At 63.3% G+C, this 57,671-nt stretch carries 48 protein-coding genes (2 of these 48 cut by a window edge); 25 read left to right on the plus strand and 23 right to left on the minus strand.

Translation table 11 applies throughout. The annotated features are described in order from the left end of the window. The 9 genes from MSG32_RS02190 to MSG32_RS02230 all read right to left on the minus strand — a co-directional run. Positions 1–1,214, minus strand: partial view of an EAL domain-containing protein gene (locus MSG32_RS02190; RefSeq protein ID WP_248377271.1) — the 5' portion only. The gene continues 994 nt to the left of window position 1, outside the view; the window shows 1,214 of its 2,208 coding nt (coding positions 1–1,214); it begins with the start codon at positions 1,212–1,214; its stop codon lies beyond the left edge, outside the window. A 243-nt stretch (positions 1,215–1,457) separates the two neighbouring features. Then, positions 1,458–2,093 (minus strand): endonuclease III, encoded by a 636-nt coding sequence (nth, locus tag MSG32_RS02195; protein ID WP_043334098.1) that lies wholly within the window; start codon positions 2,091–2,093, stop codon positions 1,458–1,460. A gap of 90 nt (positions 2,094–2,183) precedes the next feature. Then, positions 2,184–2,894, minus strand: a complete 711-nt coding sequence (locus MSG32_RS02200) for an electron transport complex subunit E (protein ID WP_043334099.1) — start codon at positions 2,892–2,894, stop codon at positions 2,184–2,186. Beyond that, positions 2,887–3,666, minus strand: coding sequence for an electron transport complex subunit RsxG (rsxG, locus tag MSG32_RS02205; RefSeq protein ID WP_192837644.1), 780 nt, complete (start codon positions 3,664–3,666; stop codon positions 2,887–2,889). The genes MSG32_RS02200 and rsxG overlap by 8 nt, the downstream gene beginning before the upstream one ends. Further along, positions 3,663–4,703: an electron transport complex subunit RsxD gene (gene rsxD, locus MSG32_RS02210; protein ID WP_248377274.1), complete on the minus strand. Its 1,041-nt coding sequence runs from the start codon at positions 4,701–4,703 to the stop codon at positions 3,663–3,665. The genes rsxG and rsxD overlap by 4 nt, the downstream gene beginning before the upstream one ends. Before the next feature lie 91 nt (positions 4,704–4,794). Continuing rightward, complete coding sequence (gene rsxC, locus MSG32_RS02215; protein ID WP_248377276.1) at positions 4,795–7,767, minus strand: electron transport complex subunit RsxC; 2,973 nt, start codon at positions 7,765–7,767, stop codon at positions 4,795–4,797. Beyond that, a complete protein-coding gene (rsxB, locus tag MSG32_RS02220) occupies positions 7,767–8,405 on the minus strand; it encodes an electron transport complex subunit RsxB (protein ID WP_043334101.1) in 639 nt (212 codons plus the stop codon). The genes rsxC and rsxB overlap by 1 nt, the downstream gene beginning before the upstream one ends. Before the next feature lies 1 nt (position 8,406). Continuing rightward, the gene (rsxA, locus tag MSG32_RS02225; protein ID WP_043334102.1) at positions 8,407–8,988 is read right to left on the minus strand and encodes an electron transport complex subunit RsxA; all 582 of its coding nucleotides are present in this window, start codon (positions 8,986–8,988) and stop codon (positions 8,407–8,409) included. A 16-nt stretch (positions 8,989–9,004) separates the two neighbouring features. Then, positions 9,005–9,295 (minus strand): hypothetical protein, encoded by a 291-nt coding sequence (locus MSG32_RS02230; protein ID WP_152965392.1) that lies wholly within the window; start codon positions 9,293–9,295, stop codon positions 9,005–9,007. A gap of 29 nt (positions 9,296–9,324) precedes the next feature. Between MSG32_RS02230 and MSG32_RS02235 the strand changes: the two genes are divergently transcribed. Beyond that, complete coding sequence (locus tag MSG32_RS02235) at positions 9,325–9,831, plus strand: DUF3465 domain-containing protein (RefSeq protein ID WP_248377278.1); 507 nt, start codon at positions 9,325–9,327, stop codon at positions 9,829–9,831. Positions 9,832–9,955: 124 nt separating this feature from the next. Here the strand turns inward: MSG32_RS02235 and metG are convergent, their stop codons facing one another. Further along, positions 9,956–12,007, minus strand: a complete 2,052-nt coding sequence (gene metG, locus MSG32_RS02240; protein ID WP_043334104.1) for a methionine--tRNA ligase — start codon at positions 12,005–12,007, stop codon at positions 9,956–9,958. A 249-nt stretch (positions 12,008–12,256) separates the two neighbouring features. Between metG and MSG32_RS02245 the strand changes: the two genes are divergently transcribed. Next, positions 12,257–12,730, plus strand: coding sequence for a TerB family tellurite resistance protein (locus MSG32_RS02245; protein WP_248377280.1), 474 nt, complete (start codon positions 12,257–12,259; stop codon positions 12,728–12,730). A 396-nt stretch (positions 12,731–13,126) separates the two neighbouring features. Further along, on the plus strand, positions 13,127–14,746 hold the full coding sequence (locus MSG32_RS02250; protein WP_248377282.1) for an alkaline phosphatase: 1,620 nt from the start codon (positions 13,127–13,129) through the stop codon (positions 14,744–14,746). Between the two features lie 204 nt (positions 14,747–14,950). Here MSG32_RS02250 and MSG32_RS02255 read toward each other — a convergent pair whose 3' ends face one another. After that, on the minus strand, positions 14,951–15,628 hold the full coding sequence (locus MSG32_RS02255; protein ID WP_248377284.1) for a cell wall hydrolase: 678 nt from the start codon (positions 15,626–15,628) through the stop codon (positions 14,951–14,953). 619 nt (positions 15,629–16,247) lie between these two features. Here MSG32_RS02255 and MSG32_RS02260 point away from each other — a divergent pair. The 4 genes from MSG32_RS02260 to MSG32_RS02275 all read left to right on the plus strand — a co-directional run bounded on the left by MSG32_RS02260 (position 16,248) and on the right by MSG32_RS02275 (position 20,974). Continuing rightward, a complete protein-coding gene (locus MSG32_RS02260; protein WP_159055855.1) occupies positions 16,248–16,961 on the plus strand; it encodes an RNA pseudouridine synthase in 714 nt (237 codons plus the stop codon). Between the two features lie 162 nt (positions 16,962–17,123). Then, the gene (gene apbC, locus MSG32_RS02265) at positions 17,124–17,960 is read left to right on the plus strand and encodes an iron-sulfur cluster carrier protein ApbC (RefSeq protein ID WP_276315243.1); all 837 of its coding nucleotides are present in this window, start codon (positions 17,124–17,126) and stop codon (positions 17,958–17,960) included. 125 nt (positions 17,961–18,085) lie between these two features. Further along, positions 18,086–18,652 carry a dCTP deaminase gene (gene dcd, locus MSG32_RS02270; RefSeq protein ID WP_043334107.1) on the plus strand — a complete coding sequence of 189 codons (567 nt, stop codon included), beginning with the start codon at positions 18,086–18,088 and terminating at the stop codon, positions 18,650–18,652. Between the two features lie 336 nt (positions 18,653–18,988). Further along, positions 18,989–20,974 carry an autotransporter domain-containing protein gene (locus MSG32_RS02275; RefSeq protein WP_248377292.1) on the plus strand — a complete coding sequence of 662 codons (1,986 nt, stop codon included), beginning with the start codon at positions 18,989–18,991 and terminating at the stop codon, positions 20,972–20,974. 155 nt (positions 20,975–21,129) lie between these two features. Here the strand turns inward: MSG32_RS02275 and purN are convergent, their stop codons facing one another. Both purN and purM read right to left on the minus strand, forming a co-directional pair. Further along, a complete protein-coding gene (purN, locus tag MSG32_RS02280; RefSeq protein ID WP_054556275.1) occupies positions 21,130–21,906 on the minus strand; it encodes a phosphoribosylglycinamide formyltransferase in 777 nt (258 codons plus the stop codon). Then, the gene (gene purM / locus MSG32_RS02285; RefSeq protein ID WP_054556274.1) at positions 21,903–22,985 is read right to left on the minus strand and encodes a phosphoribosylformylglycinamidine cyclo-ligase; all 1,083 of its coding nucleotides are present in this window, start codon (positions 22,983–22,985) and stop codon (positions 21,903–21,905) included. Before purM ends, purN begins: the two co-directional genes overlap by 4 nt. Positions 22,986–23,297: 312 nt before the next feature. Between purM and MSG32_RS02290 the strand changes: the two genes are divergently transcribed. The 3 genes from MSG32_RS02290 to MSG32_RS02300 all read left to right on the plus strand — a co-directional run bounded on the left by MSG32_RS02290 (position 23,298) and on the right by MSG32_RS02300 (position 25,722). Continuing rightward, on the plus strand, positions 23,298–24,407 hold the full coding sequence (locus MSG32_RS02290) for an AI-2E family transporter (protein WP_043334110.1): 1,110 nt from the start codon (positions 23,298–23,300) through the stop codon (positions 24,405–24,407). Between the two features lie 40 nt (positions 24,408–24,447). Further along, complete coding sequence (gene hda, locus MSG32_RS02295; RefSeq protein WP_043334111.1) at positions 24,448–25,146, plus strand: DnaA regulatory inactivator Hda; 699 nt, start codon at positions 24,448–24,450, stop codon at positions 25,144–25,146. Between the two features lie 102 nt (positions 25,147–25,248). Further along, complete coding sequence (locus tag MSG32_RS02300) at positions 25,249–25,722, plus strand: phosphate-starvation-inducible PsiE family protein (RefSeq protein ID WP_107336345.1); 474 nt, start codon at positions 25,249–25,251, stop codon at positions 25,720–25,722. Between the two features lie 58 nt (positions 25,723–25,780). Here the strand turns inward: MSG32_RS02300 and MSG32_RS02305 are convergent, their stop codons facing one another. The 3 genes from MSG32_RS02305 to MSG32_RS02315 all read right to left on the minus strand — a co-directional run bounded on the left by MSG32_RS02305 (position 25,781) and on the right by MSG32_RS02315 (position 28,477). Further along, entirely contained in the window at positions 25,781–26,212 is a 432-nt protein-coding gene (locus MSG32_RS02305) for a secondary thiamine-phosphate synthase enzyme YjbQ (protein ID WP_248377294.1), read from the minus strand. A gap of 37 nt (positions 26,213–26,249) precedes the next feature. Next, the gene (locus tag MSG32_RS02310) at positions 26,250–27,404 is read right to left on the minus strand and encodes a toll/interleukin-1 receptor domain-containing protein (protein ID WP_248377296.1); all 1,155 of its coding nucleotides are present in this window, start codon (positions 27,402–27,404) and stop codon (positions 26,250–26,252) included. A gap of 164 nt (positions 27,405–27,568) precedes the next feature. Next, on the minus strand, positions 27,569–28,477 hold the full coding sequence (locus MSG32_RS02315) for a LysR family transcriptional regulator (RefSeq protein ID WP_043334115.1): 909 nt from the start codon (positions 28,475–28,477) through the stop codon (positions 27,569–27,571). A gap of 719 nt (positions 28,478–29,196) precedes the next feature. On the opposite strand from MSG32_RS02315, the gene MSG32_RS02320 reads away from it, so the two are divergent. The 3 genes from MSG32_RS02320 to MSG32_RS02330 all read left to right on the plus strand — a co-directional run bounded on the left by MSG32_RS02320 (position 29,197) and on the right by MSG32_RS02330 (position 32,582). Then, entirely contained in the window at positions 29,197–31,218 is a 2,022-nt protein-coding gene (locus MSG32_RS02320; protein ID WP_248377298.1) for a TonB-dependent receptor, read from the plus strand. A gap of 416 nt (positions 31,219–31,634) precedes the next feature. Next, positions 31,635–32,096: a flavodoxin domain-containing protein gene (locus MSG32_RS02325; protein WP_043334117.1), complete on the plus strand. Its 462-nt coding sequence runs from the start codon at positions 31,635–31,637 to the stop codon at positions 32,094–32,096. A 69-nt stretch (positions 32,097–32,165) separates the two neighbouring features. Then, positions 32,166–32,582: a hypothetical protein gene (locus MSG32_RS02330; RefSeq protein WP_107336349.1), complete on the plus strand. Its 417-nt coding sequence runs from the start codon at positions 32,166–32,168 to the stop codon at positions 32,580–32,582. Between the two features lie 154 nt (positions 32,583–32,736). Here MSG32_RS02330 and ppnN read toward each other — a convergent pair whose 3' ends face one another. Then, entirely contained in the window at positions 32,737–34,149 is a 1,413-nt protein-coding gene (gene ppnN / locus MSG32_RS02335; protein WP_277876238.1) for a nucleotide 5'-monophosphate nucleosidase PpnN, read from the minus strand. A gap of 16 nt (positions 34,150–34,165) precedes the next feature. Beyond that, positions 34,166–34,465, minus strand: a complete 300-nt coding sequence (locus MSG32_RS02340; protein WP_043334118.1) for a hypothetical protein — start codon at positions 34,463–34,465, stop codon at positions 34,166–34,168. A 307-nt stretch (positions 34,466–34,772) separates the two neighbouring features. Between MSG32_RS02340 and MSG32_RS02345 the strand changes: the two genes are divergently transcribed. Continuing rightward, positions 34,773–35,714, plus strand: a complete 942-nt coding sequence (locus tag MSG32_RS02345) for a LysR family transcriptional regulator (protein WP_043334148.1) — start codon at positions 34,773–34,775, stop codon at positions 35,712–35,714. Positions 35,715–36,286: 572 nt separating this feature from the next. Then, positions 36,287–37,801: an acetyl-CoA hydrolase/transferase family protein gene (locus tag MSG32_RS02350; RefSeq protein WP_282460274.1), complete on the plus strand. Its 1,515-nt coding sequence runs from the start codon at positions 36,287–36,289 to the stop codon at positions 37,799–37,801. A gap of 115 nt (positions 37,802–37,916) precedes the next feature. Here the strand turns inward: MSG32_RS02350 and MSG32_RS02355 are convergent, their stop codons facing one another. The 5 genes from MSG32_RS02355 to MSG32_RS02375 all read right to left on the minus strand — a co-directional run bounded on the left by MSG32_RS02355 (position 37,917) and on the right by MSG32_RS02375 (position 43,061). Next, a complete protein-coding gene (locus MSG32_RS02355; RefSeq protein ID WP_054556269.1) occupies positions 37,917–38,246 on the minus strand; it encodes a YkgJ family cysteine cluster protein in 330 nt (109 codons plus the stop codon). Positions 38,247–38,325: 79 nt separating this feature from the next. Further along, complete coding sequence (locus MSG32_RS02360; protein ID WP_248377302.1) at positions 38,326–40,815, minus strand: YjbH domain-containing protein; 2,490 nt, start codon at positions 40,813–40,815, stop codon at positions 38,326–38,328. A 100-nt stretch (positions 40,816–40,915) separates the two neighbouring features. Beyond that, a complete protein-coding gene (locus MSG32_RS02365) occupies positions 40,916–41,812 on the minus strand; it encodes a hypothetical protein (RefSeq protein WP_248377304.1) in 897 nt (298 codons plus the stop codon). After that, positions 41,806–42,594 carry a YjbF family lipoprotein gene (locus tag MSG32_RS02370; RefSeq protein ID WP_248377306.1) on the minus strand — a complete coding sequence of 263 codons (789 nt, stop codon included), beginning with the start codon at positions 42,592–42,594 and terminating at the stop codon, positions 41,806–41,808. The genes MSG32_RS02365 and MSG32_RS02370 overlap by 7 nt, the downstream gene beginning before the upstream one ends. Then, on the minus strand, positions 42,594–43,061 hold the full coding sequence (locus tag MSG32_RS02375) for a hypothetical protein (RefSeq protein ID WP_248377308.1): 468 nt from the start codon (positions 43,059–43,061) through the stop codon (positions 42,594–42,596). The genes MSG32_RS02370 and MSG32_RS02375 overlap by 1 nt, the downstream gene beginning before the upstream one ends. A gap of 1,443 nt (positions 43,062–44,504) precedes the next feature. Here MSG32_RS02375 and MSG32_RS02380 point away from each other — a divergent pair. The 10 genes from MSG32_RS02380 to MSG32_RS02425 form a co-directional block, all read left to right on the plus strand. Next, entirely contained in the window at positions 44,505–45,704 is a 1,200-nt protein-coding gene (locus MSG32_RS02380) for a polysaccharide export protein (protein ID WP_213114537.1), read from the plus strand. A gap of 73 nt (positions 45,705–45,777) precedes the next feature. Continuing rightward, the gene (locus MSG32_RS02385; RefSeq protein WP_248377310.1) at positions 45,778–48,141 is read left to right on the plus strand and encodes a GNVR domain-containing protein; all 2,364 of its coding nucleotides are present in this window, start codon (positions 45,778–45,780) and stop codon (positions 48,139–48,141) included. A 198-nt stretch (positions 48,142–48,339) separates the two neighbouring features. After that, entirely contained in the window at positions 48,340–49,635 is a 1,296-nt protein-coding gene (locus MSG32_RS02390) for a sugar transferase (protein ID WP_052384635.1), read from the plus strand. A gap of 2 nt (positions 49,636–49,637) precedes the next feature. Continuing rightward, positions 49,638–50,705: an EpsG family protein gene (locus MSG32_RS02395; RefSeq protein ID WP_131432419.1), complete on the plus strand. Its 1,068-nt coding sequence runs from the start codon at positions 49,638–49,640 to the stop codon at positions 50,703–50,705. Continuing rightward, on the plus strand, positions 50,702–52,093 hold the full coding sequence (locus MSG32_RS02400) for a hypothetical protein (protein WP_248377312.1): 1,392 nt from the start codon (positions 50,702–50,704) through the stop codon (positions 52,091–52,093). Before MSG32_RS02395 ends, MSG32_RS02400 begins: the two co-directional genes overlap by 4 nt. 151 nt (positions 52,094–52,244) lie before the next feature. Continuing rightward, positions 52,245–53,738 (plus strand): polysaccharide pyruvyl transferase family protein, encoded by a 1,494-nt coding sequence (locus tag MSG32_RS02405; protein WP_248377314.1) that lies wholly within the window; start codon positions 52,245–52,247, stop codon positions 53,736–53,738. A 1-nt stretch (position 53,739) separates the two neighbouring features. Then, positions 53,740–55,014, plus strand: a complete 1,275-nt coding sequence (locus tag MSG32_RS02410; protein ID WP_248377316.1) for a glycosyltransferase — start codon at positions 53,740–53,742, stop codon at positions 55,012–55,014. Then, positions 55,007–55,762, plus strand: a complete 756-nt coding sequence (locus MSG32_RS02415) for a glycosyltransferase family 2 protein (protein WP_043334128.1) — start codon at positions 55,007–55,009, stop codon at positions 55,760–55,762. Before MSG32_RS02410 ends, MSG32_RS02415 begins: the two co-directional genes overlap by 8 nt. Next, entirely contained in the window at positions 55,746–56,696 is a 951-nt protein-coding gene (locus tag MSG32_RS02420) for a glycosyltransferase family A protein (protein WP_248377318.1), read from the plus strand. Before MSG32_RS02415 ends, MSG32_RS02420 begins: the two co-directional genes overlap by 17 nt. 682 nt (positions 56,697–57,378) lie before the next feature. Continuing rightward, positions 57,379–57,671, plus strand: the 5' end (the start) of a protein-coding gene (locus MSG32_RS02425) for a UDP-glucose/GDP-mannose dehydrogenase family protein (RefSeq protein WP_248377320.1). It continues 1,054 nt past the right edge of the window; only the first 293 of its 1,347 coding nucleotides appear in the window; its start codon is at positions 57,379–57,381; the stop codon falls past the right edge of the window.

Here is a 57,671-nt window from a genome sequence, read left to right on the forward strand (position 1 = left end):
ATCAGCTCATCCAGTTCGCGACAGGCAGTCTGCGGATCATGGCTCAGGGGCTGTACCAGGATGACGAACTCGTCCCCGCCGAAGCGCGCCACCAGGTCGCTGTCACGCACCGTGGAGCTCAGGCGATGCGCCACCTCGATCAACAGATGGTCGCCGGTGGTATGCCCCAGCAGGTCGTTGATCTTCTTGAAGTGATCCAGATCGATGAAGATGAGCGCGCCGTGGGTGTCACGGGCGTCGGTGATGATGATGGCCTGCTGCAGGCTGTCGATCAGCGTGGCTCGGTTGGCCAGCTTGGTCAGTGAGTCGAAGCGGCTGTGCTGGTGCAGCAGGGCCTCTGATTCGACGATACGCGTGATATCGGTGATCGAGCCGATCATGCGCAGCGGATTGCCTTCGCTGTCCCGCTCGATGACATCGCCCTTGTCGATCACCCAGACCACGTCGCCACCGCGGGTCAGCATGCGGTGGCGGTGATAATAGGCCGTCTTGCCCGCCATGCAGTCCTGGATGGCGATCATCGTCTCGGGCTTGTCCTCGGGGTGCAGCAGGCTTGCGAATTCTTCCAGGCTGTTGCTGAGCTCGCTCTCCGGGATGCCCAGAATCTGTGACCAGCGGCGATTGTGCGTCACGGAACTGGTCAGGATGTTCCAGTCCCAGAAGCCTTCCAGCGAGGTGTCATAGATGTGGTCGATCTGGCGGGTCTTGCGCTCATGCTCACGGACTTCGGTGGTGATGTTGTGCGCCAGAACGGCGACCAGCGGCTGGCCGTGAATGTCATGGAAGGGCTGCTTGATGGAGCGGAAGTGGTTGACCTCGCCGGTGGTGCCGTCGGTGGCATCCTCGAAGACCGTCTCGCGCTCGAACCTGCTGAGCACCTGCTCCACGCTGCGCCGAAAGAAGTGGCTCTGCTCGGTATTGCCGGTGTAATGGCTGTCATCGCGCCCGATGATGTCCTCGCGCGAGGTGCCATAGAATTCGGTCAGGGTGCGATTGGCGTAGCGAAACAGCCCCTTGGCATCCTTGATGAACAGGATGTCGGGGTGGGTGTCGACCAGGGTGCGCAGCAGGTGGTTCTCGGCTTCCAGTGCCTCGAGACGTGACGACATCTCCTGCAGGCGCGAGTGCAGGCAGCTGTCATCAGGCTGGCGGGAATCGTCGGAGCCTTCTGGGCGCGGAGAGCGGCGATCCCCGGCATCGGAAGGTGCGGTCATGGCAGGTTCCTGAGGCGACGGTCTGTGCGCTCAGTCTACGTTGCCGCTCGGTTGAATAGGCGGGGAGGAAGGGTTCATGCTCAATCAACGATCATGCATGCAGGCCACGCTGCAGGCCACGCAGGCAGGCCACGCAGGATCGGGGCTTTTGCCAGGCGCCTGGTGATCAAGTCCCAGTCATCAAGCCCCAGTCATCAAGCCCCTGGCCATGAAGGGGTCATCAAATCCTCGTGCCTTGAGGCGTTACAGGTCGACCTTGTCCTTGTACTCGCAGAGATCTTCGATGATGCAGCTGCCACAGCGCGGCTTGCGTGCCACGCAGGTGTAGCGGCCATGCAGGATCAGCCAGTGGTGGGCATCGACCAGAAACTCCTTGGGCACATGGCGCATCAGCTTGTGCTCGACCTCCAGCACGTTCTTGCCCGGGGCGATGCGCGTGCGGTTGGAGACACGGAAGATGTGCGTGTCCACCGCCATGGTCGGCTGACCGAAGGCGGTGTTGAGCACCACGTTGGCAGTCTTGCGGCCCACGCCGGGCAGCGCTTCCAGCGCCTCGCGGGTCTGCGGCACCTCGCCACCATGCCGTTCGATCAGCATGCGGCAGGTCTTGATGACATTCTCGGCCTTGGTGTTGAACAGGCCGATCGTCTTGATGTACTCCTTCAGGCCCTCGACGCCCAGCGCGAGGATGCTCTCCGGCGTATTGGCGACCGGATACAGCTTCGCCGTGGCCTTGTTGACGCCCACATCCGTCGCCTGCGCCGACAGCAGCACCGCGATCAAAAGCTCGAAGGGCGTTGACCAGGCAAGCTCGGTGCGTGGCTCAGGATTCTCGTTGCGCAGGCGGGTGAAGATCTCGAGGCGTTTCTGGGCGTTCATGGTATCTCGGGTACGGCGGTAAGGGCTTGGGAGCGGGCATCGTCGACACAGGCTGTCAGCCAGCGGGCTGACAGCCTGTGTGAGAGGGGCTCAGGAGATGGTGCCGGTCACGCGCACACGACGCGACACCTTGGGCGCATCGGCGTTGGCTGCCTTGCGGCGCTGCTCGAGTCGCTCATCGATGGTCTTCTTGCCCGCGATGATCAGCCCCATGCAGAAGAAGGCGCCCGGTGGCAGCACCAGGAACAGGAAGGAGTAGTCCGGGAAGATCGTCAGCTGCCAGTCGGCGGCCATCGGCCCGACGAGCAGTTCCATGCCCGCAAACAGCGTGCCCTGGCCGAACAGCTCACGCATGCCACCCAGCAGCACCAGCACGGCCATGAACCCCAGCCCCATCATCAGGCCATCGGTGGCCGCCGGCAGCACGGGATGCTTGGCGGCGAAGGCATCGGCACGCCCGAGAATCGCGCAGTTGGTGACGATCAGCGGAATGAAGATGCCGAGAATCTGATAGAGCTCATAGGTGTAGGCCTTCATCAGCAGCTCGGCACAGGTCACGAACGAGGCGATGATCATCACGAAGGCCGGCAGGCGCACTGCAGAAGGCACCAGATTGCGGATCAGCGACACCGCCACGTTGGAGCCGATCAACACCAGCAGCGTGGCAAGCCCCAGCCCGATGGCGTTGACGACACTGGCGGTGACGGCCAGCAGCGGACACAGGCCCAGCAGCTGTACCAGCGCCGGGTTGTTGTCCCACAGGCCGTCGCGGCTGATCTTGCCAAGCGAGATATCACTCATGGGGTTCGTCTCCGCCGTGTTCAGAAGGCGCTGATGGCGTGAGCGTGCCATCAGCGGTGGGAGCTTGCGTGTCTTGCTGGGCCTTGGCGGCGCGGCGGGTCGCGGTCAGCGTCTCGCTGTCGCCGGCCAGCAACGCCGTGCGGTGCGCCATGAAGTAGATCAATGCCTGACGAACGGCACCCACCACGGCACGCGGGGTGATGGTCGCACCGGTGAACTGGTCGAAATCACCGCCATCCTTGTTCACCTTCCATTCCACCGAGCTGAGCGTCTGGTCATCGAATTCGTGAATCCAGTCGGACTTGCGCGCTTCGATCTTGTCGCCCAGCCCCGGTGTCTCGGCGTGCTTGACGGCGCGTACACCGGCCACGCTGCCATCGGCACGGATACCGACCAGCAGGCGGATGTCGCCACTGTAACCCTTGCCGGTCACTACCGGCAGCAGCACCGCGACGGTCTCGCCATTTCGGGTGGCGCGCCAGCCGGTATCGGCGCTCTCCAGACCCAGCACCTGGGAGGGCGGCAGGGCGAAGGCCGCGTCGAGCAGGTCATTGTCGTGCAGCGACGGCGGGATGATCTCGGCCAGCGCCGCGCTCTGGGCGGCACGCTCGTTGTCGGCGATGGTCTCGGCGGTGGTCATCTGGGTCACGGCGACGACGCCGGCGGTGACGACGGCGAAGACCGCCAGGCCCAGCGCGGCCCGCGCGATGGTGTGCTTCAGGCCCTGCGCGGCCTGGGCTTGCTGTTCGGGCTGATCAGGCGTCAGGCTCATGCCTTGTCCTCCAGCTTGATGCCGCGACGGGCCTTCTTGTGACCATAGCTGCGTGGCTGGGTGTAGTAATCGATGAACGGCACGCTGAAGTTCATCAGCAGCACCGCGAAGGCGATGGCGTCAGGATAGGCACCGAAGGTGCGAATCAGGTAGATCAGCACGCCGATGCCGACGCCGTAATAGAGCTTGCCCTTGTTGGAGGTCGCCGCCGTGACCGGGTCCGTGGCGATGAAGAAGGCGCCGAAGATCGCCGCACCGCACAGCAGGTGGAACAGGGGGCTGGCGTGCTGCTCGCCATCCACGAAGGCGAAGATGGCGGAGACCACCGCCAGGCTGCCCAGCATCGCCACCGGGATATGCCAGGTGATCAGGCGACGCGCCAGCAGCACCAGACCGCCGAGGCCCCAGGCGATGGCTGTCTGCTGCCAGGCCAGCAGGTTGGCGGCGGGCAGCAGGCTCGGGTCTGCCCAGAACTCGCTGCTGGAAAGCTCGCCCTTGTTGCGGAAGGCGTCCAGCGGCGTGGCGCCGGTCAGGGCGTCTGGCGTGGCGATCACGCCGAAGAACTGCTGCAGGCTGTCAGTGAAGCCGAGTGTGAAGCCATCCGGGGATGACCAGCGCGACATCTCGACCGGGAAGGAGATCAGCAGCAGCGCGTAGGCGACCATCGCCGGGTTGAACGGATTCTGGCCCAGGCCACCGTAGAGCTGCTTGGCGACCACGATGGCCGCGATCACGCCGGTCAGTACCAGCCACCAGGGCGCCAGCGGCGGCAACGACACCGCCAGCAGCACGCAGGTCACCAGCGCGGAATTGTCCTTGAGGAAGAAGCTGACCGGACGGCCACGCAGCTTGAGCAGCAGTGCCTCGAGGGCAACACCCGCCAGACAGGCGAAGACGAGGTTGAACAGCACACCCCAGCCATAGTGCCAGCACAGCACGGCGATACCCGGCAGCGTCGCGGCCAGCACCCAGGCCATCACGCGCGAGGTGGCGGTTGGCCCGTGGGCATGGGGGGAGCTTGCATGCATCAGGCTCATGAGACGGTCAGATCCTTGCGGTAAATGGGCAATGACACGAGGCGTGCTTCAGGATGAGTCGCCATTGGCGCGGTAATTGGGCTCAGGTCACTCATTGGGCGTCCACCAGTGCCTGCACCTCGGCCAATGACTCGCGGGCGTGTTCCAGATTGCGGCGCGTGCGGTCGACCTTGGTCGCCAGGCGCTGACGGTTTTCGTCATCCGCCTCGCTCAATGCCGCCTCTGCCTTGCGGTGGGCCGCCTCGGCCGCCTTGACCGCGATGCTGACCTGCTTGTGACGCTTGGCGAGGTTCTCGGCGCGTGATGCCTCGATCTCGGCCTGAGAGAGCGTCACGTTGCTGGCCATGCTGCCACGCCCGACTGAACCCGCAGCGGGCTTGGGCGCCTCGGGAATCAATTCGCCCGCGCCCTTGGCGGCAGGCGTCGCGTCAGTGCTGCCAGCTTGCGCGCTGTTGAGGCGCACCTCGGCGGCACGCAGGTTTTCCTGGGCCGTAGCCAGCAGGGTCTGCAGGTCCTCGATATCGCCTTCGCCGCTCTCGCTGGCGCGGGCCAGGGCCTTTTCGGCCTTCTTGACCGCGATATTGGCCGCGGCGCGTGCCGTCTTGAGTGCCTTGATATCGGCGCTGGGTGCCGCAGCTGCTGGTGCAGCAGCGTTGACAGTAGAGCCAGCCGCACCTGTATCAGTGGTTTGAGCAGAGCCAGCCGCAGCGCTTGCCACAGGGCCTTTATCAGCGCCTTGAGCAGCGCCAGCGGCGTCGGTCGCTGCCTTGAGGTCGCCCTCAGCCTTGGCAAGGCGCGCCTTGGCCTCGGTGACGCTGGCCTCGAGGGCGGAGATGTCGCCCTCACCGCTGTCCTGGGCGGTCTTGAGGGCCTTCTCGGCCTTCTTGACCGCGATATTGGCCGCGGCGCGCGCCGTCTTGAGCGCCTTGAGGTCGGCTGCCGGGGCAGCCGCGCCTGTCGCGGAAGTGCCGGCCGCCGCAGGGGTAGCTGACTCGCTGGCGGCCTTTAGGTCGGCTTCGGCCTTGGCCAGTCGGGCTTTGGCATCCGTCACGCTGGCTTCGAGGGCGGGGATATCACCCTCACCGCTGTCCTGGGCGGTCTTGAGGGCCTTCTCGGCCTTCTTGACGGCGATATTGGCCGCGGCGCGCGCCGTCTTGAGCGCCTTGAGATCGGCGGCGGGGGCAGCCGCCGGGGCAGCTGACTCGCTGGCCTCGCTGGCGGCCTTGAGGGCGCTCTCGGCGCTGGCGAGCTTGGCCTTGGCCGCGGTCACGTTGGCCTCGAGCTTGGCGATATCGCTCTCGGCGCTCTCACCGCCATCCTGCGCTGCCTTGAGAGCCTTCTCGGCCTTCTTGAGGGCGATGTTGGCCGCGGCGCGCGCTGTCTTGAAGGCCTTGATGTCGGTGGCCGGAGCCGGCTGGGCAGCGGCGGCCGCTGTGGTGGCTGTGGTGGCCGAGGCCGAAGTCGTGTCTGCGGCGGCGCTGGCATCGGCGCGGGCGGCGGCGGACTTCTGGGCCGCCTGAGCGCGTTGCTGGCGCTTGGCTTCCTTTTCGGCTTCTTCGCGCGCCATGCGCGCCTGCTTGAATTCGAAGCGGTGACGAGCGCGCTCGGACTTGCGCGCCTCGTGCTGGGCGCTGCGAATCTCGCCCTTGGCGAAGCGGTAATACTGCACCAGCGGAATCTGGCTTGGGCAGACATAGGAGCAGGCGCCGCATTCGATGCAATCCGCCAGATTGTAGAGCTCGGCCTTGTCGAACTCGCGTGCCTTGGAGAACCAGTAGAGCTGCTGCGGCAGCAGCTCGGCCGGACAGGCCTGCTCGCACATGCCGCAACGGATGCACGGCTGCTCGACCACCGGTACCGGCAGTGACTCGGGGGAGGAGGCCAGCAGACAGTTGGTGGTCTTGATGATCGGCAGGGCGTCGCTCTCGAGCGTGAAGCCCATCATCGGGCCACCCATTACCAAGCGTGCGATGCCCGTCGGCGCCGGCACCGCCAGACGCAGCAGGTCTGCGATGGAGGTGCCCAGGCGCGCCTCGACATTGTGCGGGTGCTGCAACGCCTCGCCGGTCAGAGTGACGACGCGCGAGATCATCGGCTCGCCGAAACACACTGCACGCTGCACGGCGCGCACGGTACCCGGGTTGTGCACCACCACGCCGACATCGGCGGGCAGGCCACGGCTGGGCACTTCGCGGTCAGTCAGCAGCTTGATCAGCTGCTTCTCGCCACCGGAGGGATACTTGGTCGGTACCACCACGACTTCGAGGCGTGAATCCAGCGGCGGCAGGCGCTTGTCGGCGCGGCGGGCGCGAATCGCCTGTTCCAGCGCGATGACGGCCTCGGGCTTGTTGTCCTCGATACCGATCAGGATGCACTCGGGGCCGATCAGGCTGGCGAGAATCTCGAGCCCTTCGATCAGCGCTTCCGGATGCGTGCGCATGGTCAGGTCATCGGCGGTGATGTAAGGCTCACACTCCGCCGCGTTCAGAATCAGGGTGTCGATGGCGTGGCGCTCACGCACCCGCGCCTTCACCGCCGAGGGGAAACCGGCACCGCCCTGGCCGACCACGCCGGCGTCCTGCAGACGCTGGATCAGGTCCTGGGCTTCCTGCTGACGCCAGTCGCGCCAGGCTTCCAGGCGCGCCCATTCATCGATCTCGCCGTCGCGCTCGATCACGATGCACAGGTCTTCCAGGCCCGAGACGTGGGGAATCTGACGCGGCTCGATGGCGGTGACCACGCCGGTGATGCTGGCATGCACCGGGGCGGAGATCATGCCCTGGGCGCGCGCGATCAGCTCGCCCGTCTTCACGCGCTGGCCGATCTCCACCAGTGGCTGGGCGGGCGCGCCGATATGCTGGCTGAGCGGCAGTACCACCTCACGGGGCAGCGGGGCGGCTACCAGCGGGGCGCGGTTGGAGAGCGCCTTGTGCTCCGGCGGATGGATACCGCCGTGGAAGTCGAACACGCGCGGCGCGCCCTGACCCTGTTGCGTGTGTTCCGCCTCCGCCGTGGCAGAGGAGCGTGAGGAAGTCACCATGGATTTGAGTAACGACAGAACCATCAGGCGACATTCCTTGCAGATGTGGCAGTAGAATCGGCGGCATCGGTCACGATCAGATTGCCGCTGAAGCGGGCATTGTCGCGGGTCGGGCCCGCCGGTTGCGGCCAGTGCCAGCTGCGCACGTCAGTGGCGACCGGCACCATGTCGATGCAATCGACCGGGCAGGGTTCGACACACAGGTCGCAGCCGGTGCATTCGTCGGCGATCACGGTGTGCATGTGCTTGGCGGCGCCGAGAATGGCATCGACAGGGCAGGCCTGGATGCACTTGGTGCAACCGATGCATTCGTCCTCGCGAATCACTGCCACCTTGGGCGTGTTGTCGCTGTCGCCATCCAGCGGTGTGGCCTCGCGGCCCAGCAGGTCGGCCAGCGAGGCGATGGTGCTCTCGCCGCCCGGCGGGCACTTGTTGATCTCGTCGCCTTCGGCGATGGCCTGGGCGTAGGGCTTGCAGCCCGGATAGCCGCACTGGCCGCACTGGGTCTGCGGCAGCAGCTGGTCGATCTGCTCGACGATGGGGTCGCCCTCGACCTTGAAGGCCACGGCGGCAAAGCCGAGCAGACCGCCGAAGACGACGGCCATGGCCACCAGTGCGACGATGGCAGAGATCAGCGTATGGTCGTTGAAGAATTCGAGCATGTCAGATCTGCACCAGTCCGGAGAAGCCGAGGAAGGCCAGCGACATCAGGCTGGCGGTGATCATCGCGATGGCCGGCCCCTGGAAGGGACGCGGCACATCGGCGACGGCCAGACGCTCGCGCATGGCGGCGAACAGTACCAGCACCAGCGAGAAGCCGACGGCCGCGCCGAAGCCGTAGAGCGTGGCTTCCATGAAGCTGGAATTGCGGTTCAGGGTCAGCAGCGCCACGCCGAGTACCGCACAGTTGGTGGTGATCAGCGGCAGGAAGATGCCCAGCACCTGATAGAGCAGCGGGCTGGTCTTCTTGACCACCATCTCGGTGAACTGCACCACCACGGCGATCACCATGATGAAGGCGATGGTGCGCAGGTACTCGAGCCCCAACGGCGCGAGGATGAAGTGATAGGTCAGGTAGGCGCACATCGACGACAACGTGAGCACGAAGGTGGTGGCCAGCGACATGCCCATCGCGGACTCCAGCTTGTTGGAGACACCCATGAAGGGGCACAGGCCGAGGAACTGCACCAGTACGAAATTGTTGACCAGGATGGTGCTGATCAGGATAAGAAGGTATTCACTCATCAGGGGCGTCGCTCGGTCAGGGTGTTTCGAAGGCGCTTCCGTGCTCGCGGCATGCGTGAACCGGCACTCGCAGGCGATCAGGGCTGTTGCTGCCGCAAGCTGTCAGGAAGCTGCAGGGCAGGGGATCGTCGAGCGCGGCGGTATTATACGCAAGATGCTGCTGGCCGACAGCCTGTAGCGTGGCAAGCGAGGCGTAGTGTTGCCAGCATGAGACGACCATTGTTTCGCGTTTTGCTTGGTTCTTGAAGTAATAAAGAAGAATTCCTTTATTACTTTTATTGATTATGGCGTGATCAGAGACTTTCACGTCATCCGGAGTGGCACAAGGAGCGGGATATGCGCAGGACAGGAACACGCGGCCGTCGGCCGTTATGGGTCATCATCCTGGTGGTGGCGATGGCGGGCATCTCGCAGCTGACGGGCAATGGCAATTTCTCGCTCTCCCAGCTGTGGAATGACTTCCAGTCGCCGCAGGCCGAGGCGACGCAGGGGCAAGGCGCTTCCTCGGCGGACGAGAGTCGACTCAGGCGCGCCATCAGTGCCCAGCAGAGTGATGTGCAGGTGCGGGGCGTGGGCGAGGTGACGCGTCTGCTCAGGGACGATCTCAAGGGCAGCCGTCATCAGAAGTTCCTGATCCGGGTGGCGGGCGGCACCACCATTCTGGTGGCGCACAACATCGATCTCGCGCCACGCATCGACAGTCTTCAGGTCGGTGATCGCATCGGCTTCTACGGCGAATATGAGTGGACCGACAAGGGCGGCGTGATCCACTGGACGCATCATGATCCCGGTGGCCGCCATGTGGATGGCTGGCTGGAGCATGCCGGTCGCCGCTACGAGTAGCCGCCCCGCCGACCGGATGTGACGCATGAACGACAACGCCCCGCCAGAGAGTCTCTGGCGGGGCGTTGTCCTGAAGAGCCCTCAGCGTGGTATCGCAAAGAGCCCTCGGCGCATCATCAGTGGATCAAGTGACGCGCTGACCCGGCTTGGCGCCGGTGTGCGGCTCCAGCAGGTAGATGCCTTCGTCGTCACCGGCGGCCAGCACCATGCCCTCGGACACGCCGAAGCGCATCTTGCGCGGCGCCAGGTTGGCGACCATCACCGTCAGGCGGCCTTCCAGCGCTTCCGGCGCGTAGGCGGACTTGATGCCGGAGAACACGGTGCGCGTCTCGCCACCGATATCCAGCGTCAGCTTGAGCAGCTTGGCCGCCTTCTCGACGTGCTCCGCCTTGACGATCTTCGCCACGCGTAGGTCGGTCTTCATGAAGGTATCGAAGTCGATCTCGTCGGCGATCGGGTCGGCGTCGAGCGGGCTCGGCGCGGCCGCGGCTTCGGCCTTGGCGGTGCCGTCCTTGATCTTCTGCTCCTCGACCAGCACTTCGCGCGAGGCTTCGAGCATCTTGTCGATGCGCTCCGGCTCGACGCGGGTCAGCAGCGGCTTGAACTTGTTGATCGCATGATCGGTCAGCACGCTTTCACGGCTGGCCCAGTCGAGGCTCTCGAGGTTCAGGAAGTCGCGCGCCTTGTCGGTCAGCTCCGGGATCACTGGCGCCAGATAGACCATCAGCTGGCGGAACAGGTTGATGCCCACGGAGCAGACGTCGAGCACTTCCTGCTCGCGGCCGTCTTCCTTGGCCATCGCCCACGGCGCCTTGTCGGCGATGTAGGTGTTGGCTTCATCGGCCAGCTCCATCACCTTGCGCATGGCGCGCGCGAATTCACGGGCTTCGAAGTCCGCCGCGATGCCTTCGCCAGCGGCGATGAAGCGCTCGACCAGCTCCGGCTCGGCGCAGGTGGCGGACAGCTTGCCGTCGCCGAACTTCTTGACGAAACCGGCGCAGCGGCTGGCGATGTTGACCACCTTGCCGACCAGGTCGGAATTCACGCGGGCGGTGAAGTCGTCGAGATTGAGGTCGAGATCATCGACGCCGGAGGTCAGCTTGGCGGCGAAGTAGTAGCGCAGGTATTCCGGGTTGAGGAACTGCGCATAGGTGTCGGCCTTGATGAAGGTGCCGCGCGACTTGGACATCTTGGCACCATTGACGGTCACGAAACCGTGGCAGTTGACGCCGGTCGGGGTGCGCATGCCGGCACCTTCCAGCATCGCCGGCCAGAACAGGGCGTGGAAGTAGACGATGTCCTTGCCGATGAAGTGATAGACCTCGGCGTCGGAATCGGCCTTCCAGTAGCTGTCGAAGTCGATGCCCTGCTTCTCGCACAGGTTCTGGAAGCTGGCGAGGTAGCCGATCGGCGCGTCCAGCCATACGTAGAAGTACTTGCCCGGCGCGTCGGGAATCTCGAAGCCGAAGTAGGGCGCATCGCGGGAGATGTCCCACTCGGCCAGACCCGCCTCGAACCATTCCTGCAGCTTGTTGGAAATCTGGCTCTGCACGCGGCCGCTCTTGGTCCACTCCTGCAGGAACTCGGCGAAGTTCGGCAGCTTGAAGAAGTAGTGGGTGGACGTGCGCATTTCCGGCGTGGCGCCGGAAATGGCCGAGACCGGATCGATCAGCTCAGCCGGCGTGTAGGCCGCGCCGCAGGCTTCACAGTTGTCGCCGTACTGGTCTTCGGTCTTGCACTTCGGGCAGGTGCCCTTGATGAAGCGGTCGGCGAGGAACAGGCCCTTGACCGGATCGAACATCTGCTCGATATCGCGCGTGGCGATATGGCCGGCATCGCGCAGCGCCAGATAGATGCGCTCGCTGTGGGCGCGGTTTTCCGGCGAGTGGGTGGAGTGATAGTTGTCAAAGCCGACGCCGAACTTGGCGAAGTCGGCCTGGTGCTCGTCACTCACACGCTGGATCAGCTGCTCGGCGGTGACACCTTCCTGCTCGGCACGCAGCATGATGGCGGTGCCGTGGGCGTCATCGGCGCACACGTAATGGCATTCGTGGCCACGGCTTTTCTGGAAGCGTACCCAGATGTCGGTCTGGATGTACTCAAGCAGGTGACCCAGGTGGATCGACCCATTGGCGTAGGGCAGGGCACTGGTGACCAGAATCTTGCGCGCTGACATGAGGCCTCGTCTTGACGGTAAAGGGCGCCTGCTGCGCAGTGCGCAGCCACTCGCCGGGATGACTCGTGATAAGGGGCGAACGCATCGCCCCGTCGGGATGGGCGCTACTATATCGCGAAGGTGCGGGCGGCGCGAAGGGCGCGTCGCGTCACCGGCAACGCTGGCGTGCGCAACTGCGAGGTTGCAACCCGTGCCGCTGCCCTCATGAAGGATTCAAGGACACTACATTTTCCGTTCCTGGAGGTCAGCATGCCAGCACAGCTATCCGTCGCCGGTCAGATCAATCGTCTCATCCGCCAGGTGATGATGCCCGGCAGCAACGCCCGCCCCAACGAGGAGCCCGGCCCGGAACTCGCCATGGCCGTGCTGATGTTCGAGGTGGTACGCGCCGATGACCATCTCGATGTGCGCGAGCGTGAAGCCCTGGCGCGCCAGCTGGCCGAGCGCTTCTCGCTGGGGGGTGAGGAACTTGCCAGCCTGCTGGCCCAGGCCGAGCAGGATGCCGAGCAGGCCACGGACCACTACCGCTTCGTCAAGCAGCTCAACGAGCACATGAGCCTTGAGGAGCGCAGTGAGCTGATCGGCATGCTCTGGGAGCTGGCCTACGCCGATGGCGAGCTGGACCCGCAGGAAGAGCATCGCATCCGCCGTCTTGCCGGCCTGCTGCACGTCAGCCACAGCGAGTTCATCCGCACCAAGCTGGCGGCGCAGCCAGACACCTGATCCGTCAGGAATTTTGGGAAGGGTGTCCCTGTCCACCCCTTAGGCACACGCCCCTATTACGACACCCCCAAGCAGACGCCCCCGTTGCCAATGGCAGCGGGGGCGTCGTGTTTGCGGCTTCGGGTCGCAGTGTCGTCTGTCATTAATCTGACATCTTCACGTCATCCTTTCGTCATGAATTATCCTGTCGCCGGGCCATTGATATGGACGGCTCTGCTTGCGTCGTCAATAGTGAAGCGCATGCTCCAGCTGGCACCTTGAGTGCCGCCATGTGAGCAGATTGCGATTCATTTCTGACCAATAAGCGCTCCGTTCGAGCACAGACGTACAGACTTGCACGAGTATCGTATGTGCCCGGGTAACACGGATGCCATCAATGACAAGGGAACACGGGAGATGACCATGATGATGCCTCATCAGAACTGGCAAGGACGATGGTGTCGAAAAGGGTGGGCCGTCGTTGCGCTGACGGGAAGCATGAGCTGGATGCCGCTGGCCAATGCGGCAGAGATCAAGAATGTCATTCTGATGATTGGCGATGGCATGGGGCCCCAGCAGGTTGGCATGCTGGAGACATACGCCAATCGTGCGCCGGATTCGATATATCAGGGGCGTTCGACGGCACTCTACCAGCTGGCGAAGGAAGGCGTGGTGGGCGCTTCATTGACTCACCCTGAAGATGCCGTGGTAGTGGATTCGGCCTGTTCAGCGACTCAGCTCTCGACGGGTATCTTCACCGGGGGCGAGGTGATCGGCATAGATTCAGAGGGTAATCGGGTGGAAACCGTCCTCGAGCTTGCCAAACGAGTCGGCAAGGCCACCGGATTGGTGTCCGATACGCGCCTGACCCACGCGACTCCGGCGGCCTTCGCCGCCCACCAGCCGCATCGTTCACTGGAAAATGCCATTGCCGAAGACATGCTCATGACCGGGCCGGATGTCATGCTGTCGGGAGGGTTGCGTCACTTCGTGCCACAGTCCGTCAGTGAGCCGGGGGAAAGCGCGGGCAGTGTCGAGACGCTGATGCAAGGTGCCTGGTCGCCAACCTCCAAGCGCAAGGATGAACGAAATCTGCTCCAGGAAGCTGCAGATCAAGGCTATGGGCTAGCCTTTACGCGTGATCAGATGGCCGCACTCAATGGCACCAAGGTATTGGGGCTATTCGCCAACTCGGGTATGGCGGATGGTATCAGCTATCGAGATAGCCATGATGACCCACAGCGTCAGCAGCCGACCCTGCATGAGATGACCCAGAAAGCACTGTCAATGCTGGAACAGGATGATGATGGTTTCTTTTTGATGGTCGAGGGTGGCCAGATCGACTGGGCCGCGCATTCCAATGATGCGGGCACCATGCTCAATGAACTGATCAAGTTCGATGAGGCCGTGCAAGGTGTCTATGACTGGGCGCGAGAGCGAGACGATACAATAATTCTGGTAACGGCCGACCATGAGACGGGGGCATTCGGCTTCAGTTATTCCAGCGCCAATTTACCGGCAGCGCAGAAGAAATCAGGCCCTGCATTCGCAGATCAGGATTACGCTCCCAATTTCAATTTTGGTGACTTCTCGATTCTGGACAGTCTCTATGAGCAGAAGCAGACCTATTACGAGCTGCTCAGTGATTTCGAGGCACTACCGCAAGGTGAGCGCACACCGGCGCGCTTGATGGCGGCTGTCAATGGCAATAGTGACTTCCAGATTACCGAAGCCCAGGCAGCTGAAGTACTGGCCAACAAGCCCAACCCCTATCATGTGGATGGACATAGTTACCTCGGGGTCAGCGAGGTGCCGGCAGTTCACGACTTCGACGCCTTCTTCCCCTATAACGATCGCGGCAACCTGCTGGCGCGGGCATTGGCGACACAGCAAAACACCGTCTGGGGGACTGGTACGCACACCCATACGCCAGTCAACGTCTTTGCATGGGGGCCAGCCAACGACATCTTGCCGGTCTCGTCCATCCTGCACCATTCCGAGATAGGGCAGTATCTGAAGACAGTGGTAGCGAAGTAGTCGGACTCGGCCCATTTCTGAAGATTGAGTGATGATATGCCCCAGAAGGCCCCTGATGAGTGAATCATCAGGGGCCTTCTGGTTTGTCTGTTTCCTGTACGGTCTTCCCGTCACGGTCTTGTACGTGACATGGCGCTGGCGTGCGGCATGTCAGGCAACTTGCTGGTGATGGTTCTACCCGTCATGCCCTGGTGAGAGGGTGAGTCAGTTGCGATAGAACAGGTGCTGACCGATGCGCGCGGTGCGCACGAAGCGCTTGGCCCAGTAGGGCGTGGCGTAGCGGGCGTGGAAGTAGAGGGCGCCGTCGGTGACGTCTTCCAGCTGATGGTTGAGCGCCTGACGGGCCACGTCGCGTGCCTCGGCGTAGGCGGCGGGTTCGCGAATGCGGTCGGAGCGCCCGTCACACCACCAGGAGAACTGGCAGCTGCCGCTTTCGCCACCCTGCTTGACCACGCCGCACAGGCTGTCGGGGAAGCGCGGGTCGGCGGCGCGGTTGATCACCACATTGACGATGCCCTGCATGCCGCTTCTGCCTTCGCCCTTGGCTTCCCAGTAGGCGGCGCGCGCCAGGCAGGTCAGCGGGTCATCCACCGGACGCTGGCCGTTGGGGTCGATCGCCTTGGCGCCGGCCTTGCTGAGCAGCAGGCTCTCGGGCACATCGCTCTCGCCTTGCACCAGCAGGCTTTCCAGCCGTTCGGCCTTGACGGCTGCCTTGGCCGCGGTGGTCGGGGCGGCAGGCGCGTCCGAGGCGTGCGGCGCGGAGCAGCCCGCGGCCAGCGTCAGGCCGAAGATCAGTACCAGATGACGCAGCGTGCGTGCACTGCTGATGGCGTAGCGCCGAGTGTGAGTCAGTGGGCGGCGCGGTATGAGGGGTAAACGCATGCAAGATACCTGTGAACGTGGCCTGGGAAGCGCAGCAAGGCGGGATGGCGCGCAGGGTCAATCCGGGTTGATCGCACACCTTCGGCTGGCGAGTCACTGACGGAGACTGAAGCGTTGGCCACCGGCTTCCTCGGTAGCGACAGTCGACGCGCAAGCGCATCAGTTTGCCTGACCCTGACCTTGTATGGCCCAGAGTGAGCTTCAACGCAACTCTGACGCTTTGCCGCGCAAAGGGTTCCGCAAGTGTCACCACGCGGTTGCGTAGCGATGGCGCGGGCAGCGCATCGCGCCTGTCAGTGCATGATCAGGCGTGCCAGAGGCAGCCAGATCGCTTGCGTCAGAAGGGCGGATGACCAGGCGTAGCGGATCAGATGCGCTGGCGGAGAGCGTCAAAGGACCTGGTAAGGCGCATCAAATGATCTGCTCAAGCACACTGCGCCGATTTCTGGCCACGCAGCCTAGCATCTTCAGCGCGTCTCGTCCGTGCCATCCTCGGCGCATGCCGTTATCATGGCGGGCTAGCCTTGATGACCCTGTCAGGCTGTCCCACTTCTTTTTATCTGCGCTTCTGCGTGCTGCTGCTCTGCCTGTTGCCTGCGTCGCTGCCTCGAGAGTCCCCATGACCGAACCCGTCCGTCTTTCCAAGTTTCTGGCCCATCAGCAGGGCATCTCGCGCCGTGAGGCCGAGCATCTCATCGCCAAGGGGGTGGTACGTGTCGCGGGCGAGATCGTGGAAGCGCCTTTCTTCAAGGTTACCGATGAGGAGGTCACCGTCGATGAAGGCGCCAGCATGGCACCCATCGAGCCGCTGACCCTGGTCTGGTATCAGCCGCCGGGCACGCCGCTGCCGGACCCGCTGACCCTGCGTGACGGCGCGCCGCGCAGTGCGCTCGACAACAGCGGTGCCGACTGGCTCAAGGTGCATTTCCTGTCCCAGCAGCCGCTGGCCGAGCTCGGCGAAGATGAATCCGGTCTCGCGGTGTGGTCACAGAACCGTGGCGTGATCCGCAAGCTGGGCGATGACCTCGACCAGCTGGAGCAGGAGTACGTCGTCGAAGTGGAAGGGACACTGGATGACGAAGGCCTCAAGCGTATCGGCTTCGCGCTGTGCGCCGACATCCGCGGCCGCAAGCCCAAGGTCAGCATCAGCTGGCAGAGCGACACCCGTCTGCGCATCGCCATGAAGCGAGTGCCGGTGGGGGGTATCCGCGGCGCGGTCGAGGAGCAGGGCCTCAAGGTGATCGAGGTACGTCGTCTGCGTCTGGGCGCGATTCTGCTCGGTCGCATGGCGCCGGGCGAGTGGCGCTTCCTGCCGGTCGACGTGCGCTTCTGAGACGTGCGCTTCTGATTTGCCCCCAAGGCCATGGCTTCCTGAGGCATGGCTACCATGGACATGCTTCATCGGCTTGGCCCGTGTAGCGGTGGCAGGCATACTGTGCCCATCGTGTTCCACGGCTTTTTTCGCTGACAGTTCAGACGCCTGCGCGCCACATCCATCGCGCCGCGCAGGCCGTCACAGGAGTTTCAAGGTATGGAAGGTATCAAGCACATTGTCGCGGTCGCTTCCGGCAAGGGTGGCGTCGGCAAGTCCACCGTCACCGCCAATCTGGCGCTGGCATTGGCGGCGGAAGGTCTCAAGGTCGGCCTGCTGGACGCCGACATCTATGGTCCGAGTCAGGCGCAGATGTTCGGCGTGCCGACCGGCCAGCGTCCGGAGATGGCCGGTGAGCAGGTCTTCAGCCCCATCGAGGCGCATGGCATCAAGACCATGTCGATGGCCTATCTGGTCGACGTGAAGGACCCGATGGTCTGGCGTGGCCCGATGGTCGCCGGTGCCTTCCAGCAGCTGCTCAACCAGACCGCCTGGGGCGAGCTTGATGTGCTGCTGATCGACATGCCGCCGGGCACCGGTGACATCCAGCTGACCCTGTCGCAGAAGGTGCCGGTCTCTGGCGCCGTCATCGTCACCACGCCGCAGGACATCGCGCTGCTGGATGCCCAGAAGGGCATCGAGATGTTCCGCAAGGTCAAGGTGCCGGTGCTGGGGGTGGTCGAGAACATGAGCACTCACACCTGCAGCCAGTGTGGCCACAGCGAAGCGGTATTCGGCGCGGGCGGTGGTGAGCGTATCGCCGATGAGTACCAGACTCGTCTGCTGGGCCAGCTGCCGCTGACCCTGAGCATTCGCGAGAATGCCGATGGCGGTCGCCCGAGCGTGATCGCGGAGCCGGACGGCGAAGTGGCCGCGAGCTTCCGCGCCATCGCGCGTCAGGTCTCCGAGTCACTGGAAAGTGCCGGTGCGGACGAAGGCCCGAGCATCAGCTTCAGCTGAGCCCGACGCGCCAGGCGCAAGCCGCGCGTGCCGAGGTTTCCAGCGACACAGCGGGCCGGTATCATGCTGGCCCGCGTTTCATGGCGCTCACGCGTCTCTCCCCATCAGTCAGTCAGGTACGCTCGATGAGCATCAAATCCGACAAGTGGATCCGTCGCATGGCCGAAAGCCACGACATGATCGAACCCTTTGAGCCCGATCAGGTGCGCTTTCACGATGAGCGCCGTGTGATTTCCTACGGCACCTCCAGCTACGGCTACGATGTGCGCTGCTCGGATGAGTTCAAGGTCTTCACCAACATCCATTCGGCGACGGTGGACCCCAAGCACTTCGACGAGAAGAGCTTCGTGGACGTGAAGGGCGACTCCTGCGTGATTCCGCCCAACTCCTTCGCGCTGGCCCGTACCATCGAGTACTTCCGCATTCCGCGTAACGTGCTGACCATCTGCCTGGGCAAGTCCACCTACGCGCGTTGCGGCATCATCGTCAACGTGACGCCGCTGGAGCCGGAGTGGGAAGGCCACGTCACCCTCGAGTTCTCCAACACCACCAACCTGCCGGCGCGTATCTACGCCAACGAAGGCGTGGCGCAGATGCTGTTCCTCGAGTCCGATGAAGTCTGCGAGACCAGCTACAAGGATCGCGGCGGCAAGTATCAGGGCCAGCGTGGCGTGACACTGCCGCGTACCTGATACCCCTTGCTGCGCGCCTGGGGACTGCGTTCACGCAAGTGCCCCGCACGCCGCAAGACAAGAGTGTGGCAAGCCAGGAGCGCCTCCTTCGGGAGGCGCTTTTTTTGTGCCTGCTCGTGGCGACGTGTGACGACGGTGGCAAGAAAGAGATAACGGTGGCAAGAGAGGCGCCGGTGGCAGGTAGCGAGAACGTGACACGCTCGCAAGGCGCTGAGTCTTAGCCGGAAGTTGAACAAAACACGTGATTCAATCACTCGTTTTATTGCCTATGCTTGTCTGCAGGCCACCCCCAGAGTGGCTGCAGGACGGATACCTCCCACAAGCAAGGGGCACGCCATGCCATCGCGTTCACATCGCGCTGTATTCCCGCCGGCCAGCGCCAGCGGCCTGGTCCGACGTTTCACCCTCAGCGGTCTCGCTCTCGCCATCAGCACCACCTTGCTGGCGACTCCTGCGCAGGCCTATTCCAATCTCTATCTCTTCGGCGACAGCCTGAGCGATTCCGGCCAGTTCCCCGATACCACCCTGGGTGGCCTCAACAGTCTGCGTTTCACCAACCGCAGCGGCCCGGATTACGAGAACTCGGCCTATGGCAGCGTCTCGACCCAGTTGCTGGCCACGGAACTGGGGCTGGCGGCCGAGCCTTCCACCTCGGTGATCTATCAATTGGCCGGCTTCAGTGACGGCACCAACTACGCGGTGGGCGGCTATACCACGGCGCAGATTCTGGCCTCGGTGACCGATGAAGACGGCTCCGAGGTGGTCATCCCGCCTGGCAGTACCGGTGCGGGCACGGTGCTCAGGGTCGAGGATGGCTATCTGGTCAGCACCGGCGGCAGTGCCGACCCGGACGCCCTCTATTACGTCAATGGCGGTGGCAACGACTTCCTGCAGGGCGTGATCACCTCGCCGGCCACGGCGGTCGCCTCCGCCGGCAATCTGGCCTCCGCGGTGGAGGCGCTGGCAGCGGCGGGTGCCACCACCATCATGGTTTCCAACCTGCCGGATGTCGGCAGCACCCCGGCCGGCCAGTCGGCGGGCGCGGCGCAGGCGGCAGGGACCTCCGCGCTGGTAGACGTCTTCAATGATGCGCTGGGCGCGCGACTGGCGGCGCTGGATGGCGAAGTCAACATCATCCGCCTGGACACCGTCGGCATTCTCGAGGAGGTGCTGGCATCACCGGCCGAGTTCGGCTTCGCCAGCGACGTGCCGCTGACCCAGGTGTGCTTCTCGGACAGCTGCAACGTCACGCCCTACGGGCTGGGCGGCGCTGCGGAAGACCCCGACAAGCTGCTGTTCAATGATGGCGTGCACCCGACCACCGCCGGCCAGGAGATTCTGGCCGACTACGCCTATGCGATGCTCGCCGCGCCCTCGGTGCTGGGGCTGGCACCGCAGCTGGGCACGGGCGCGCTCAATGCCAGTCAGCGCAGCCTCGGCGATGAATTGCGTCCCGGTGCGCAGGACAGGCGCTCAGGGGAGGGCGTGCGCGTGTTCGCCATCGGCTCGGCCAGTGGCGGCACCGGCGATGGCGAGACTTCCAGCGGCCAGCAGGGCTTTGACAGCGAGCAGCGCGGTGCGGGTGTCGGCGTGATGCTGCCGCTGGACAACGCACTCGGCCAGGCCTGGGGCGGCGTTGCGGTCAGTCAGCGCAATGCGGACTTCGATGTCGATGATGGCAGCGAGCTTGAGCTGGAAGGCCAGGTGTTCAGCCTGTTCGCGCGTCAGCAGCTGGGCAGGTTTGGCGTCCAGGCGGTGGCCAGCTACGGCGACTTCGATTACGACCTCGATCGCCATGTCGCGCTGGGCCAGTCATCGCGCACCCTGTCCGGTGAGACCGATGGCGATGGCTTCAGCGCCGAGGCGCGTCTCGATTATCGCCTCACCGCCGCCGAGTCGCTGTGGTACAACGCGCCCTTCGTGGCCTACCGCCATACCGAGTCCGACATCGATGGCTACACCGAATCCGGTTCTGCCGCCAACGCCTTGAGCGTCTCGGATCAGACGCTGCGCGATCGCCGGGTCGAGGCCGGCTTCATGGTCGACCGCGCCATTGCAGAAGGTTTTGGCCTCTACGGTGAGCTGGCCTACGGCAAGCGTCTGGATGACGACGCTGACAGCGCCGAGGTGCGTCTGGCGAGCCTGCCGACCAATGCCTACCGCGGCGAGGATCTCGATCGCGGCAGCGACAACTACCTGCGTGTCGATGGCGGCTGGCGCATGCAGCTGGGCCGCAATGCCATGCTGCATCTGGGCGCCGGTATCGAGACCTGGGATGAGGTGACGGCGCGCGGGGAGGTGGGGGTGAGTTACACCTTCTGAAAGCGAAAGCCGCCGAGAGAGAAGTGAAGCTTGAAAACAAGAAGACCCCGCGACATCGGCATGTCGCGGGGTCTTCTGTTTTCAGCTCGCTGTCAGCTTGCTATCAACTTGCTATCAGCTTGCTGTCAGCTCAGTCGGCCTTGCCAGCAGACTGATCAGTCCTCTTCGCCTTCCGGCAGCTCATCGCTGAGCTCTTCTTCCACATCGGCGTGGGAGAGGCGCAGACCGCCCACCGGCAGATTGTGGCCGTCGAGCTTGGCCACTTCACCGTCGAGTTTCAGGCGGCCTTCGAGGAACCAGCGCACCGCGATCGGGTAGATCAGGTGCTCACGCGTGTGCACGCGCTCCTTGAGACTGGCTTCGTCATCGCCTTCCAGCACGTTGGCGACGGCCTGGATCGCGACCGGGCCACCGTCGAGCTCCTCTGTGACGAAGTGCACGCTGGCGCCGTGTTCCTTCTCGCCGGCTTCCAATACCTTGCGATGGGTATCAAGCCCCGGCCAGGCCGGCAGCAGCGACGGGTGAATGTTCATCAGACGCCCGAAGAAGTACTGCACGAACAGCGGCGACAGGATACGCATGAAGCCGGCCAGCACGATGAGGTCCGGTTCATGACGCTCGATCACCTTGATCAGCGCGGCGTCATAATGCTCGCGGGACTCATACTCCTCATGCGGCAGCGCCACGGCATCGACGCCGGCGTCACGTGCACGCACCAGGCCATAGGCATCAGCCTTGTTGGAGATGACCGCGACCACGTCGCCGCCCAGCTCGTCGTGTTCCTGTGCTTCCAGCAGCGCCTGCAGATTGCTGCCGCTGCCGGAAATCAGTACCACGACGCGCGGGCGAACCGGCGCATCGTCTGCCTCGAAACCGTTGCCGAAGCCGCCGAGAGTGTCACCGTTGGAGGCGTTGGTATTCGGTTCGATCATGCGGACAGATTCTCCAGCTGGACCTGCTCTTCCATGCCGTTGCGGGCGCGGATGCTGCCGAGGGTGAAGACGGTCTCGCCCTGGGCTTCCAGGTGAGCGCGCGCGGCGGTGGCGTCGGATTCAGCGACGACCACGACCATGCCGACACCGCAGTTCAGCACGCGGTGCATCTCGTGTTCTTCGACGTTGCCCTGCTGCTGCAGCCAGTCGAAGACCGCCGGACGCTTCCAGCTGGCGACGTCGATCTCGGCGGTGCAGTCTTCCGGCAGCACACGCGGGATGTTCTCGAGCAGGCCGCCACCGGTGATGTGGGACATGGCATGCACGGACAGGCCGCTTTCCTTGAGCAGCGACAGCAGCGGCTTGACGTAGATGCGCGTCGGCGCCATCAGGGCGTCAGCCAGCGGCTGGCCGTCGATTTCCTGCTCCAGCAGGGAGGCATCGGCGACTTCGAGAATCTTGCGGATCAGCGAGTAGCCGTTGGAGTGCGGGCCGGAGGAGGCCAGACCCAGAATCACGTCACCTGCGCCGACCTTCTTGCCGTCGAGGATCTCGGACTTCTCGACCACACCGACGCAGAAGCCGGCCAGGTCGTAGTCGCTGCCTTCGTACATGCCCGGCATTTCAGCGGTTTCGCCGCCGACCAGCGCGCAGCCGGACTGCAGGCAGCCTTCGCCGATACCGGTGACGACGTCAGCGGCGATGTCGATGTCGAGCTTGCCGGTGGCGTAGTAATCGAGGAACTGCAGCGGCTCGGCGCCAGCGACCACCAGATCATTGACGCACATGGCGACAAGATCGATGCCGATGGTGTCGTGACGGTTGAGGTCCATGGCCAGGCGCAGCTTGGTGCCCACGCCATCGGTGCCGGTGACCAGCACGGGCTGGCGATAGCCTGCCGGCAGTTCGCACAGGGCGCCGAAGCCACCCAGACCACCCATCACTTCCGGGCGGTGAGTGCGCTTGGCGACACCCTTGATGCGTTCGACGAGGGCGTTGCCTGCATCGATATCGACACCTGCATCCTTGTAGCTCAAGGAAGTCTTGCTGGGCGAGGAGTCCTGGGGGCGTTGCGTCATGTGAGGTTCCTGTCGGTGCGGCCTGGGCGGTGAGACACGATCGATCGCGGGAAAAGAAAGGCGGCCATTGTAGCATTGCGCTTCGCGGCTGACACTGTGCCGATTCACAAAACCGCATCAAAATGTGAAAAGGCCGCCACGCCAGTCATGGCAGGCCTTGTCGCACCTTGGGTGGCGCCGGGGGAGGCAATGTCAGACGCGTGAGCGGCGCGTGTCTTGTGGGTGACTCGGCGACAGGCAACAATGGGTGATGCGTGCGCCGTCGGCAGTCAGCCGTCACGAGTGCCCCACGGCTTGTCTCAAGGAGTGAAGATGCAGCGTAAATGGTGGTTGCTGGCCGCAGGCGTGGCCTTCCTCGGCCTGTTGGTGATGCTCGAACCGATTCTGATGCCGTTCTTCATCGGCATGATTCTCGCCTATCTGGGTGACCCGCTGGCCGACTGGCTGGAAGACAAGGGCCTGTCGCGCCATCTGGCGGTCACGCTGGTGTTCAGCGTGCTCTCGGTGGTGCTGTTGATCGCACTGCTGGTGCTGGTGCCGCTGCTCGGGCGTCAGCTGGCGCAGTTGATCAGCTTCATGCCGGTGGTCTTCAACTGGATACGCGAGACGGTGCTGCCGGAAATCCAGTCATTCACCGGGCTGGATTTCAGCGCCGACTTCGATCAGGTCCGCTCGCTGCTGCTGGGCAACTGGAAAGAGACCGGCACCTTCGCCGCCGCGCTGCTGGGCACCGTCTCCAAGTCCGGGCTGGCGATGGCCATCTGGCTGGGCAATCTGGCGCTGATTCCCGTCGTCACCTTCTATCTGCTACTCGACTGGGACCGCATGAAGGAGAAACTGCAGGGCCTGCTGCCGCGCCATATGGAGCCTACCGCCACGCGTCTGGCGCATGACTGTGATGAGGTACTGGGCGCCTTCCTGCGCGGGCAGCTGCTGGTGATGCTGAGTCTGGGTATCGTCTACGCCATTGGCCTGGCGATCATCGGGCTCAAGTTCGCGCTGTTGATCGGCCTGGTGGCGGGGCTTGCCAGCATCGTGCCGTATCTGGGCGTCATCGTGGGTATCCTGATCGCGGCCACGGTGGCCTTCTTCCAGTTTGGCGAGTGGTGGGCGCTGCTGGCGGTCGGTGGAGTCTTCGCGCTCGGCCAGCTGCTGGAAGGTGTGGTGTTGCAGCCGTTGCTGCTGGGCGACAAGATCGGCCTGCATCCGGTCGCGGTCATCTTCGCAGTGATGGCGGGCGGCCAGCTGTTCGGCTTTACCGGCATTCTATTGGCCCTGCCGGTGGCGGCCGTGATCATGGTGCTCTTGCGTTATCTGCATGATCGCTATAAAAACAGTACTTTATATGACCAACAGCGTGATTCTCGCCCCGCGGTGGCAGCAGATCAGCCAGCGCCGCCGGCGGCAGAGGATACCCAGTGATCGAGAGACGAGATCACGGCAACAACAATCAGCATGACGGATGGCAATGACTCAGGGACAGATGGCACTCGGCGTCGGGGTACGTGACGCCGCGACCTTCGACAACTACCACTTCACCTCGACCTCGCTGGCGGAGGCCCTCAAGGGGCAGCTTGCCGACGGCGGGGAGCCCTTCGTCTATCTGTGGGGCGGCGAGCAGAGTGGGCGTAGCCACCTGTTGCAGGCGGCCTGTCATCTGGCGGGCGAGCAGGGCAAGCGTGCCTTCTATCTGCCGCTCAATGAGCTGGGTCACTTCCCGCCGCACATGCTCGAAGGGCTGGACGAGATGGACCTGGTCGCCATCGATGACCTGGATGTGGTGATCGGTCGTCAGCGCTGGGAAGAGGCGCTGTTCCACCTCTACAACCGCCTGCGCGACGGCGGGCGGCATCTGCTGGTCAGCGCCAGCTGCGCACCGCGTCTGCTGCCCGTCATCCTGCCGGATCTCGCCTCGCGGCTCTCCTGGGGCGTCACCTTCCACCTCTCGGGGCTGGATGACGCCCAGCGCCTCGAAGCGCTCAAATTGCGTGCACGTGACCACGGCCTTGCACTGCCCGACGAAGTCGCCCGCTACATCCTGCATCGCGGGCCGCGCAGCCTGCCGGGGCTGTTCGCGGCGATGAGCGAACTCGACAACGCCTCGCTCTCCGCCCAGCGCAAGCTGACCATTCCCTTCGTCAAGCAGACGCTCGGCTGGTAGGGCAGCGCCTGCGCGGGCCCGGCGGCCCAATCTTGCCTTCATCACGACCGCGGCACCGATATTGCAGTCTCTTTCCATCATCTCTGTCTGAGGACACGCGGCATGAACAGGTTAGACAAGCATCGGGAGCGCATGCACAAGCAAGCCAACTCGATCGGCAACTTCCTGGTCGAAGGCTTTCACTATCTCGGCCTGTTCGCCATCGGCGGCGCGATTGCCATCGCCTCGGTATCGGCCTTCTTCGAGATGTTCGCCAAGGGCTCGGCCAGCGTCGATGACATCCTGCTGCTGTTCATCTATCTCGAACTCGGCGCGATGGTCGGTATCTACTTCAAGACCAACCATCTGCCGATACGCTTTCTGCTCTACATCGCCATCACTGCGCTGACGCGCTACCTCATCGGCGATGTCTCCCACCACAAGGCCCCCGATATCGGCCTGCTCTACCTCTGTGGCGGCATCTTCTTCCTCGCCCTCTCGGTACTCGCCGTGCGCTTCGCCTCCTACAAATATCCCTCCAGCAAAGCCATCGACCCGATGGGCGGCACGGTAGGGGACGAGGATTCGACGCGATAAGCCCACGTTTCAGTAGCTCTTGAATACCCAAAAGGCCGCGATCACTCGCGGCCTTTTTTCATTCTCCACTCAGTGTCAGACACAATCTGCGGCTGCCGCCGTGATCGCGGTGTTCGCCGAGCCAGATGCCTTGCCAGGTGCCGAGGGCGAGGCGATTGACGCCGCGACGGGCTTCGACGGGTAGCGTGAGCTGGGTGCCGAGCAGGCTGGCGAGCACGTGGGCAGGCATGTCGTCATCACCTTCCAGCGTGTGGCGGAAGTAGGGCAGGTTGCCGGGCACCAGGCGGCGCAGGAAGGCATCCATGTCGTGACGCACGTCTGGGTCGGCGTTCTCGTTGAGCGTCAGCGAGGCGGAGGTGTGCAGCAGCTGCACATGCAACAGGCCGACACTGACCGGCGGCATTTCGGCCAATGCCTGCTCCACCTCGTCATTGATGAGGTGAAAACCGCGCTTGTGGGCGGAGAGAGTGAGAATGTCGCGTTGCCACATATGTACACCTGTTGTTGGATATGACTAGAGGTACGTTTCAGTTGTGACGTCTAGGGAGTTTATTTACTCTGGATATTAGGTCCTCAAGTTTCTTTTCTCCTGTTAGAATTTTATTCATTAAATCCCTCAGTTCTTGGTCAAAGCTAGGGTTTCCAATAGGAGATTCACTTGCTGCTATCAGGAAGTTGTATGGTGAGAGGTATCTTCTTTTTAACTCAGCCTCACCATTTAAATCTACTGGCTGACCATTTGATAAGGTAGCTCCATCATCATAGTCTTCTCGGGTAATTACTGAATTGTTAAATAGTGCGTACTCTTCGCATGCATACCCTTTAAATGCTATCTGGCTTTCAATATCATATTCGCCGAGACCTGTTGGTGCTTGTTTATGTGTTTCAATATATACGAAGTCTCTATAATAATCGCCTAGGCTTATTGCTGCAATCTTTTTTATAAAAAGCTCGTGATAGTCCATTGCCGCAATGCCATCATTCTTTTTAATGAAGTTTTTTATATGTAAATTGCTTCCTCTCCACCACCATACTGGATGTTTATTACCTTTAACCAATGGAGGCTTTAATAGTATTTCTAATCGGTTTATGGCATCACTTGCATCATACCAAGCTGTACCTCTCACCCCAGGAAAAGCGGAACAAAATCTATCATGGAAAAAAGACGTGCTCCTCTCAAAATTTTCGGGTTGGATTTTCAAAAAAGGATTGGTGCCAATTTGTGGTTTTGGATGCTTAGGAATTTCATATAGTGCATGTAATAGATCTTGTAGAGAATTTTTATAAAGATTGTCAGAAGAGAAGTCGACGTATAGTCTTGCTGATAGGCATGTAGGGACATTGGGTTCATTTGTGACTGATCTTATTATTGGTATGTATTTTAGGGTGTGCTGGTCGTGAAGTAGCTGGCTAGTCAATATGGTTTTTTCATACCCTACGCCACCGGTGCCATTATTAGATTTTAGATTGTAGTTGTCTGTACATATGACTAACACCCTGTCTGTACTTGTTAGTGAAGTTTCCATGAAGTGAGTTAAATTTGCCCCAAGAGAAAGATCCCATTGGTCTAACAATACTTCAACACCGTTTTCCGCTAGATCAGTTGCAAGCTTTCTTGTCCAGTTAATATGTTCGGTGCTATCATGAGAATAAGAAATGAAAATTCGAGGGTTGTTGTTCACTGAAGTTCCTTTGCGTTGTTTGATTGTTGATCAATATTTTATTTTACTAGTTGATTGTAAGTGTTGTAACGCAAAAGGCCAGCCCCTGAGGGCTGGCCTTTTTGCTGCGTGCGGCGCTGGTTTACTTCACCGCGAGGGTGAGAGCCAGCGTAGCAGTGCTGCCATCAACCGGCAGTGGTAGCGGCTTCGCTGACGGTGCGGCGGGCGGCCTTGGCGGTGACGCGCTCCGGCTCTGACTTGCCGATTTCGCGGGCGAGCCAGTCGGCGAGCATGCGCACACGGGTCGGGATCGGGCCACGCGGCAGCAGCATGCCGATCTCGACCGGCGGGATCTCGCTGCATTCCAGACGCTTGAAGGACTGGCCGTTGCGCTCGCTGAGGGTGTTGACCCAGTCGGTCGGCAGCACGGCACGAATCAGGCCATCGGCCACGTAGTCGGTGAGGACTTCGAGGTCATCTGACTGGATGTGATTCGGGCGCGGGTCTTCCGGGTGACGCGAGAGGGAGGTGCCGGACACCAACGGTTCCAGCTCGCCCCACGGCAGTTCTTCCGGGTTCTCGACGTGAGAGGCCGCGTAGGCCGCCTGATGCCAGTGGGTCAGCGGGCGGAAGACGTGGGTGCTGCCGGCCAGATGCGGGAAGCCGATCACCAGGTGCGGCTGGTTCTCGAGAATCTCGCGACCGTTGTGCCACAGCTTCAGCTTGATATCGACGCCTTCGTGTTCCGACAGGAAGCTGGTCAGCGCGTGACCCAGGAAGTGACGACCCAGCGACGGCGTGGCGTGGATACGGATGGTACCGGTGAGGTCTGACTGGCGGTCTTCGATGGCGCGGTGCGCTTCATCATCGAGATTGGCCATCGAGCGTGCGTAACGGTAAAGGGTCTCGCCGGCTTCTGACAGGCGAATGCCACGATGACCACGCTCGACCAGGCGAGTGCCGAAACGGCCCTCAAGGGCGTCGAGGCGACGGCTGACGGTGGACTTGGGCAGGCGCAGACGTTCTGCTGCGCGGGACAGGCTGCCGAGGTCTGCGACCATCAGGAAGGTGTTGTAGGCGTCGATATCGCTCATCGAATAGGTCCGGTTGTTCAGAGGGTCGGGGTGTGCCGTCAGGGAAACACCCACCTTGTACGGGCCAAACGGGCCCGTTGCAGCGCCAGTCGCTGCACAACGGATTGCCTGTCGATGACCGTGCCCCTCAGGCCGCAGGGGGATGCCCCCGGGCAAAGACGCGCTCATCGATCAACAACCGTCACTGCCAGCCGAGCACCTCAGCGCGCGGCGACAGGTCTTGCATCTGCTGCAGATATCCTCAGGGCCGAAGCCATGACAGGGCACTGCCTTGGCGTGACAGCAAGCGTCCTTAATCTGAGCACGCTAACTATATCACTCTGCTCGTAGTGTTGCATCTAAAGTCGCATGCATTGCGCAAATCCGATCTCCGCAGGATGAAACTCTGCCGTGAAGCGAGAAATTTGCGTGGGCCAGGCACTTGTCGAGGCATGTCGGCTAAGACGTCAGTGGCTGGCGATGGTTCCGTATCTGATGACAGACAGGTGATAAAAAAGTGAATTTGGTGGCTGCACGGGTGAAAAAGTGTGCAAATCGGGCCATTTCTGGCAGTTGAGGCACAATCCGGCGCTGCAAGAGGCGAGAAATGACGCGGCCTGATTGCAGAAGTTGCAGAGCGGCGTTGCAGGAAGTGTTGATGACGCAAATGTGCAAACGCGTGCATTATCTCGTTCGCAAAGAGAATCATTATTATTATTAATCTTGGGAACCCTCCGCTCATGACCGATCGCCTCTCTCCGTGCGTGGCAGCCAGCGCTTCCCGCGCCACTGCTTTCACTCCGCGTCCGCTGGTGGCAGCCATTGCGCTGCTGTGTGCCAGTACGGCCCATGCAGAGACGCTGCAGATGGACACGCTGCAGATCGAGGACGATCGCCTCAACGCGACCGCGGTCATCGATAGCGAAGAGATCGCGCTGCATCAGGCGCATGATCTCAAGGATGTCTTCCGTGATACGCCGTCCGTCACCGTCGGCGGCACCACTGCCTCGTCGGAGATGATCTACGTGCGCGGTCTGGAAGACACCAACCTCAACATCAGCGTCGATGGTGCCAGCCAGAATGGCTACCTGTTCCACCACAGCTCCAGCTTCAACATCGAGCCGGAACTGCTCAAGCGCGCTGAAGTCCAGGCCGGACCGGGCGCCGCCGACAATGGTCCCAACGCCCTGGGCGGCAGCATCAAGTTCGTCACCAAGGATGCCCAGGACCTGCTCGAGCCGGGTGAGACCTTCGGCGGCATGGTCAAGGGCAGCACCGAGTCCGCGGCAGATGCCGTCAAGGGCACGCTGTCCGTCTACGGTGAAGTCGCGCCGAACGCGGGCCTGCTGTTCTCGACCAGCGCACGCAACAGCGATGACTACCGCACCGGCGGCGGTGATGAAGAGGAAGGCACCGGCGGCCATCAGCGCAGCTACTTCGGCAAGTTCAGCCTGCTCGACCAGGGCGCGCACAGCCTGCGCATCAGTGCCGAGCACAACGAGGACAGTGGCATCTACTGCACGCGTCCCAACATGGAATGTCAGCCGTTCAACAACGTGAAGGTCGACACCGAGCTGAGCCGCGACACCTATACCGCCAACTATGACTATGAGCCGGGCTCGCGTCTGGTGGACGTGCACACCAACGTCTTCCACACCAAGACCGAGCTGGATCGCACCACCGTCTCCACCGGCGCTGAGCTGAACGCCGATGTCGAGAGCTACGGCGGTGATCTGAACAACACCTTCCGTTTCGGCCCCGAGGACATGAACAACCGTCTGACGCTGGGTAGCGATTATGTCTACGACGAATCCAGCACCGGCAGCTTCGACGAGAAGGCCCGCAACCTCGCGCTCTACGCCCAGCACCGCATGACGCTGGGCGCGGTGGACCTGTCCTTCGGCGCGCGTGTCGATGACTACAAGACCGAATACGCCAATGGCGAGACGCTGGATGACACCGATGTCAGCCCGAACGCGAGCCTCAACTGGCGTGTCGGCGGCGGTGTCGAGCTGTTCACCGGCTACTCCACGGCAGTGCGCGGCAACAAGGGCCGTGAAGCCATCCTGGCCGACGATGGCGTCGGTGTCGGCGAGACGCTGACCGTCGAGCCGGGTCTCGAGGCCGAGACCTCGCGCAGCACCGAAGTCGGCGCGCGCTGGAAGGGCAATGACCTCCTCACCCAGCGTGACCGTGCTGGCCTGGGAGTCACCTACTTCGATACCCATTTCGACAACTACATCACCGATGAGACCGTCGGCAGCGAAACCACCATCTACAACATGGAAGGCATCGTCACCAGCAAGGGTGTCGAGGCGCGTGCCACCTACGGCATCGGCGGCTGGGACATGACGCTGGGCTACCTGACCATGGACCTGGAAGACAATCAGGGCGAGACCGTGGTCGACGACATGGGCCTGGGCAACCAGACCGGTGATCGCTGGAGCCTGGACAACCGCTACACCTTCGTTGACCCGCAGATGACGATCGGCTGGACCGTGACCGCCTACGAGCGCCTCACCGACCTGCCGGATGATCAGAGCGAGCGCGCCGGTTACGCCACGCACGATGTCTACGCCAGCTGGGTGCCGCGTGACATGCAGGACCTGACTCTGACGGCCGGTATCTACAACCTGTTCGACAAGGAATATACCGACCAGAACACCTACTTCCTGGAACCCAACAGCGCACGTGGCATCACGACGGGCGCCATCACCAGTCCGGGGCGTGACGTGCGTCTCTCAGTGGCGTACCGCTTCTGATCAGAAGGCTCTGAGCCCGCAAGTTCGCACCTGACAGGGTGTCATCGCCAGCGATCGTGATCCAGGCTCGCAACGCAGGATGCTTCACTGGCAAGACCCTCGCAGCGCCATCGTGTTCTTCACGGTGGCGCTGTTTTGTTTGCGGGGCGCACAGAAGGGCGGGGCTGCCAGCTCCTGTTGCCTGCTGCCTGCGTCGCGCGGCCACGCTGTGCTATCGATTCATCAGACCAGGCCCGCCTGCTGCCTGCGTCCCGCAGGCGCGCTGTGCTATCGATTCATCGGACCAGGCCCGCCTGCGTCCCGCAGGCGGGCTGTGCTACCATCGCGACCAAATGTCGGAGAGCGTCTGCGCGACTCTTCGCACTGCACTCACGTTCCCGCCACTGGCGGGTGATCGTTCGAATAAGGAAGGATGCATGGCGCTTCTGAAGATTTTTGTCGGCACGATGTATGGCGGTTCACTGGATGTGGCCGAGCAGGTTCAGCCGTTGTTCGAGCAGGCCGGCTACACGGTCGAGGTGCTCGACCAGCCGACATTGGCCGACCTGACTGACGCGCGCCCTGATCTGGCGCTGTTCGTCACCTCCACCACCGGCAGTGGCGATGTGCCGGGCAATCTGACCGGCTTCCTCAATGCGCTGTCTGCCGAGTCCCCGGCGCTGGATTGGCTGCGTTATGGCCTGATCGCCCTGGGCGACAGCTCCTACGGCGAGACCTACTGTGGCGCGGGGCGTCATCTGGATGAGCGTCTGGCCGACCTGGGCGCCACGCGTCACGGCGAGCGCCTCGAGATCGACGCCATGGAAACCTTCATGGCCGACGACGCGGCGCTGCCGTGGGTCGAGAGCTGGATTCCGACCCTGCCGGCCACGGCCTGATCCTGCGGCGGTGGGCTGACCCACCGCCTGCTTCTTCTGTTGTCCGTTCTTTCATCGAGACTGCTTCACATGCCGAAACTGAATCCTGATCATCCGCGTGCCCGCAACCTGACGCCGCAGCGCGTCTCCGTGCTGGCGGGTCTGGCGGTGGTAATGGTTGCCAATATTCCGCGCTTTCTGATCAGTGGCGAGAATACGCGTCTGATGCTGATCGTCGGCTTTGCCGTCGCCGTCAGCGCGCTGGGTATCTATATCTATCGCCAGCTGTCAGACACCGCCAAGGCCAAGGTGCCGACGATGATGCGTCGCCTGCTGGTCTGGCTGGTGGTGGGGCTCGCGGCGATGGCAGCGTTCAACTTTGCCGCGCCGATGCTCAACCGTCCCCAGGAAGGCGCGCTTGAGGTGCTGGTCGATGGCCTGACGCTGGGCCTGCTGGCGCATGTGATCAGCATGTGGATGCAGCGCCGTCGTGGTGAGGAAGGCTGAGCCTCGGTTCTTGAGGCTCATGAGATGCTGTCAGCAAGATATTCCCGATAAACAAGAACGCCCCGATCAGCGATGATCGGGGCGTTCTTGTGATGGCGCTCTTGTGATGGCTGATGAGGTGACGACACGCCTCAGCGTGCCACCACCGGGCCAGTTACTTGCAAAGGGTGTAGCAGGGCACGTAATCGCTGCCCGGCAGCTTCATGCGGCCCTGGGCGACGAAGGAGGTGAGCAGGGCGTCGAGACGCTCCATCAGCTCGGCTTCGGCGGTCAGGCGGAAGGGGCCGTCGCGCTCGATCTCCTCGATGCCTTCCTTCTTGACGTTGCCGGCGACGATGCCCGAGAAGGCACGACGCAGGTTGGCCGCCAGTTCGTGCACCGGCTGGTTGCGGTGCAGTGCCAGGCCCGACATGTTGGCATGGGTCGGCGCGAAGGGCTGCTGGAAGTGCGGAGCGATATGCAGGCGCCAGTTGTAGTAGAAGGCATCCTGATGCTGGCGACGGAATTCCGCCACCTCGTCGATGCCACCGCGCATGGTGCGTGCCACCTCGACCGGGTTGTCGATGATGATGGTGTAGCGCGAGCGCGCTTCCTCGCCCAGGGTGTAGGCGATGAACTCGTCGATCTGCTTGAAGTACTCGGCGCTGGACGCCGGGCCGGTGAAGATGACCGGGAACGGCAGCTCGCTGTTTTCCGGGTGCAGCAGAATGCCGAGCAGATAGAGAATCTCTTCGGCGGTGCCCACGCCGCCCGGGAAGACGATGATGCCATGTGCGGTGCGCACGAAGGCTTCAAGGCGCTTCTCGATGTCCGGCATGATGATCAGTTCATTGACGATCGGGTTGGGCGATTCGGCGGCGATGATGCCCGGCTCCGAGATGCCCAGATAGCGGCCTTCGGTGCGACGCTGCTTGGCGTGCGCGACGTTGGCGCCCTTCATCGGGCCCTTCATGGCACCCGGGCCACACCCGGTGCAGATATCGAGATCACGCAGGCCGAGGTGGTAACCCACGTCCTTGGTGTACTCGTATTCCTCGCGGTTGATGGAGTGACCGCCCCAGCAGGTGACCAGACTCGGCTCACGCGAGGACTTCAGCGCCCCGGCGTTGCGCAGGATATGGAACACCGCATTGGTGGTGCCTTCGGTGGTCGTGAGATCGAAACGCGGGGTGTTCTGGATCTCGTTGGCCACATAGACGATGTCACGCAACACGCTGGAGAGATGCTCGCGAATGCCGCGGATCATCTTGCCATCGACGAAGGCATCGCCGGGCGCATTGTCGAGCTTGAGGCGAATGCCGCGGTCCTGCTGCAGCACCTCGATCTCGAAATTCTTGTGTGCGTTGAGCACCGCGACGCTGTCATCGGTCTGGCTGCCGCAATTGAGCACGGCCAGCGCACAGCGGCGCAGGATGTCATGCAACCCGTTGGAGGAGGTATCGCGCAGGCGATTGACCTCATCCTGAGAGAGCACTTCCAGGCTGCCTTCCGGCGAGATGATGGTCGAGACCAGCATGGAGCTGGCATCACGTGAATAGGTCGTCGCTTCGCTGGTGACAGAATTCATGACTGTCTTCCTTGTCTCAGGCGCCCACGGTGGTCTGGGCGCGTTTCCGGGCTTCTGCCCAGAGTTCAGCAATGCGCTCGCGGTCGTCCACGCTCATGCTGTCCTGGGCAAAGGCGTGCTGCATCCACTCTTCAAAGGTGGCGTCAAAGTCTTCCGCGACCACATCCTCGGGATCGTAATCGGCGTTTTCCAGCACCAGTTCCACCTGGGGGATCATGTACCCCAGCGGGAACAGGTCATTTTCGGCACAGTCGCTTTCCATGGCGAGCAGCGCCTTGTGAATGGCTTCGCCGCGTGCAGCCAGAGCATCAGACATCTAAAGCATCTCGTGTTTCGGGCCAGTCCGAAGATTGGCCAGGACAGGGGTAAAGCGCCGGGCCCTGGCGCGTCGCCGTGGCGTTGAACACGGCAGACGCAGCCAAGGTGGCAGCTGGCATTGTCCATGATGCTAACACGCGAGAGTGGCGGGGCGCAGCGCTGCGCATGGCGGCCAGCTCTGGTAGAATCATGTGCTTTGCGGGTCGGTGGCACCTGTGCATACATGGCAGTTGCGTCATGCAGGTCGTCGCCGGCAACACGATGCGCCGAGTCGCGTCCCCCGTTCGTGAGTGGTCAGTGCCTTCATGTTCAACGCCCAGTATTTTCGTACCTTCATCACACTGGTGGAGACCGGCAGCTTTACCCATACCGCGCGCAAGCTGGAGATGACCCAGCCCGGCGTCAGCCAGCATATTCGCAAGCTGGAGCAGTATCTGGGCCGCTCGCTGCTCAATCGCCAGGGACGCAAGTTCTCGCTGACCGCAGCGGGGCGTCGCTGCTATGACTACTCCATCAAGCTGTTCGCCGAGCACACCCAGTTCATGCACTCGCTGGATGATGACTCCCCGGACAGCGGCGAATGTCGCGTGGCCAGCCCCTCAAGCGTCGGGCTGATGTTCTACCCGTTCACGCTGGGCTATCAGCAGCAGCATCCGGGGCTGACGGTCAGCTACAGCTTCGCCTTCAATTCCGAGATCGTGCAGGACGTGCTGGCGGGTCGCTTCGACCTGGGCATCGTCACCGAGCCGGTCAAGCATCCGGACCTGAACTTCGAGCTGTGGCATCAGGAGCCGCTGTGCCTGGTGGTGCCCGCTGATTTTGCCGGCAACAGCCTCAATGAGCTGATGGCGCTGGGTTTCATGAATTACGCCGATGGCGTCAACAATGCCAGTGCCTTGTTGCGTGAGAACTTCGCCGGTGAATTCCGCTCCATGAGCCACTTCCCGCAGCAGGGCTTCACCAACGATATCGGCATGGTGCTGGACGCCGTGGCGCGTGGTCTGGGCTTCACCGTCGTCTCGCGCACGGTGCTGGAGACCTCGCCGTGGCAGCGTCAGGTGCGCGAGATGCCGCTGACCGAAGCCGTCTACGAGAACCTCTACATCGTCACGCGTGACAATGCCGAGGTGCCGCGCCGCTACGAGCAGCTGCTGGGCGAATTCCGCCTGCAGCGTCGCAACACGCTCTACGGCTACGCCGATGCGCCGGAAAGCTTCGACAACATGGACTTCGACAGCATGGTGTAACGCCCCGCGTCATCATCTGCGCCTCCCGAAAGCCCGCTCTTCATGAGCGGGCTTTTTCGTGTCTCGCCGTCGCCATCTGCGCCGCATGCGCCGTCGCCCTTTGTGCACCGCCTGGTTCCAGCCGCTGCCGCCGTCTTGCGACCAAGGCCTGATGCGGGGGCGGCGTACTGCGTGGGATGCTGAAAGCCAGCGCCTGGTGATTACAGACCTGTTTATTGCAGCCCTGGCTATTTCAGGCCTAGTTATTAAAGACCTGGTTATTTCAGGCTTGGCTCAGTCAGCGTCTTGCCAGCGCCTTGTTTGCTCATTTCGTGGTGTCTTGCCCATCAGGAGGTTCTGCCGTCGTGTCTTCATCCGGTTCTCGCTCCAGTGTCACGCCTCATGCCCAGGCGGTCTCCGCAGAGCATGCGCCAGTCTCTACAGCTTCCGAGGCATCAGCCGCGCCTGTCGCATCAGCTGCATCAAGCGAGGTCTTCTCGCTGCTGGCGCGCATGGAGGTCGGCGAGCTGACCCCGGAGCAGCATGCCGAGGTCGCGCGTCGCTGTCGCTGGCCTGGCTGGCAGTCGCGTCAGATGAGCGCCAGCCAGGCCGCCGAACTGATTCACGATGGCATGACGGTGGGCATGAGTGGCTTCACGCGGGCGGGGGAGGCCAAGGCTCTGCCGCTGGCGCTGGTCGAGAAGGCGCGCCGCGAGCCGTTCTCCATCACGCTGATGACCGGCGCCTCGCTGGGCAATGACCTCGACGGCCAGATGGCGGATGCCCACATGCTGGCGCGGCGCATGCCGTTTCAGGTCGACCCGGTGCTGCGCCGCGCCATCAACGCCGGCGAAGTGATGTTCATGGACCAGCACCTGTCCGAGACGGTGGAGCTGCTGCGCAATCACCAGCTGAGTGACATGAATGTCGCGGTGATCGAGGCCAGCGCCATCACCGCCGAGGGCGGCATCGTGCCGACCACCTCGGTGGGCAACTCGGCCAGCTATGCGATTCTCGCCGACAAGGTGATCATCGAGCTCAATCTCGAGTCGCCGGCGGCGCTTGAAGGGCTGCACGACATCTACATCCCGCAGATGCGCCCCAGCCGCCAGCCGATTCCGGTGGTCGCGCCGGATTCGCGCATCGGCACGCCGTATATCCCGATGGATCCCGCCAGGATCGCCGCCATCGTGCTGACGCGCGGCAGTGACAGCCCCTCGACCTGCACGCCGCCGGATGACGGCACCCAGCGCATGGCGGGCCATCTGGTCGAGCTGCTCAAGCAGGAAGTCGCGCTGGGGCGTCTGACACCGGCATTGCTGCCGCTGCAGGCGGGCATCGGCAGCATGGCCAACGCGGTGATGAGTGGCTTGAAGGAAGGGCCCTTCGAGCACATGACCATGTACTCGGAGGTGCTGCAGGATTCCACCTTCGATCTGCTGGATGCCGGCAAGCTCGATTTCGCCTCAGGCTCCTCCATCACGGTCACCGAGGAGCGTGGCCGCACGCTGTGGAAGGACCTCGAACGCTATCGTGATCGCCTGATCCTGCGCCCGCAGGAACTGTCCAATCATCCGGGCATCGTGCGGCGCCTCGGGGTGATCGCGGTCAATACAGCGCTGGAATTCGACATCTATGGCAACGTCAATTCCACCCACGTCTGCGGCACGCGGATGATGAATGGTATCGGCGGTTCCGGCGATTTCGCGCGCAATGCCCAGCTGTCGGTGTTCATCACCAAGTCACTGGCCAAGGGCGGTGATATCTCGAGCGTGGTGCCGTTCGCCAGCCACGTGGACCACACCGAGCATGATGTCGATATCCTGGTCACCGAGCATGGACTGGCGGATCTGCGCGGTCTGGCACCGCGCGAGCGGGCGGTGCAGGTGATCGAGAACTGCTCGGACCCGAGCTATCGCCCTGCGCTGCGCGCCTACTTCGAGGAGGCGTGCCAGCGTGGCGGCCATACACCACATTGTCTGGAACAGGCGCTGAGCTGGCATCGCGAGGTAGAGGTGAAAGGGCATATGCGCGCCATGCGCACGGCAGCCGAGCCAAGCCCGAACCTTGCAGGAGCGGCCCCATCGCTGCCGGACGCCACTGCCTGAGATAGCACATCAGGCAGGGCGCTTGGCAGAGACAACCACAGGCAGGACACTCTCAGCCAAGACACTTGGAAGAGACAGCCAGTAGCGACAACCAGGACGAGCGCTGGCAGGCGGCCTACTGATCGAGACCGTTTTCCAGGCGCTCGTCTTCGCATTCGGGGCTACCCATCTCGTAATCGCGGCACAGCTGCGGGCGGCGGTCGTAGATGGTGCACATCAGCGTCTCGCGGTCGACGGCGGCACACCAGCCATCGTCGAGGCGGCGCATGACTTCGCCGCCCCATTCATCCTCGTCGATCAGGTAGTCCGGCACGCCGGTATCGGTGAGCAGGATGACCTCAAGCCGGCAGCAGCAGGCCTGGCAGTTGCTGCAGGCGATCTCGTGATTGGCAGGTGTCGCAGCGCCGGCAGTGGCCGGCGAGACGTCGGTAATCGGAATATTCATCGGGTCAGGGTCAGCCACAGTGAGTCAGGCGCCAACATCGGCACGCGTCAGCCGGCAGTGAAACACACTCACGCACGGATTACTTGTAGACCTTGTCGATGCCTTCCCAGTAAGTCTCGGGATCACGATCGCGCGTCATGTCATACAGCTGATAGCGGCGGTTGAGGCGTGCGCCACCATCACGGGTCAGCGGTGCCCAGGCAAAGCCGGTGCTGCCCTTGCTGGAGGTGGTGAAGAAGGCATCCAGCGGGATGCTGACGTAGAGCCCCTTGTCGAAGCTACCCTCGCCGTAGTCATCGCCGGCATCGGTCAGGGTCGCCCAGGCGCCGACGCTGACCCCGTTGGAGAAGCTGCGCGACAGGTCCAGCGTCGCACCGACATCGCCGGCCAGATAGCGCCCCACCGAGCCCTTGACCAGCACATCGTGCCAGCCGGACTGCCAGTAGGCGGTGGCGTGACCGGTGGTGACCGAGTAGTCACGCAGGCCGAACTGCTGGTCGAACTCGCGCTGGCGGACGCGGTTGATGTCCAGCCCCAGCGCCAGCGAGCTGTTCATCGGGCGATAGAGCAGCTCGGCACCGACCCCGGCATACATCATCTCGAGAATGCCGCCGTAGGCCTGGGCGTACCAGTCGCGCCCGAACTGGTGGGTGCGGTTGTACTGCAGGCTGGTGATGCCCAGGTCGGTTTCCTTGATGTATTCCCCGACATAGGTGCGCACGCGCGGCAGCTCGGAATCGGCGATGTACTCGTAGCTGTCGAAGTTGTCGGCGAGCTGATAGGTCGCCACGCCGGTGAACCAGCCATTGCGGTCGGTGCGCCACAGGGCGTCCAGCTGCAGGTTCAGCTGATAGAGGTAGCCATCGGGGCCGCCGAAGTTCTGCTTGAGGCTCGGCGAGAAGCCCCAGCTGAAGCCGAACGGCTCGCGCGCCAGCTTGACGCCATCCCCTGTCGCCTGGCGTGTCTCTTCGTCGGAGCTATGAGGCGAGGCGGCGTGGGCGGTGATGGAGTGCTCGTATTCGGCGCCGAAGCGACGGTCATTGGCGGCGGCCACGAAGGGCTGGCGCGGATGCTCATCTTCGCGCAGCGCCAGACCATTGCTGCTCAGACGGTAGCGGAAGGTGGTGATCTCGGCGGGCAGGCGGTTGTGCAGCACGCGGTTGGCGCGGCCTTCGGCCTGCAGGTCATCACGGAAGCGCGTCGCCTCGGCCTCGACGATCAGGGTGTCGCCCTCGACCCGCAGCTGTGACACCTCAAGGCCGCTCTGGGCGCGCAGGGTATCGGCCAGCGCGTCCCAGTCGACGTCGGCAAGGCGCGGGAGATCTTCTGCCTCTGGGCCGTCAGTCGCGCCGGGCTCGAGCGGGGAGTCAGCGGGTGCGCCGCCGAACGAGTCGAGTGTCAGCAGACGGCCTTGCTGATCCTTATTCGCTGATGGCTCTCCATGCGCTAATGGCTCCTTACCCGCTGAACGCTCTTCATACGCTGATGGCTCTCTGTTCGCTGACGGCTCTTCATGGGCTGAGGGCTCTGCCGCCACGCCTGCCGGTTGGGCGGCGCTGGCGGTGGAGGCGTTCGCGTTGAGCGAGCGCACGCGGAAGGCTTCGGGTGTCTGGTCGTTGCGATAACGGCTGTGGGTGCTGGGGGCGACCGCTTCCGGCGTGCCGTCGTCCTTGGCCTGGGCGAGCCCGGCCAGATTGGTCGACAGTGACAGCCCCAGCATGGCGGTGTTGCCTCGCTCCCAGCCGCCATGCAGCGACAGGTTGTCATTGACCTTGACGGTCGCGCCCAGATTGACCGGCGAGTCCTGCTCGATCTCTACCGTCAGTGGCTCGTCGGAGTAGTCGTTGCCTTCGTATTCCAGCATCAGGGTCAGCGGGTCCCAGGGCGTCTGGTATTCGATGCCGCCGAAGACGGCCGGGCTGCCGCTGAACATGCTGCCGAGCTGGAAGTCGCCGCCGTCATCGCTGGTCGAGTCGCTGCGCGTCTCGAGGCTGCTTCTCACCACTGCCAGCGGATTGCTGAAGTCGCCACGCGTGCCCAGATAACCCCAGCCGAGGCCCAGGCTGAAGTCGAGGTCGCCGTAGCGCTTGCTGGCGACCAGATACTCGGAGCTGAACAGGCCCGTACCGCCGAGATCTCGCAGGCCCACCGCAACTTCGGGCTGATAGCGGCCTTCCTGCAGGAGGCGGAACTTGGTGTCGAAGGATTTATCCAGGTAGTCGCGGTCCGGGGCGGCCGCGCCATAGCTGACGGTTTCCACCGAGACGTAGCGAAAGCCCAGCTCCATCCAGTCGAAGGGCGCCGCATTGACGCTGAAACGCTTGTAGGGCTGGGTGCGGCTGTAGGTGAAGCTCAATTCGCCCTGGGGCGCAAAACGTGCCGTGGGCGTCTGCATCAGGCCCACGCCACCGAAGTCGCTCTGGGATTCGCCGGTCGCCGCATGGGCGATCTGCGCGCCCAGCAATCCGCCCGCCATGCCGAGTGCCAGCCAGCCATTGCGTGCCAGGGCAGGGCGCTGCTCGGGGCTTGAGTGCGTAACGTGATTGGCAGGGCGAAAAGGACTCGACATGGGCGTCTCGCATGCACGCAAGCCAGCGGCTCACGTACGTGAATAAGGGATTGGGTTCGCGGGTCAGGCGCAGTGTGCTGCGCCGGGGCAGCCTCGCCGGCTAGCGCGGGGGCGTCGGCAGCTTCGCGGCGTCCAGCTGCCAGCTCTGGCAGGCATGGCCCGGCAGGCGGCTGGCAAGCCAGGCCGGTAGCGCCTCGTTCACCCACTGCTGCGAGGTATCGATGCCCGGCGTGCTGATCACCACGCTGGCGCCGGGAGCGACGGGCAGATCGGCGTCGCCGCTGGTCAGACGATTCCAGCTCGCCACCGGGCGGGTCAGCACCTGGCCCTGCGGCGTCACCAGGCTGACCTCGACGGCTGGCCCGATGCCGCCGGCAGCGGCGCGCTCGTCGATCAGCGCGTCCAGACTGAGATTCGGCGTCCACTTGCGTTCGTGAACGCCGGTGGCGTCCAGAATCACCACGCTGCGCGGCGCCTGGCAGGCCCCGACCACCATGCCCGGGGCGATGCGAATCGCCTGCGGGCCGTCGCGCATGTCGCGACGCGGGTCGAGCTGACCGGGCAGGCGTGCCACCACGGCGTCAGTGTCCGGCGCGCGGCCCTGCTCGACATAGGCCTGCCAGGCCTGCAACGCCTCGGCGTAACGCGCCTGAGGGCTTTCGTCCTTCGCGCCGACGGCGTAGCGCGCCGCGATCAGTTCGAGCTCGGCGCTGACACGGTTGGCCCGCGCGGCCATCTGCTGGCGAATCAGCGGCGTGCTGACGAAGCTGTAGCGCCAATCCAGCGCTTTGGATGGCGCCAGGCCATCCCATTGCGCCTGCAGCACCTGACTGGCCAGCGGCGTGCTCGCGGCACTGAACGGCAGCGGGGTGTCATCGGCGGTCGACAGGGGCGCGGCCAGCAGTGCGCTCAGCCCTAGTGGCAGCAGGAGGGCGGCGCTGTTCAGACGGGCCAGTGATGACAGGCGGGCCAGTGATGAGAAGACGGGGATCACCATGCCTTGGCGACCTCCCAACCGAACCGCGGGCCATCGGGCCAGGCCGTCATGTCGGCCGCCCAGACGCGATTCTCGTCGCGCCACAGGTCATTGCGCGTGGTGCTGCCGTCGTCCCAGCTCAGAATCTCGCGGCAGTGCTGCAGCGGCAGTTCTGCCAGCGGCAGCGAATAGGGGGCGGCGGTCTCGCATTCGAGTCGCGCCGTGGCCTCGTGTACCTGCATCACGGCGACGTCGTCCTGGCGCTGGCTGCCGGTGGAGGCGGCATCCTGACGCTCCAGCCGACGCGGGTAGGGGGACAGCGCACTGACACTGACCTGATAGGTCGTGCCACTGGCCATCAACCAGGCCGGACGCGCCAGAGCGCGCCCGGTAGTACTTTGTTCACGCCTGTCTGCCACATCACGCGCAAAGCCTGAAGTGGCGGACAGGACGCCATCGCGCAATTCGAGGATGCCGCGGTCGCGACTCTCGAAACGCGCGATGCGCCCATTGCCTTCCAGCGTCGCCAGAACCACCAGCGCGGTGCTGTTGGCATGCTTCAGCTTGAGAGAGGCATAGGGCAGCTCGCTGGCACGTGTGGCGTCAAACTCGTCCTTGCCCATCACGTCACCGAGCGAACTCGAGACGATCTGGGCGCAGCCGGAAAGCGACACCAGACACGCGAGGGTGCCGAATGCCGCCAACGACCTGCTGCGCAGAGCACGGGAGACCACCGAGGTAGCCGCCGTGTTCCGTGCAGGGCTTGAGAACGTGAAGCGTTGCGTCGCACGTGCCGTCTTCATCAGCGAGTCCCGGTTGAACCAGTGGTGCCGGTTGTCCCGGTTGTCCCGGTGGTACCGGTCGTGCCGGTGCCGCCGCCGACGGTGCCGGTGGCCGCACCTGCAGCGACGCTGCCGCTGCTGGCGCTCGGCGTCACGCTGCCGGTGGCATTCTGGCTGGCAGTGCCGGTGCCGGCTGCGCTACCTGTCGGCACAGTGCCGGTAGTGCCAGTGGTCCCAGTCGTACCAGTGGTGCCGGTAGTCCCAGTCGTGCCGGTCGTGCCGGTGGTGCCGGTGGTGCCGGTAGTCCCAGTCGTGCCGGTCGTCCCGGTCGTACCAGTGGTGCCGGTCGTGCCAGTAGTCCCAGTGGTGCCGGTAGTCCCAGTCGTGCCGGTCGCACCCTGAGGCGCTTCTTCTTCCGCGATGGCATTGCCAGCGAGAAGCAGGGCACCTGTCAGGCCGATGATGGCTCCGAGATGTGTCTTGCGCATGGATAACTCTCCTTGATGAGCATTGTCGGCGGTCAGCCGACCAGGCAGGGATGTCAGACCACGGCGTGATGACTCAAGGACTGAGGCATCGGCGTCGAGGCTGCCAGCAGATGCTGGCGATCATCCAACCTGCTGCTGAAGATATCGATAGAGGAGAAGAGCGCCGTCCCTGACACCATCCTTGGCATCCTCCGTGGCGCGACCTCGTCCTGAGGTGTTCCTGTCATGACCGTATTCCCTGGTCATGCGCTTGCCGAAATTCATCGTTGCGCCTTGCTGTCTGCGCCTGACAGCCCTGTCAGGTGTCAGCCGCTGAGCGGTTGATGCAGGAAGTCCTTCTCCGCACAGACACAAAGCCGATGAGTCGTGGCAAAGCGAGGCTCATGTTAACGAGAATATGTGAACTGTCTAGCGTGAAGCCTTGCGTATTATTCGCGTTGATCGCTTGAGGATTATTTATGTAAAAAAGAGTAATTGGGGTGTGGATGATTGGCGACGTGGCTGTCGATGTTCCACCGGGCGCTACGCCAGACGGGGTCCGCGTGGCGACTGGAATCCTGCGCTTGAGTGTGTCGCATTGCCGACGAAATGGGGTTTGAGGTGTCTGCCATCGGCAACGCGTCTTTCGTGGAAGTGGCGACATCGAGCGTACTTGCGGTGCTACAAACCAATGTTTTTATTGGATTTTTGTAACAGAGCACTGATTGGCGGGAGGCGTGTATCAGGTAAAATGCACGGCAGACAGGGTTTGGTCACCTTGCCAAAAACGCCACGAATGGCGTGATCCAATGCACGGCGATGCCACGGCATTGGTATTACTGATTCAGCGGCAGATCCTCTGGCAGCTCCATGGGTCGTGGGCTGTGGTCGAAAGAGGTGTGCCGCATTTCGGTAAAAAAACTACAGAAAGTTTGCTCTGCAAGGGCGCTTAAGATATTGCCCAAATGACAGCAAGAGTGGCATGAAGGCCGCCATGCAGAGAGTGGTGTCAGAGCCGCAAGTGGAAAGCACATTGAATGCACCTTCCGTCTGAGCATCGTCGGTTGCGGTTCAGGGTCCTGTTCTGAGTATCTTGAACGATACGCCTACATTCTGACTGGGGATGACGGCGGGATATGACAAGCCATGTGCATGATTCATATGGCGGAAATATCGCTGTAAGCGTTGCGGCTCACACTGGCGCAGCGTGAATGAGGTCGTAGCAGCCAGTCGCAAAACGTCAGTCGCAAGACGCCGAGACCGCCAGGGTCCGGTACCTAAATGCACGAGGGCCCACCCTCGGCAGCCGCGTGACAGCCAGGCAAGGCCGGCGACACGCATGACGCAGCAGGAACTGAAGACGTTATCGAATCCATCCCGGCGGCCATGTGCGGCGGGGGAAGGCGCGATGATCATGGCACTGGGGTGCCGGGTCATCGGGCCTGTCGACTCAACGGACTTCAGATGAAAAATGCACTGATAGCACGACTTCTGGGCGCCAGCTTGAGCATCGGCGCCCTCACCGGGCTCGCCGGGTGCGTCTTCGCCCCCGGTGGCAACATCGACTACGACACCAGCGCTGCGCCGGTGGACGACATCGTCGATGTGGAACCGATCACCTTTGGCCTGATCAAGGCCCAGGCGCGCGCAGACGCCGAATCACGCCAGTCCAGTGGCGATGACAGGCAGCGTCGTGAGCTTGAAAAGGCGCTGGCCCAGGAGCTCAACAGCAGCACGCGCGCCAGCCTGGCACCGGACTATCAGTACCGTGTCGGCCCCGGCGACATCCTGACCATCATCGTCTATGACCATCCCGAGCTGACCTTGCCGACGGGTTCCGAGCGCAGTGCGCAGGAAGCCGGCAACGTCGTGCACGCCGATGGCACGCTGTTCTATCCCTATGTCGGTCGCGTCAAGGTCAGTGGCATGACGCTGGACCAGATTCGCCGTGATCTCGGCGAGAAGCTGCAGCCCTACCTGAATGCGCCGCAGATCGACGTCAAGGTCGCCGCCTTCCGCAGCCAGAAGGTGCGGATCACCGGCGAGGTCCAGTCTCCCGGCGTGCAACCGATCAGCGATGTGCCGCTGAGCCTGCTGGACGCCATCGCGGCGGCGGGCGGTCTGTCCGAAGACGCCGATTGGCACAACGTGGTACTCAAGCGCAATGGCGAAGAGACCACCATCTCCCTCTATGAGCTGCTGGCCGAGCGCAATGGCGCCAACGATGAGGCGGGCAATGACCGCCTGCTCAAGGATGGCGACACCCTCTACGTGCCGGACGTCGGTACCCAGAAGGTGTTCGTGATGGGCGAGGTGGACAAGTCCATCAGCCTGCCGCTGGGCAGAAGCCCGATCTCGCTGACCGATGCCATCGCGCGTGCCGGCGGCATCAAGGAAAACTCCGCCGATGCGTCGGGCATCTTCGTCATCCGTCGTGATCGTGAAGACCCCGAGAAGCTGGCCACCGTCTATCAGCTGGATGCGCGCAATTCCACGGCGCTGATTCTGGGCGCGGACTTCGGCCTCAAGCCGCAGGACGTCGTCTATGTCACCGCCGCACCGGTCTCGCGCTGGAACCGTGTGATCACCCAGCTGCTGCCGACGGTGAGTTCCATCTACTACAGCACCGAAATCCAGGACAACCTCGATACCCTCGGCCAGTAAGGCGAGGGGTCGTCAAGGCGTCCCTGCCCGGCACCGCCGTGGCCGGGCAGGACACCAGGAGAGTGACCCAACGATGTCGAACCGCAATTCCCACACCACGCGTCAGGCCTCGGCCAGCGAGTCGTCAAGCGTGCCCGCGCGCACTAGTCTTGATCTCGGCCGCATGCTGGGCCAGCTGTATGACAGCCGTCTGACGCTGGCGCTGATCACCGGCACCTTCACCGTGCTGGCGGTGCTCTACGCGCTGCTGGCCACTCCGATCTACAAGGCCGATGCGCTGGTGCAGGTCGAGGAGGGCGGCGGCAACATGAACCCGCTGCGTGATGTCTCCAGCCTGCTGCGTGGCGAGGCGCCGCCGTCCGAGTCCGAGATCCAGATCATCACCTCACGCCTGGTGCTGGGTGAGACGGTCAAGAAGGAGCAGCTGGATCTGGTGGTCAAGCCGTATCAGTACCCGCTGATCGGCACCTTCCTGCGCACCCACGAATTCGCGCGTCCGAGCTGGCTTGCCGGTTCCAGCATGGTCTGGGCCGGCGAGTCGATCGACGTGGCCAGCCTGGAAGTGCCGGCGGCCTGGGACGATGTGCCGCTGACGCTGGTGTCGCTGGGAGAGGGCGGTGAGTACGAATTGCAGTACGACGGCGATGCGCTGGGCACCGGTGTGGTCGGCGAAGCCTCACGCTTCGATGGCCCGCTGGGCGAGGTGACGCTCAAGGTCAGCGCACTGGACGCGGCCAGGGGCGCTGAATTCACGCTGATGCATCAGTCGACCCTGGAAGCGACCAACGCGCTGCGTTCGCGCTTCGCGGTGGCCGAGATGGGCAAGGAAACCGGTGTACTGGGCCTGGCGCTGGTCGGCGAAGACCCGCTGCGTACCCAGCAGACCCTGCAGCGCATCACCGATACCTACCAGCAGCAGAACATCGAGCGTCAGTCCGCCGAAGCCGAGAAGTCGCTCGAGTTTCTCAAGAAGCAGGTGCCGACGGTGCGTGAGCGCCTCGAAGTGGCCGAGAACCGTCTCAATGCCTATCGCGGCAAGAGCGATAGCGTGAATCTGGATCTCGAGACCAAGTCGGTGCTTGAGCAGCTGGTCAATATCGACAATCAGATCAACGAGACCCAGCTGGAAGAAGCGGAGCTGTCCGGCAAGTTCAATCCCAGTCACCCCAACTACGTGGCGCTGCGCAAGAAGCGTGCAGACCTGCAGCGCACCCGCAAGGAGCTGGAGAAGCAGGTCGGTGACTTGCCGGACACCCAGCAGGAAATCCTGCGTCTGGAGCGTGAAGTCGAGGTCAATCAGCAGATCTACGTGCAGCTGCTCAACAAGACCCAGGAAATGAACATCGCCCAGGCCAGCACCATCGGCAATATCCGCATTCTGGACGAGGCCGTCGCACAGCCGCATCCGATCAGCCCGCGCAAGGCGATGATCGTGGTGATCGCGACCCTGCTGGGCGGCATGCTCGGAGTGGTCTTCGTGCTGCTGCGCTCCATGCTGCATCGCGGTATCGAGACGCCGTCGGAGCTGTCCGACCTGGGTCTCAATGTCCACGCGACCCTGCCGCTCTCCGAAGAACAGGCACGCCTCAACCGTCGTCTGGCGCGTGGCTTCAAGCGCTTCACCGGGCGTGGTGTCGCCGCAGCGGCCAATGACAATGTCGCGCCGGGTCTGCTGGCGATCCGCAATCCGGCGGATCTCTCCATCGAGGGTCTGCGCGGTCTGCGCACCAGCCTGCACTTCGCGATGATGGAAGCCCCCGACAATCGCCTGATGATCTGTGGCCCGAGCCCGGGCATCGGCAAGAGCTTCGTGTCCGCCAACCTGGCCGCCGTCTGTGCCCAGGCCGGCAATCGGGTGCTGGTCATCGATGCCGACATGCGCCGCGGCCATGTCCACCAGAGCATGGCGGGTGTCCAGCACAGCGACGCCGCGCCGGGCCTGAGCGACTTCCTGCTCGGCAAGGCCGACCGCGACAGCATCGTGCGTGGCATCACTGATCCGAGTCTGGCGATGTCCGAGACCGCCTCTGCGGCGCCTGGCGAAGGGGTGGCCGCCAATGGCGCGCCGAGCAACCTGTGCTACGTGGCGCGCGGCACCTCGCCCTCCAATCCGTCGGAGCTGCTGCTGCAGTCACGCTTCAGCGACCTGCTGACGTGGGCCAGCGCCAACTTCGACATGGTCATCGTCGATACACCGCCGATCCTGGCCGTCACCGATGCCGCCATCGTCGGCAAGCAGTGCGGTGTCAGCGTGATGGTGACGCGCTTCATGCATAACTCGCCCAAGGAAATCGAAGCGGCACTGGAGCGCTTCGCCTCCAGTGGCGTGCACGTCGATGGCGCGATTCTCAATGCCGTCGAGCGCAAGGCCACCACGACCTACAGCTACGGCTACAGCTATCACGATTATCAGTACCAGGGTGGCGCCAAGGGTTAGCGACCACTTGCATTAGAGCCCGCGAACCCGATGTCCGAGACTGCGTGCCTCGTTGGCAGTGGGGATCGGCAGTCGAGGCGAGAGCCGAGGCAGTACGGGTGAAGCATCGGGTAGCACGCCGTCGAGCGACGGCACCAGCGGCTCCGAGCGTGATGAACGGAACCACAACACGAACGCAAGCCAAGGGGGTAACGGCATATGAATACCACGACGAACCATGCAAGCTCCGGGCTGGAAGGGCGTCAGCGCCACTCCCGCATGTACGAGCGACTGATGTTCAACTCGCTGTGTCAGGCCATCGTCGGTCTGATTCTGGCAGTGGGTGTCCCGCTGCTGCTGATCAATGGCCTGCGCCCGTGGGTCAGCGAGATGCGCATGCACAGTGTCATCGCCGCCAGCGGCGGCTTCCTGCTCGCATTGCAGGCGATTCGTCACATGTCGCGCTACCCCGGCGCCAAGGCCTTCGCCTACGTGCTGCCGGCCATCACCATCAGCTATCTGCTGGCGATGAGCGTGCTGATCGCGCTGGATCTGCGCTTCAGCCGCATCGTGCTCGGCAGCTCCTGGCTGGCGGCGATGCTGATCTGCTCCATCGGCTTCTGGGCCGAGCAGCGCACCCGTATCCGCAAGCTGGCCGTGGTGCCCTTCGGTGACTATCGCAGCCTGTTCACCACCCGTGGGGCACGCTGGAACCTGATGCGCGCGCCGGATCTCGGCGAAGAGCGCTACAACGGCGTGGTCGCCGATCTGGAAGCCGACATGCCGGCAGAATGGCAGCGTTTCCTGGCCAACTGCGTGCTGCATCGCATCCCGGTCTATGACGCCAGCGAAGTCCGCGAGTCGCTGACCGGCCGTGTCGAGCTCGATCAGGTGCGTGAGAACAGCTTCGGTCAGCTGGCCCCCAACAGTGAATATGAGCTGTTCAAGCGCCTGTTCGACATGCTGGCCGTGCTCGCCGTGGCGCCGTTCGTGCTGCCGATCTGCCTGGTGACCGCCGTGCTGATCCGTCTCGATTCGCCGGGTGGCGTGTTCTTCGTCCAGGAACGTGTCGGCCAGGGCGGTCGTCCGTATCGCATGTTCAAGTTCCGCAGCATGTGCCATGACAGCGAGAAGACCGGCGCCCAGTTCGCCCAGGCCAATGACATGCGCGTGACCCGCATCGGTCGCGTGATCCGCAAGACCCGCATCGATGAGCTGCCGCAGTTCATCAACGTGCTCAAGGGCGAGATGAGCCTGATCGGCCCGCGTCCGGAGCAGGTCAAGTTCGTGAATGAATTCGCCGAACAGATTCCGTTCTACAACTACCGTCACGTGGTGCGTCCGGGCATCACCGGCTGGGCGCAGGTCACTCAGGGCTATGCCTCTGACGCCGACGAGACCCGCGAGAAGCTCGAGCACGACTTCTACTACATCAAGCGCTTCTCCGTGTGGCTCGACCTGCTGATCGTCGGCCGTACCATCAAGACCATGCTGACCGGCTTCGGGGCACGCTGAGCATGCTGACCGTCAGTGGCTATTACGTCGGCTTCATGGCCCTGCTGGTGGCAATCCTGCCGCTGGCCGCCAACGAGCGCACCCGCATGGTGGGTGCCTGGTTGGCCGGTGGGTTGTGTCTGGCGTTCATGGCATTGCGTTACGACGCAGGGTACGACTACTTCTCGTACCGCCAGATGGCCACCTGGCAGGTCGACCTGAGCTTTCTCGAGCCCGCACCTGCTGCCCTGGCACGCATGGCGCGGGCCTGGGGCGAGCCGCAGCTGTTCTTCATCATCACCGCCATCCTCTACGTGTCGTGCTTCGTCTCGGCACTGGTGATGAGCCGTCGCAATCTGGCCTGGTGCCTGCTGTTCTTCGTCTGCCTGCCGCTGATCTATCTGTCGGCCTTCGGGTTCGTGAAGCAGCACGTGGCGATTGCGCTGTTCATGCTGGCGATGGCGTGTCTGGAGCGTGGCATGCGGCTGCCCGCGCTGGTGCTGATGCTTGTCGGCACCAGCTTCCACTACACCCTGGCACTGTATCTGCCCCTGCTGGTGATCTATCCGCTGCTGCGTCGTGCCTACCCGTTCTGGCTCTACCTGGGGCTGCTGCCACTGTGTTTCGTGGCCGGGCCGCTGGCCAAGAGCATTCTCAGTGCGCTGGGCCTCTATGCGCATTATTTCGAGGATTTCTCCGGCGGTGGCGAGAAGCTCTACGTCATCTACCTGTTGATCTGCCTGGGCACTCTGGTGATGTGGAAGCATTTCCGCCTGTCACTGGACCCCTGGGCCTTCAACCTGATGTTCATCGGCGTGGCGCTCTACACCCTGTTCATCACCTACGGTGAGCATGTGGCACGTGCCAGCTATTATTTCCTGCCGTTCGCCATCTTCGTCATCTGTGACGTGATCGAGCATTTCCGCGACAAGCTGTTGCCCAGCCTGATCAGCGGCGTGCTGATGATGGCGCTGTTCTTCATGTCGCTGAAGGTGGCGGCCGGCAATCAGGACCACGATTTCTTGAACAACTACGAGTTCTATTTCCTCAGCGATGAAGCCCTGGTCGTCGGCAACGGAGGCCAGTCATGAGCGAAGCGCTGATCTTCTCGCTGTTCAATCTGATGGCGCGCGGCCTGTCCTCCGCCGCGGGCCTGCTGCTGGCGCGTGCCGTGGCGCCGGAGGCCTTCGGTGAATACGCGCTGGCCCTCAACTACGCGGTACTGCTGGGCGTACTGGCGCGCATGGGCGGCAACGAGGTGTTGCTGGTCACCCGCGACGGTGCCAGCGCGTCGGCACTGCGCCGCTGGATGGGCGTCGGCATCTCGCTGTATGCCTTGCTGGCGATCGGCTTCGCCGTCGGCATCGCGCCGCTGCTGGGCCTGTCGGCCTTCATCTTCGCCTTCTGTGCGCTGCGCGCCGCGGCGGAGCAGGTCGGCCTGCAGATGATCAACTCGCGCCTGCAGCGTCAGGAGCGCCTGGGGCGCGTCAATCTGATGACGGTGCTGATCTCGCTGGCGGTGGCGATCGCGGTCGCCTGCGCCGCGGGGCCGGCGCTCTATCATCAGGGCGTCGAGCTTGTCACCGGCGCCGAGTTCAGCGCTGACCTGACCACCCCCGCCGGCATGTTCGGCCTGGCGCCGGTGCCGACCTTCGTGATGGTCAGCGCCATCGCGCTGGTCATCGTGATGGCGCTGGGCATGTGGCTGTCGCGTGATGCGCTAGCGGATGCCCGGGCCGAGGCCGACGCGGCGGCGGGCCATGAGGGCGCGGACCAAGAGGGCGCGGGCCAGCGTCGCCTGCCGAGCAAGGCGGATTTCGCGCGCGGTCGCGGCTTTCTCTACAACAACCTGATGTCGTTCGCCTACCTGCAGGCCTGGGTGATTCTGGCCGGGCTGGCGTTTGCGCCCGCTCAGGTGGCCAGTGTCTCGGTGGTGACCTCCATCGTGTTCGCGCTCTATGTGTTCCCCACCAGCCTGTATCGCTACTACCTGCCCAAGCTGACCCACGGCGATGCGCGCCTCAAGGAGTACCTGGTCATCGCCAGTGGCTTCGCGCTGCCGGTGGCGGGAGGACTGGCGCTGATCGCGCCGTGGCTGGCGGAACACTTCCTGAGCGGCGCCTACCCGCGCCTGACCCTGACGCTGCGCGCCTTCGCGCTGGTCTATCTGGTGCACGCCTTCGTCACCTGCGCCTTCACGCGTCTGGCCGCGCTGCGCCTCAACGGCAAGCGCCTGCTGTGCCAGAGCACCGGCGCCACCCTGGTGGTCGGCGGGGGCCTTGCGATCGCGGCGCTCAATCACTCGCTGGGCAACGCGTCCGGCGACACCGGCAGCCTTCTGGGCGTCGATCTCTACAGCCTCTTCCTGTGTGTGCCGGTCGCCGCCGAAGTGGTGATGCTGGCGATGGCGATCCTCTTTCAGCCATCACTCTCCCGTGGCGGCAAGGCACACGAAGACAACGCTGCGGCGAGTGCCTGAGCCTGACCGGGCTTCACGAGCGCAGCAGGAATCGGAAGGTCAGCATCTGCGCTTTCCGGTTGATGACATGACGGCGATGCCGGGCATGCAGACACAGCCCTCAGGCATCGCGCGTTCGAATCGCGACATTACGGACAGAAGGACGAACAGCATGGCCAAGATATGCATGACGCACGGATGGCATGACGACAACAAGGGCGACTCCGCCATCCTGATGGGCACCATCGACTTCCTCGATCAGCTGATCGATGCCGAACAGGGTCGCAGCGATGTCTCCGGTGCCGGTGTGGCCAAGGCCGAAGGCCACCGCATCGACATCCTGCCCATCGATGATCAGGTGTTCGCCACCGAGCGCGGCCCGTTCCGCCATATTCGTCGCCGCTACCGTGAACGCGTCACCGTCGGCCAGCCGCTGATGCCGCCGATGCGTGACAAGCTGCGCTTCGTGACCTCGCTGCTGGGCCTGGGCGCCAAGATGATGTTCGGCAAGCAGGGCAAGAGTGGCAACGACATCATCGACGCCGCGGACCTGGTGGTCGTCAAGGGCGGTCATATCTTCCACAACGGCAGCTTCAAGAAGACGCTGTCCTCGTGGCTGGCGCTGATCGGCTATCTGGCGCCGGTGATGCTGGCCCGCAAGGCCGGCAAGCGCGTCTTGCTGCTGGGTCACTCCTTCGGCCCGTTCAAGACCCCGGCCCAGGAGCGCTTCTTCCTGCGCACCCTGAGCGATTGCCTGGTGGTCTCGCGTGAGGAAATCACCCACGCCATGACCCAGAAGGCCGACCCGAAGCTGCCGCACGCGCTGCTGGGCACCGACATGGCCTTCGCCATGGCACCGCGCGCCAGTGACGAGCATGCCGCGGTCAAGGCGCCGAATGGCGTGGCCTCGCCGTATGCCGTGATCACCCTGCGCGACTGGTGGGGCCTGGATCAGCAAGCCTTCGCCGAGCGTGTCGAGGTGCTGTCGCGCTCACTGCTGGAATCCCGCGAGCGTCTGGGCATCGAGCGCCTGCTGGTGGTGCCGCACGTGCTGGGCCCGACCGATATCGAGAATGACCAGCGCATCTCCCAGCTGGTGTTCGATCATCTGCAGAAGGCATTGGCCACGGCGGGCGGTGAAGACCTCGCCACGCGTATCGAGCTGGTACAGGGCGATCCGAGCCCTGACGCGCTGGTCGATCTCTACCGCGATGCCCAGTTCCTGGTCGGCACCCGCTTCCACTCGGTCATCTTCGCGCTGATGTCCGGCACGCCGGTCTACGCGCTGTCCTACTGCGGGCCCAAGGCGCCGGGCATCATGCGTGACTTCGGTCTCGGCGACAGCGTGCAGGACATCGAGAACTTCGACCCGGCGCGCATCGTGGCCGATATCGAACAGCTGGTCGCCGACAAGGCCTTCCCGGCGCTGGCCGAGAAGGTCATCGCCGAGAAGCTGGCGATCACCGCCGACATCACGCGTGACTTCCTGCGTCGCGCACCGGGACGTGCCGGCGTCTGGGGCCAGCGTGAATTGAAGCTCAATGACGCTGCCTTCCCGGCACCGGTGGTGCCCAGGCCAGCTGCTGCCATGGCCACGGATGCGCCTGCCGGCGACAACAGCGCGACTGCCGCTCATGACAGCGAGCCTGTCGTGCGAGGAGCCTGATATGGCACATGTCGCTCTGTTGATTCAGGACATCAGTGCCTGTGGTGGCGTCGAGAAGGTGATGCATGGTCTGGCGCGGGATCTGAACGCCAGCCACCGGGTCACGCTGGTCTCGGTGCGCGAAGGCGAGCCCTACTGGGGGCGTCTGGAGGGTGTCGAATATCGCACCCTCGGGCTGCCGGCCACCGGCACGCGCCAGAACTTCCGCCATTGGGTGACGCACCTGCGTCGCCTGATGCTGGAGGAGCGGATCGAGGTGATGGTCAGTGGCTACTTCGCCTTCCATCTGGCGGCGCAGCTGGCGGCGCGCGGTACCGGTGGCGTCGATGGCGAGGGGCGCCCGCGTCCGCGCACGCGCATCATCGCCCAGGAGCACAGCGCCTATCATCACGACCGCCGTGCCAAGCGCATCGTCAAGCAGCTGGCCTATCGCCACCTCGACGTGCTGCAGGTGCTCAATGAGGTCGATGCCGAATGCTGGCGTCGCCGCGGCCTCACGCCGACGGTGATTCCCAATTATCTGGATGACCAGCAGGCGGACGAGGCACGCAGCGGCTGCGAGCATCAGGTCGATGTGGTGATGGTCGGGCGTCTGGCGCCGATCAAGCGCCTCGATCTGGCGATTCGTGCCTTCGCGGATTCCGGCTATCGTCGCGGTCGCCTGGTGGTGGTCGGTGACGGCCCGGAGCGTGAACGCCTGCTGGCACTGTGCAACGAGCTGGGCCTGCGCGTCTTCCAGGGCGCCAACGACAGCACGGTGCCTGCCGGCACTCAGGTGCTGTTCACCGGCGCGCTCAGGGATGTCTCCCACGAGCTGCGGCGTGCACGCCTGTTGCTGCTGACCTCGGAGCGCGAATGCCTGCCGATGAACGTGATCGAGGCCAAGCGTGAAGGGCTGCCGTGCCTGTCGCGCCCGGTGCGCTCAGGCCCGCTGGCGCTGATCGAGCATGGCCGCGACGGGATGCTCAGCGCGGAACCGGATGGCAGTGAAGATGCCGCCATCATCGCCGAGCTTGCCCACGAGCTGGCGCGCCTCGAGTTCGATGATGAGCTTCTGCTGCGCCTCTCAAGCGGTGCATGGCAGAGCTTTGACCGCTACAGCGCGCACGCGGTGTTGCCGCAATATCAGCGTCTGATCTCGCGTCTCGCGCCGCCGATGCCCGGCGATGCGGCGACTACCGGGCAGGCGCGTCAGGACTCATCCGCAGACACGCGCCCGGACACACACTCGCGTCGCGTTCAGCGACAGCCGCTTGAGGAGAAGGCCCATGGCTGATGTCTCCGTCATCATGCCCAACTACGGCTATGACCGCCGCCTGCACGCCGCCGTCGACTCGGTACTGGCCCAGAGCGAGCCGGTACGCGAGATCCTGATCAGCGACGATGCCTCACCGGATGGTGCCGCCAGTCGTCTGCGTGACGACTTCGCGGCGCTGGACACCGCTGGCGTCGAGATCCGCGTGCTGGAAACCGACACCAACGGCGGCCCGGGCCGGGCTCGCAACCGTGCCATCGCCGAGGCCAAGGGCCGCTACATCGCCTTTCTGGATGCCGACGATGCCTGGCTGCCCGAGAAGATCGAACGTCAGATCGCCTTCATGCAGGACACCGGCGCCGGGCTCTCCTACACCGGCTACGAGATGGTCGATGAGCAGGGCGAGCACGTCTCGTACTTCGCACCGCCCGAGCGCCTGACGCGTGACGACATGCTGCGCTCCAACTCCATCGGCTGCCTGACCGCCATCTATGACGCCGGTCGCTACGGGCGCTTCTACATGCCGACGATCCGCAAGCGTCAGGACCTGGCGCTGTGGCTGATCATCATCGGTCAGCTGGGCCCGGCGCAGGGCATGCCGGAACCGCTGGCGCGCTATACGCGTCGCGAAAGCAGCGTGTCGTCCAACAAGTTCAAGGCCGCCGCCTATCAGTGGCGTCTGTATCGTGAGGTGCTGGGGATGGATGTGATCAGCGCCAGTCGCAACTTTGTCCATTACGCGGTGAACGGTTATGCAAAACATCGTTGAACAGGATGTCGCGGCGTCCGCGACACCTTCCACCGAGTCCACGGCGGCTTCCCGCCATGCCGATGCAAGCGCGCAGCCGACCCTCGACTCGCGCCCGCGCGTGCTGGTCGGGGCACGCCAGGTGGATGACAGCGCGCGTCGCCAGGTGCCGGAGCTGACCTTCCTGATCTCGACCCTGGATGACGGCCTCTACAGCGTGCCGCGTCATGATGCGCTGCCCGGGGCGCGCTTTTTGATCGTGCATCAACTGTCAGACCCCGCGCGCCGCGAGCAATACCGCGAGTACGCGCTGGCCAATTTCGATAGCCGTTTCGAGTACCTGGCGATCGACGGGCGGGGTCTGTCGAAGAGTCGCAACACGGCGCTGGCCGCCTGTGGCACGCGCTACGCCTATGTGCTGGATGACGATATCGAACTGCATCCCCAGGCCGTCGCGCTGGTGATGGAAGCCTTCACCTGCACCGAAGCGGCCGCGATCAGCTTTCCCCACGTCAAGGCCTTCCCGCTGCATGAGCGAGACCCGGATCGGCCCGCGCCACCGGTGTCCTTCAAGACCCACAGCCTGATGTCACTGGCGCGCGTGCGCTCGGTCGACATGGCGCTGGATCTCTGCCAGTTCCATGCACGCTTCGATGAGCAGTTCGGCCTGGGCACCGATCAGCCCTCCGGCGAGGAGTTCATCGTGCTGAGCGATGCGCGTCGTCAGGGCGCGCGTCTGATGCGTGCCAATCTGGGCATCGTTGCCCATGCGGGGGTCACCTCCGGCAGCGATTTCTACAGCACGCCGGCCAAGGCGCGTACCAAGGGGCGCATGTTTGCCCGTGCCACCGGCAGTCGTTTCTCGCCGTTGTCATTGGCCTTTTTCCTGCGCAAGGCGCCGGTCGCCATGAAGCATGGCCATCTGGCGACCTTCGCGAAGCATTACTTTCGCTGATGGCTGCCGCGCCGCTGATGGCTCTCATTGACTGATGGCTCTGATTTGATGACGACTCTAGCGCGAAGGCATGGCCATCCATGAGATGGCCATTGCCGCCCGGGTAGTCAATTGATCAAGCGGCATATCAGGGAAGTTGCGACAGGCAGGGTCAGAAAGATAAGTCACAAGTTATATAGGGTCATGTTTTGGATCATATTGCGCCCGACAGGATGACTTTTCACGAAGTTGCTTTATAACAGAGCCACACTTCGGGCAGTGATGATTGCCCGTCACTGACTCAAGCGGCGCGTCTTTTCCCTGCGAGCTACCTGCAGTCTACCTGCAATCACCTGCGAGCCTTCTGGCCCGTGGGTTGGGTAACCTCGCGCCGCTGTCACGAAATATCGCTGTTCAATGGGGGGGGATCCTCTTGCACAGGACATTGTCGGCATTTCATTTTCGGCCAATGAAGGCGGGAAATTCCGCCTGCGAAGACATCTCTTGAGAGAGACCCGAGGGAAACCCGAGGGAGTCATGAGGGAGTCATGAGGGAACAGAACTTTACGGCGAAATGCCATGGAGTCCACCTCGATTGCCGCTGAAAAGCCGTCAGGTGTGCACGAGATTCTGCCGCCATTGCCTCGTTTCACTTTGAGTATCACGACACGATCTGGCGACAAGGCCAGCAAGGATGACATCAATGAAGATCACGATTTTTGGAAGCGGTTATGTCGGTCTGGTCACGGGTACCTGCCTGGCCGACGTCGGCCACGACGTAGTGTGCATGGATGTGGACGCCGCCAAGATCGAGGGTCTCAAGCAGGGCGAGATTCCCATCTATGAGCCGGGCCTTGAAGGCATGTTGCTGCGCAACGTGGAAGCCGGTCGCCTGAGCTTCACCACCGACGCGCGTGAAGCCGTCGAGCATGGCGTGCTGCAGTTCATCGCCGTGGGCACGCCGCCGGATGAAGACGGCAGCGCCGACCTCAAGTA

This window comes from Cobetia sp. 1CM21F, from assembly GCF_023161745.1.
Lineage (GTDB): Bacteria > Pseudomonadota > Gammaproteobacteria > Pseudomonadales > Halomonadaceae > Cobetia > Cobetia amphilecti.

Coding starts and splice junctions, on each gene's coding strand:
- MSG32_RS02345 (WP_043334148.1), top strand. CDS start 34,773: ATGTTCAACGCCCAGTATTTTCGTACCTTCATCACACTGGTGGAGACC.
- MSG32_RS02385 (WP_248377310.1), top strand. CDS start 45,778: ATGTCGAACCGCAATTCCCACACCACGCGTCAGGCCTCGGCCAGCGAG.
- MSG32_RS02245 (WP_248377280.1), top strand. CDS start 12,257: ATGCCAGCACAGCTATCCGTCGCCGGTCAGATCAATCGTCTCATCCGC.
- MSG32_RS02340 (WP_043334118.1), bottom strand. CDS start 34,465: ATGTCTGATGCTCTGGCTGCACGCGGCGAAGCCATTCACAAGGCGCTG.
- rsxA (WP_043334102.1), bottom strand. CDS start 8,988: ATGAGTGAATACCTTCTTATCCTGATCAGCACCATCCTGGTCAACAAT.
- rsxD (WP_248377274.1), bottom strand. CDS start 4,703: ATGAGCCTGATGCATGCAAGCTCCCCCCATGCCCACGGGCCAACCGCC.
- MSG32_RS02275 (WP_248377292.1), top strand. CDS start 18,989: ATGCCATCGCGTTCACATCGCGCTGTATTCCCGCCGGCCAGCGCCAGC.
- MSG32_RS02325 (WP_043334117.1), top strand. CDS start 31,635: ATGGCGCTTCTGAAGATTTTTGTCGGCACGATGTATGGCGGTTCACTG.
- MSG32_RS02300 (WP_107336345.1), top strand. CDS start 25,249: ATGAACAGGTTAGACAAGCATCGGGAGCGCATGCACAAGCAAGCCAAC.
- dcd (WP_043334107.1), top strand. CDS start 18,086: ATGAGCATCAAATCCGACAAGTGGATCCGTCGCATGGCCGAAAGCCAC.
- MSG32_RS02250 (WP_248377282.1), top strand. CDS start 13,127: ATGACCATGATGATGCCTCATCAGAACTGGCAAGGACGATGGTGTCGA.
- rsxB (WP_043334101.1), bottom strand. CDS start 8,405: ATGCTCGAATTCTTCAACGACCATACGCTGATCTCTGCCATCGTCGCA.
- MSG32_RS02420 (WP_248377318.1), top strand. CDS start 55,746: ATGCAAAACATCGTTGAACAGGATGTCGCGGCGTCCGCGACACCTTCC.
- MSG32_RS02400 (WP_248377312.1), top strand. CDS start 50,702: ATGAGCGAAGCGCTGATCTTCTCGCTGTTCAATCTGATGGCGCGCGGC.
- MSG32_RS02255 (WP_248377284.1), bottom strand. CDS start 15,628: ATGCGTTTACCCCTCATACCGCGCCGCCCACTGACTCACACTCGGCGC.
- MSG32_RS02350 (WP_282460274.1), top strand. CDS start 36,287: ATGAGCGCCAGCCAGGCCGCCGAACTGATTCACGATGGCATGACGGTG.
- purM (WP_054556274.1), bottom strand. CDS start 22,985: ATGACGCAACGCCCCCAGGACTCCTCGCCCAGCAAGACTTCCTTGAGC.
- MSG32_RS02405 (WP_248377314.1), top strand. CDS start 52,245: ATGGCCAAGATATGCATGACGCACGGATGGCATGACGACAACAAGGGC.
- hda (WP_043334111.1), top strand. CDS start 24,448: ATGGCAATGACTCAGGGACAGATGGCACTCGGCGTCGGGGTACGTGAC.
- MSG32_RS02235 (WP_248377278.1), top strand. CDS start 9,325: ATGCGCAGGACAGGAACACGCGGCCGTCGGCCGTTATGGGTCATCATC.
- MSG32_RS02305 (WP_248377294.1), bottom strand. CDS start 26,212: ATGTGGCAACGCGACATTCTCACTCTCTCCGCCCACAAGCGCGGTTTT.
- MSG32_RS02200 (WP_043334099.1), bottom strand. CDS start 2,894: ATGAGTGATATCTCGCTTGGCAAGATCAGCCGCGACGGCCTGTGGGAC.
- MSG32_RS02330 (WP_107336349.1), top strand. CDS start 32,166: ATGCCGAAACTGAATCCTGATCATCCGCGTGCCCGCAACCTGACGCCG.
- nth (WP_043334098.1), bottom strand. CDS start 2,093: ATGAACGCCCAGAAACGCCTCGAGATCTTCACCCGCCTGCGCAACGAG.
- MSG32_RS02375 (WP_248377308.1), bottom strand. CDS start 43,061: ATGCGCAAGACACATCTCGGAGCCATCATCGGCCTGACAGGTGCCCTG.
- MSG32_RS02360 (WP_248377302.1), bottom strand. CDS start 40,815: ATGTCGAGTCCTTTTCGCCCTGCCAATCACGTTACGCACTCAAGCCCC.
- MSG32_RS02365 (WP_248377304.1), bottom strand. CDS start 41,812: ATGGTGATCCCCGTCTTCTCATCACTGGCCCGCCTGTCATCACTGGCC.
- purN (WP_054556275.1), bottom strand. CDS start 21,906: ATGATCGAACCGAATACCAACGCCTCCAACGGTGACACTCTCGGCGGC.
- MSG32_RS02380 (WP_213114537.1), top strand. CDS start 44,505: ATGAAAAATGCACTGATAGCACGACTTCTGGGCGCCAGCTTGAGCATC.
- rsxC (WP_248377276.1), bottom strand. CDS start 7,767: ATGGTTCTGTCGTTACTCAAATCCATGGTGACTTCCTCACGCTCCTCT.
- ppnN (WP_277876238.1), bottom strand. CDS start 34,149: ATGAATTCTGTCACCAGCGAAGCGACGACCTATTCACGTGATGCCAGC.
- metG (WP_043334104.1), bottom strand. CDS start 12,007: ATGTCAGCGCGCAAGATTCTGGTCACCAGTGCCCTGCCCTACGCCAAT.
- MSG32_RS02320 (WP_248377298.1), top strand. CDS start 29,197: ATGACCGATCGCCTCTCTCCGTGCGTGGCAGCCAGCGCTTCCCGCGCC.
- MSG32_RS02390 (WP_052384635.1), top strand. CDS start 48,340: ATGAATACCACGACGAACCATGCAAGCTCCGGGCTGGAAGGGCGTCAG.
- MSG32_RS02395 (WP_131432419.1), top strand. CDS start 49,638: ATGCTGACCGTCAGTGGCTATTACGTCGGCTTCATGGCCCTGCTGGTG.
- rsxG (WP_192837644.1), bottom strand. CDS start 3,666: ATGAGCCTGACGCCTGATCAGCCCGAACAGCAAGCCCAGGCCGCGCAG.
- MSG32_RS02260 (WP_159055855.1), top strand. CDS start 16,248: ATGACCGAACCCGTCCGTCTTTCCAAGTTTCTGGCCCATCAGCAGGGC.
- MSG32_RS02315 (WP_043334115.1), bottom strand. CDS start 28,477: ATGAGCGATATCGACGCCTACAACACCTTCCTGATGGTCGCAGACCTC.
- MSG32_RS02355 (WP_054556269.1), bottom strand. CDS start 38,246: ATGAATATTCCGATTACCGACGTCTCGCCGGCCACTGCCGGCGCTGCG.
- MSG32_RS02415 (WP_043334128.1), top strand. CDS start 55,007: ATGGCTGATGTCTCCGTCATCATGCCCAACTACGGCTATGACCGCCGC.
- MSG32_RS02370 (WP_248377306.1), bottom strand. CDS start 42,594: ATGAAGACGGCACGTGCGACGCAACGCTTCACGTTCTCAAGCCCTGCA.
- MSG32_RS02410 (WP_248377316.1), top strand. CDS start 53,740: ATGGCACATGTCGCTCTGTTGATTCAGGACATCAGTGCCTGTGGTGGC.
- MSG32_RS02290 (WP_043334110.1), top strand. CDS start 23,298: ATGCAGCGTAAATGGTGGTTGCTGGCCGCAGGCGTGGCCTTCCTCGGC.